A 56,504-nucleotide genomic window follows, 5' to 3' on the forward strand; every position below is an offset into this window, starting at 1 on the left:
CTCGGCCTGCTTGACGGCGGCGCCGGAAAGCTCATGCGCTTCCCGGAACGGCACGCCCTGACGCACGAGCCATTCGGCAATGTCGGTCGCGAGCGCAAATCCCTGAGGAGCCAGTGATTCCATCCGCTCCTTGTTGAATTTCAGGGTGGCGATCATTCCCGAGACCGCCGGAAGCAGCAGCTCGAGGGTGTCGGCGGCGTCAAAGACCGGCTCCTTGTCCTCCTGCAGATCGCGGTTGTACGCGAGAGGCAAGCCCTTGAGCGTGGCCAGCAGCCCGGTCAGGTTGCCGATCAGGCGTCCCGCCTTGCCACGAGCCAGCTCGGCAACGTCGGGGTTCTTTTTCTGCGGCATGATCGACGATCCGGTGGAATAGGAATCATGCAGGGTGACGAAGGAGAACTCCTTGGTAGCCCACAAAATCACTTCCTCCGAAACCCGAGAAAGGTCCACTCCGATCATGGCCGTCACCCAGGCAAACTCGGCGAAGACATCGCGGGAAGCGGTGCCGTCGATTGAGTTATGGGTTGCGGAGAAGAAGCCAAGGTCCGCAGCAACGGCTTCCGGATCCAGTCCCAATGAAGAACCCGCCAAGGCACCGGAACCATACGGCGAAACACCTGCCCGCTTGTCCCAGTCCTGGAGACGCTGCACATCACGAATCAGGGCCCAGGCATGGGCCAGGAGATGATGGCTGAGCAGGACCGGCTGGGCGTGCTGAAGGTGGGTCCTGCCGGGCATGGCCACGCCCTGGTGCGCCTTGGCCTGGTCGACGAGGGCGTCGATGGTGGCCAGCACTCCCCGCGCGATGATGCGGGCGTGGTCCCGCAGGAACATCCGTCCCAACGTTGCCACTTGGTCGTTGCGTGAACGTCCGGCCCTGAGCTTTCCGCCCAGCTGCGTTCCGGCACGCTCAATCAGCCCGCGTTCCAGGGAGCCGTGAACGTCCTCGTCTGATTCAGCTGGCAGGTAGGCCCCTGAAGCCACGTCCTCGTCCAGCTGTGCCAGCGCAGCCAGCATGCCCTTGAGCTCGGCCTCGTCCAACAGCCCGGCCTTGTGGAGCACGCGGGCGTGCGCCACCGAGCCGGCAATGTCATAGCGTGCCAGCCGCCAGTCAAAGTGAGTGGATTTGCTCAGGGCTGCCAGGGCATCCGCGGGGCCGCCGGCAAAACGGCCGCCCCACAGTGCGCCTTCATTGGTCCCCGAACGCTCCCCAACCTCGCTGCGCTCGGACGGGGACCCCTGCGTTCGTGGGCCCTGCTGCTGACTCACTGTCCTGCGACGCGGATGTCGCGGCCGGAGGCAACCTTTGCAGACATGCCCCAGAGCTCGATGAAGCCCCGTGCCATGGACTGGTCGAAGGTGTCGCCGGTGTCGTACGTGGCGAGGTCGAAGTCATACAGCGAGGTCTCGGAGCGGCGGCCGTTGACGATGGCCTGGCCGCCGTGGAGGACCATACGGATATCGCCGGAGACGTACTTCTGGGTGTCCTCGATGAAAGCGTCCAGGGAGCGCTTGAGCGGGGAGAACCACTGGCCGTCGTAGACCAGTTCGGCCCAGCGCTGGCCAACAGTGGCCTTGAAGCGGGCCTGCTCGCGTTCGATGGTGATGTCTTCGAGGTGCTTGTGGGCCGTGATCAGGGCCATCGCGCCCGGTGCCTCGTAGATTTCGCGGGACTTGATGCCCACCAGGCGGTCCTCCACGACGTCGATGCGGCCCACCCCCTGCGCGCCTGCGCGGCGGTTCAGTTCCTTGATGGCCTGCAGCGGGGTGACCTTGACGCCGTCGATCGCCACCGGCACTCCGGCCTCGAACGAAATGGTGACCTCATCCGGGGCCGGCGGGAACTCCGGGGTGGCGGTGTAGTCGTAAATGTCCTTGGTGGGGGCATTCCAGATGTCTTCGAGGTAGCCGGTTTCGACGGCGCGTCCCCAGACGTTCTGGTCGATCGAGTACGGGTTCTTCTTGGTGGTCTCGATCGGCAGACCCTTTTCCTCGGCGAAGGCAATGGCCTTGTCGCGGGTCAGGGCGAGGTCGCGGACAGGGGCGATGCACTTCAGGTCCGGGCCGAGAGTCTGGATGCCAACTTCAAAGCGGACCTGGTCGTTGCCCTTGCCGGTGCAGCCGTGGGCAACGGTGGTGGCGCCGAATTCGCGGGCGGCCTTGACGAGGTGCTTGACGATGACCGGACGCGAGATGGCAGAAACCAACGGATAGTGGCCCTGGTAGAGGGCGTTCGCCTTCAGCGTGGGGACGCAGTACTCGTTGGCGAACTCGTCGCTCGCGTCGGCAACGTAGGCTTCGACAGCCCCACAGCCCAGTGCGCGCTGGCGGATGGTCTCCAGGGACTCGCCGCCCTGTCCGACGTCGACTGCCACGGCGATGACCTCGGCACCGGTGGCTTCACCGATCCAGCCGATGGCTACGGAAGTATCAAGGCCACCGGAGTAGGCCAGCACAATACGCTCAGTCACGGAAATGCTCCTCAGTTGTGTTTGTTGTTGTTGTTTGTTGGTTAGCCGTCAAGTGGTCGCACGGCTGGTCTGCTTACAGCTTAGGGGTCCGCCCGCTAAACCTCATTGGCCTGCTTCATCAGCCAATCTAAGGAACCGGGCAGCAAGTTCGGCTCCGCCTTCAGGATCACGCGTCACCAGCATGACGGTGTCGTCGCCGGCGATGGTTCCGAGGATGGAAGGCATCACCGAATGGTCGATGGCCAATGCCAGGAAGTTGGCTGCCCCCGGTGGCGTCCTGAGCACCACGATATTGGCCGACGCTTCGGCCGTGACCAGGAGTTCCCCGCACAACCGTGCGAGACGGCTGTCCAAAATTTCCTGGGTGACGCCGCTCTTGGCTGCCCGCTCCCCGCCCTCGCCGGGCACCGCGTACACCAGAACGCCTTCCTTGCCGCGGACCCTGACGGCTCCAAGTTCAACGAGGTCACGGGACAACGTCGCCTGGGTGACCTGGACGCCGTCGTCCGCCAGCAGTGCTGCCAGCTCTGCCTGGGAACGGACCGACTCCCCCGTCAGGATGGCGATGATGCGGGCCTGCCGGGCCGTCTTAGTGGCGGGGCTGGCGCCAGGTGAAACAGAGGGAAGGGACACTAATTGCCGTCCCTGGTCACCGGCGGAAGGCCTTCCACCACGGCCAGTCCGGACTGGTGCATCAGCCACGCCATCAGCGCCTTCTGGGCGTGCAGCCGGTTTTCCGCCTCGTCCCAGACGATCGACTGGGGACCGTCGATGACTCCTGCAGAGATTTCGTAACCTCTGTAGGCCGGCAGGCAGTGAAGGACGACGGCGTCAGGTGCCGCGTGCTGCATTGCTGCCTCATCAACGGAGTACTCCCGGAACAGCTGCAGCCGGGCTTCCTTTTCGGCTTCCTGTCCCATGGACACCCAGGTGTCCGTGGCGACGACATCGGACCCGGCCAACGCTTCGGCTGCATCGGTGGTGATCAGGACCGACCCGCCGGTCTCTCCAGCGCGCTTCTCGGCGGCTGCCACGATGTCCGCTGATGGCAGGTACCCTTCCGGGCCGGCGATGCGGACGTGCATTCCGGCTGTCACTCCGGCCAGGAGGTAGGAGTTGGCCATGTTGTTGGCGGCGTCACCGAGGTAGCTCATGGTGAGACCCTTGAGCTCGCCTTTGTGTTCCTTCACCGCCAGGAGGTCGGCCAGGAGCTGGCAGGGGTGGTAGTCATCGCACAGAGCATTGATGACCGGAACGCTGGAATTTTCCGCCATCGCAACCAGGCCGGAGTGCGCTCCTGTTCGCCACACAATGGTGGAGACCATGCGTTCGAGGACCTTGGCGGTGTCTTCCACCGATTCCTTGTGGCCGATCTGTGCTTCCCCTGGGTTGATGATCAGCGCGTTGCCGCCCATATCCGCCACACCCGCCGCGAAGGAGACGCGTGTCCGGGTGGACGTCTTGTCGAAGATCACGGCAACGGTCTTGCGGCCGCTTCCTTCACCGGCGAACGGCTGGGCACTGTAGGGCGCGGCCTTCAGCCGGATGGCCAGATCAAGCACTTCAGCCTGCTCGGCCGCGGTGAGGTCGGTGTCCTTAAGGAAATGGCGCGTGGTGGTCACTGGGCGTCCTTTGCGATGGTTAGGAGCACGGGCAGGGCCTTGATAAAGCGGTCGGCCTGTTCGACGGTGAGAATGAGCGGCGGAGCCAGGCGGATGGTACGCGGGCCCGGGCTGTTGACAATGAACCCGTTCTCGAGGCCGGCTGTGACCAGCGCAGGAGCAATGTCGGCGTCGAGGTCGAAGCCGATCAGGAGCCCTTCGCCCCGCACTTCAGTAACGCCTTCCACGCCGGCGAGGGCCAGCCGCAGATGCTCACCTACCACCCGAGCGTTTTCGAGGACGTGCTGGTGCTCGAGTGTGTGCAACGTCGCCAGGGCAGCCGCCGTCGCCACGGGGTTTCCCCCGAAGGTGGTTCCGTGCTGGCCGGCCGTAAGGAGCGACGACGCCAGCTCGCCGAAGGTGATCAGTGCACCAACCGGGAACCCGCCACCCAACCCCTTTGCCAGGGTTATGGCGTCAGGAACAATGCCTGCGTCCTCGCTGGCCAGCCATTTTCCGGTCCTGCCGATACCGGTCTGGACTTCGTCGAGGATGAGCAGGGCGCCGGCCTTGCTGGTGGCTTCCCGGGCAGCCTGCAAGTAGCCGGCCGGGAGTGGCCTGACACCGGCTTCGCCTTGGATTGGCTCCAGGAAGACAGCGGCGACCGACTCGTCAATGGCGTCCAGAAGCGCATCCACGTCACCGAACGGGACGTGGACGACTCCGGCCGGCAACGGCTCAAATGGCGTACGGTACGCTTCCTTCGCCGTGAGAGCCAGGGCGCCCATGGTCCGCCCGTGGAATGCACCCTCAAGCGCGATGATCTTGGTCCGTGGCTTTCCTTCGGTGCCGGTGTTGCGGCGGGCCAGCTTGAAGGCTGCCTCGTTCGCTTCAGTGCCGGAGTTGGCGAAGAACACCTTCGAACCCGCGGGGGCGTTGGTGACTGCCAGCAGTTTCTCAGCCAGCGCGATCTGCGTGGGACTGGTGAAGAAGTTGGAGACGTGGCCAAGGGTGGCGAGCTGGCTTGAGATCACCGAGGTGACGAAGGGGTGTGCATGACCCAGGGCATTGACTGCGATGCCGCCCAGCAGGTCAAGGTACTCCTTCCCGTCCGCATCCCACACAAGGCAACCGGCTCCACGGACCAGGACGCGCTGGGGAGTTCCGAAGACGCCGATGAGGGACGACGAATAGCGTGCCAGCCATTCCGCGCCGCTGCTATGGGCTGCTACGAGCTCCCGGATCGGAGAGGATTCCACCCCTGTTTGTCCCTGTGCCGCCTGTCCTGCCGCAGTGTGTTCCGTGGCGTTCTCAACTATGTTCATGCGTTTATGTCCTCGTCCGAAACAACCTGGGTACCAATGCCGGCGGTGGTGAAGGTTTCCAGAAGCATGGAATGGGGAAGCCGGCCGTCCACGATATGCGCCTGTCCCACGCCGCCGTCGACCGCCTTCAGGCACGCCCCCATCTTGGGAATCATGCCCGACTCCAGTGACGGCAGGAGCTTGCGGAGTTCGGACGCGGTCAGTGAAGAAATCAGTGAGCTCCGGTCGGGCCAGTTGGCGTAGAGGCCTTCAACGTCGGTGAGGATCACCAGCTTCGATGCGTCCAGCGCCTCAGCCAAGGCGGCGGCGGCTGTGTCAGCGTTGACGTTGAGGACCTGGCCGGTGGTCTGGAACCCGGTACCGTCGTCGGCGATTTCAGGAGCAACAGTGGAGATCACGGGAATGCGGCCTGCTGCCAGGATGTCCAGGATGCCTTCCGGATTCACGCCCACGACTTCGCCCACGAGGCCCAGGTCCACTTCTTCCCCGTCCACCACCGTTCCGGTGCGCACCGCACGCAACAGTCCGCCGTCTTCCCCGGACATGCCAACGGCATAAGGCCCATGGGAGTTGATGAGGCCCACAAGTTCGCGGCCGACCTGGCCCGTCAGCACCATACGGACCACGTCCATGGCTTCGGGGGTGGTGACGCGCAGGCCGCCCTTGAATTCCGACTCGATGCCGAGCCGGCTAAGCATCGCGTTGATCTGCGGGCCGCCTCCGTGCACCACTACAGGGTGGATGCCCACATGGTGTAGGAACACAATGTCCTCGGCAAAAGCCCGGCGAAGGTCCTCGTTGACCATGGCGTTTCCGCCGTATTTGATCACCATGGTGGTGCCGGCAAAACGCTGGATCCAGGGCAGCGCCTCGATGAGTGTCTCAGCCTTGCTCTGGGCCGCGCTGGTCGCCGTGGGTTCACGGGTCTGGGTGTTCATTGCTGCTGTTTCTCCCTAGCTGGAGTAGGCGCTGTTCTCGTGAACGTAGTCGTGGGTGAGGTCATTGGTCCAAATGGTGGCTTCGGCGCCGCCTGCCTGGAGGTCGATCTCCACCAGGACTTCGCGGGGCTCAAGGTCCACAAGCCCGCGGTCCTCCCCGATGCTGCCCTTCTGGCAGATCTGGACACCGTTCATGGAAACGTTCAGCTCGTCCGGATCGAACGCAGCATCGGTGGTCCCGACGGCTGCGAGCACGCGGCCCCAGTTGGGGTCCTTGCCGAAGATCGCTGCTTTGAAGAGATTGGAACGGGCGACGGCGCGGCTCACGATTTCAGCGTCCCGCTCGCTCTCAGCGTTGAAGGTCCTGATGGCGATATCGTGGCTGGCGCCTTCAGCATCGCCGATGAGTTTCCGTGCCAGTTCGGCGCAGACCTTCGTCAATCCTTCACCAAAGTCTTCGGCGCTGGGTACCGCGCCGGACGCACCGGAAGCCAGCAGCACCACCGTGTCGTTGGTGGACATGCAGCCGTCGGAGTCTGCCCGGTCAAACGTGACCCTGGTGGCGTCCCGCAGGACGACGTCGAGCATTTCCGCCGGGACGTCGGCATCAGTGGTGAGGACCACCAGCATGGTGGCGAGCCCGGGTGCCAGCATGCCGGCCCCCTTGGCGATGCCTCCGATGGCGAATTCATTGCCCTCGGCATCCTGGCCGATGAACACCGCCTGCTTGGAGACGGAGTCCGTAGTCATGATGGCGGTTGCTGCGTCCGAGCCGCCCTCGTCGCTTAAGGCCGACGCAGCGGCATCGATACCGGGCACGACTTTGTCCATCGGCAAGTGCTCGCCAATCAGGCCGGTAGAGCAGACAATAACGTCGGTGGCCGACAGGGACAGCGCCTCAGCTGTCTTCTCCGCCGTCGTGTGCGTGTTCTGGAATCCCTGGGGACCCGTGCAGGCGTTTGCGCCACCGGAGTTGAGGATCACGGCGTCCACCCGCCCGTCCTTTATCACTTCCCGGGACCAGTGAACGGGCGCAGCGGCCACACGGTTGCTCGTAAACACTGCCGCTGCCGCCTTCGACGGCCCGTCGTTGACCACCAGGGCGAGATCCGGCTTACCGGACGCCTTCAGGCCTGCTGTGACTCCAGCAGCGCGGAACCCCTTGGGTACGGTAATGGTCACGGTGCGACTCCCTGCAGGTTGAGGCCGGCGGTCTCTGGGAGGCCAAGGGCAATGTTCATGGACTGTACTGCTCCGCCCGCTGTCCCCTTGGTGAGGTTGTCCAGGGCGCAGGTGATGATGACGCGGCCGGTGTGCTCGTCGAACGCAAGCTGCATGGCCGCGTGGTTGGATCCCACAACGGACTTGGTGGAGGGCCACTGGCCCTGAGGGAGCAGATGGACAAAAGGCTCGTCGTCGTACGCATCCGCCCAGGCCCTGCGGAGGTCCTCAGCTGTCACACCGGCACGGACTTTCGCCGTGGCGGTAGTCAGGATGCCGCGGCTCATTGGAGCCAGGGTGGGAGTAAAGGAGACGGTCACAGCTTCGCCCGCCGCTTTGGACAGGCCCTGCTCAATCTCAGGCGTATGCCGGTGCCCGCCACCCACCCCGTACGGGCTCATGGAGCCCATGACCTCGGAACCGATGAGGTTTACTTTCGCCGCCTTTCCGGCGCCCGATGTCCCGGACGCCGAGACAATGACGACGTCGTCAGGCTGCAGCAGGTTATTCGAAAAGCCAGGAGCGAGTGCCAGGAGAGCGGACGTCGGGTAGCAACCCGGGACGGCAATGCGCTTTGCGCCTTTAAGGGCCTCGCGCTGACCCGGAAGTTCCGGCAAGCCGTATGGCCAGCTGCCTGCATGGGTGGACGCATAGAACTTCTCCCACGCGGCCGAGTCTTCCAGACGGTGGTCCGCGCCGGCGTCGATCACCACCGTGCCTCCCGGCAGTTTTGCTGCAATCTCGGCAGAAGCGCCGTGCGGAAGCGCCAGGAAAACGACGTCGTGGCCCGCAAGGTTCTCGACAGTGGTGTCTTCCAGTATCCGGCTGGCAAGGCCATGGAGATGGGGCTGCAATTCGCCTAGTCTGGAACCGGCGTTGCTGTGCGCTGTGATTGCCCCGATGGTCACGTCCGGGTGAGCGGCAAGCAAACGCAGGACTTCGCCACCGGCGTAGCCACTGGCACCTGAGACGGCAACAGAAATAGTCATACTACGACCCTACAGCAAAACTATGCATATGTCTCGATATTTATGCACGGCCTTTCCCGCTCTCTTCGGTGACCGAAGCAGCAAAACGACGATTGATGCTGGCCGGACAGCGTATGCTGGGTGGAGGGTGATCCAGACCGTGCAGGCCGAGTGTCGGATGCAGCGTTGCCCGTAACAATGGCAAGGCAGACATCTATGACCCCAACCATCACCTCTGAGCGCCCGAAATCACGTGTCGTGAAGGCAAACCCGGTTGTTCAAAGCTATTCCGAACTCTTGAAGAGCGTCAAAGCCGCAGGCCTGCTTGAGCGCCGTGTCGGTTTTTACGTCACAGTCTTCTCCAGCCTCGTCCTCCTGATGACCGCAACGTGGTTCGGTTTCGCCCTGATCGGTGACAGTTGGTTCCAGCTCCTGATTGCCGCAGCCTTGGGCGTCATTTGCACCCAGCTAAGCTTCCTGGCGCATGAGGCCGGCCACCGGCAGATCTTCGCTTCACGCCGTGCCAATGACTGGTCGGCACGGCTTCTCGCCACCTCTGTCGCCGGAATGAGTTACTCCTGGTGGGAGCAGAAGCACGGTGCCCACCACAATCACCCCAATGTGATTTCCAAGGATCCTGACATCATGGACAGCCCCATCGCTTTCCATGTCGAGGAGTCGATCTCCCGACAGGGACGGCTGTCCTCCATGCTGACCCGCAGGCAGGGCTGGTTCTTCTTTCCGCTTCTCTTGCTCGTAGGCCTGGGCCTTCAGATCGATTCGGTCAAGTTCGTCTTCCGCCGCGCCAAGGTGACGCACCGCTGGGTTGAGCTGCCCATCCTCGTCGTCCGGCTGAGCATTCTGCCCATCCTCGCCTTTTCATTCCTCCCGATTGGAATGGCGTTTGCCTTCCTCGCCGTTCAACTGGTCGTTTTCGGTTTCTACATGGGCGCATCATTTGCTCCGAACCACAAAGGCATGCCCGTCCTGCCCACGAACAGCCGCGTTGACTTCCTCAGCCGCCAGGTCCTGACGTCCCGCAACATTTCCGGTGGCCGCTTCATGGACATCCTCATGGGCGGCCTCAACCGCCAGGTGGAGCACCACCTCTTCCCGGACATGGCCCGACCCCAATTGCACCGCGCAAGCGCGATCGTTCGTCAGTACTGCGACAAGCACGATATCCCATTCACCGAAACCACTCTGCTTCAGTCGTATGGAATTATCGTGCGCTACCTCAATGACGTGGGACTGGCAGCGGGGCGTCACTTTGAGTGCCCCATGGCTACTGTTACCCGCCGGTACTGATTCCCGCTTCGCCGGCTCCTTCTTAACCCGCGCCTCACCTGCGCGCCTGCCTCACCTACGGTCGTGTTCGCTGTGACCGTCATGGATACCTAGGATGGGATTCACGACCCGGGCACAGGAAGTCCCTGCCCGGAGAAGGAGTTCCCATGACGCATGCCATCCTCGCCCAGCAGCCGGGCGGACCTGAGGTCCTGGAATACGCCGACGTTGACCGCCCGCAGCCGGGACCTGGCCAGGTGCTGGTCAAGGTTGCCGCAGCCGGCGTCAACTTCATCGACACCTACCACCGCAGCGGCACCTACAACGTCCCCTTTCCGTTCACTCCAGGCTCCGAAGCCTCGGGTACGGTGGAGGAACTTGGCGAAGGAGTGAGCGACCTTGCCGTGGGAGACCGCGTCGCCACGGCAGAAGGCTCCCGCTGCTACGCCGGCTATACAGTGCTCGACGCCGCTAAGGCTCTGCCTGTGCCGGACAACGTTGATCACCTCACCGCAGCCGCCCTGCCGCTGCAGGGCATGACGGCCCACTACCTGATCAATTCCTCTTTCAGGGTGGAGCCGGGCCACACCATTTTGACTCATGCCGGAGCAGGTGGCGTCGGCCTGCTGCTGATCCAACTGCTCAAGGAGAGAGGCGCCCGCGTCATCACCACAGTCTCGTCCGATGCTAAAGAAGAGCTGGCACGGGAAGCAGGCGCCGACGAAGTCCTGCGGTACGTCGGCTTTCCGCACCACGTCCGCGAACTGACCGGCGGCAGAGGGGTGGACGCCGTGTACGACGGCGTCGGCCGCAACACTTTTGATGGCTCACTCTCGTGCCTGCGCACCCGGGGTTCACTGGTGCTTTTCGGGGCAGCCTCCGGCCCTGTTCCGCCCTTCGACCCACAACGGCTGAATGCCGCCGGCTCGCTGACGCTCACCCGCCCCTCGCTGGCTCATTTCCTCGGCAATCCGCAAGAACGCCGTTGGCGCTCCGGGGAAATCTTTGCCGCCGCAGCCAACGGAAACCTCAAGGTCCGGATTGGCGCCACCTATCCGCTAAAGGATGCCCATCAGGCCCACAGCGACCTCGAAGGCCGGCGCACCACCGGGAAGGTACTGCTGGTTCCCTAGCATCCACCCTTATAGGCATGTAGCTGTGCTGAACGCAGAAGATCCCCCGCAATATTGCGGGGGATCTTCTGCATTCGGTGTCATGGCTGAGACGAATCAGCGCTGAACGGCACCAAACCGGCTGGCGGCCAGGGCAACAGCGCTCTCACGGGCAGCCGACGCTTCTTCCGCCGTCAGGGTGCGGTCAGCGGCGCGGAAGCGGAGACTGAACGCCAAAGACTTCTTGCCGTCCTCGATGCCTTTGCCGGCGTAGACATCGAATAGCGCTACATCCTCCAGCAGTTCCCCGGCACCCTCACGGAGTGCAGTCAGGACCTCATCTGCAGCCACCTCTTGCGGCACCACGAGGGCCACGTCCTGGGTAGCTACGGGGAACGTTGAAATATGCCGGGCCACGATCACATCAGCCGCTGCCTCGAACAGGACATCGGCGTTGATTTCCACGGCTACCGAGCGTTCAGGCATGTCCTGCGCCGCAAGCAGCTTCGGATGAAGCTCACCGGCGTAACCCACAATTTCTCCGGAGCGCAGTGACAGGCGGGCTGCACGGCCTGGATGGAAAGCCTGGTGCCTCCCCTGGCTGACAACCAGTTCCACCCCGAGGACGTCACCGGCGAGGCGGGCTATGTCCAACGCATCTGCCCAGTCCCAGGGACGGGGCGTGTGGTTGGCTGCCGCCGGTGAATCGTGCCCGGTCAACACCGCGGCGATGTGCAGCGGCTGGTCCGGAACGCCTTCGTACAGCGCATCCAGCACCTCATCGGCAGGTTTGACGCCAAGCGGCGGTATGGAAGCTGTCCCCACCTCGCCGGCCGGCAGGAACACCAGCCCGGCTTCAAAAACAGCGAGGTCGCGGAAACCCCGTGAATGGTTGCGTTTGGCTACCTCGATGAGTCCGGGAAGGATGGACGTCCGCAGGAACCCCTGTTCCTCGCTGATGGGGTTGGCGAGCTTGACCGCGGGACGGGGAGCCCCTTCCTCGGGCACGCCGAACGTGTCGTTCGCCGCCTTCGAAACAAACGGGTAGGCCAGCACCTCAGTGAGCCCGGCATCGGCGCAGGCCTGGATGAGCCTCCGGCGCTGCTGCTGCACACGGGTCAGGCCGCGGCCTGGAGGGGCTACCGGAAGTGTTGCAGGAATCTGGTCGTATCCGACCAGACGGGCAATCTCCTCTGACAAGTCTTCCTTGGTTTCCAGATCATTGCGCCAGCTCGGCGCCGTGACCCGCCAGCCGCCGTCGTACTTCTCAACCGCGGCACCGAGGTCCTCCAGCGAGGTGACGATCTGCTCTTGCGTGAAGTCGATGCCGATCCGCTCGGCGGCGAAAGCCGCCGGCAGGGCGATGGACACGGCGTCCGGCGCGGTTCCGACGTCGGTACCCGCCTCGTCAGCGGTGCCCCCCGCAAGCTCCACGAGCAGATCGACCGCACGCTGGGCGGCGATGTTCGCCACCTGCCAGTCAACCCCGCGCTCAAAACGCTTCGACGCTTCGGACGGCAGCTTGTGGCGACGGCGTGAGCGGGCGATCGAGACTTCCTCAAAGTGCGCGGCCTCTATCAGCACAGTGGACGTGGCCTCGGAGACTTCGGTGGATGCTCCTCCCATGACGCCCGCGACGCCGATGGGGCCTGAATCGTCCGTGATCAGCAGATCCTCAGGATCAAGCGCGCGTTCCTTGCCGTCGAGAGTGGTGAGCGTCTCCCCCGCCACGGCACGCCGGACCACGATCTCGCCTGACAGCTTGTCCTGGTCATAGAAGTGCAGGGGCTGGCCGAGTTCAAACATGACGTAGTTGGAGATGTCCACGGGCAGCGAAATGGAACGCACACCCGCCAGCCGCAGGCGCGCAGCCATCCACGGCGGCGTCGGCCGGGAAGCGTCAACACCACGCACAGTGCGGGCGACGAAACGGTCACAACCTGGCTTGCCGTAGATGGGGGCGTCGTCGTTGAGCTTGACGCCGTAACCACCGGCGAGCTCCGAGGGTGCATGCACCTTGGCAGCCGGGTCCGTGAAAGCAGTTCCCGTGGCGTGAGCGTATTCGCGGGCAACACCGCGGATGGAGAATGCGTAGCCGCGGTCCGGGGTGACGTTGATCTCGGCAGCTTCGTCATACAGCCCCAACAGCTCCATGGCGTCCGTACCGATTTCAGGGTCAAGGCCAATACGGGACAGAACGAGGATGCCGTCATGATCCTCGCCGATTCCGAGCTCGCGCACGGAGGCGATCATCCCGGCCGAGAGGTGGCCATAGGTCTTGCGCGCGGAGATGCGGAAGTCGCCGGGCAGCACAGCGCCGGGCAGCGTGACCACCACCTTGTCCCCTTCAACGAAGTTGTGGGCACCGCAGATGATGCCCTGCACTCCTGACGGATCAATGCCGTCACCGGTGAGGGTCTGTTCCCGTCCCTCGGGGACAACGCGGACCTGGCACCAGTTGATGGTCTTGCCGTTGGACTGCGGTTCCTTTACGAGGCTGAGCACCTGGCCCACCACGATGGGACCCTGAAGGGTGTCTGTAGGCCGGTGGACTGCTTCTTCTTCAAAACCGACCTTGACCAGCTCGGCCATAACGTCCTCGGCCGTGGCTCCGGCCGGTACCTGCGCGAATTCACGCAGCCAGGAAAGTGGGATACGCACTGTTAGATCTCCATCCCGAAGTGCTCGCTGAAACGTACATCGCCTTCGATCATGTCGCGCATGTCGCCAACCTCGTTGCGGAACATGAGGGTCCGCTCGATGCCCATGCCGAAGGCAAAACCTGAATAGACGTCCGGATCGATGCCTGCTGCCCTGAGGACGTTGGGGTTGACCATGCCGCAGCCGCCCCACTCGATCCAGCGCGGACCGCCTTTGGCACCCGGGTGCCAAATGTCCAGCTCAGCGGACGGCTCGGTGAACGGGAAGTAGTTGGGGCGGAGCCGGATCTGGGCTTCGTCACCGAACATCTGCCGGGCAAAGTGCTCCAGGGTACCGCGTAGGTCCGCCATGCTGAGGTGCTTGTCGATGGCGAGGCCTTCGAACTGGTGGAAAACAGGGGTGTGGGTGGCGTCCAGTTCATCAGTGCGGAACACCTTGCCGGGGCACAGCACGTAGATGGGAAGATCGCGTTCCAGCATGGAGCGGACCTGCACGGGTGAAGTGTGCGTACGCATCAGGAGGTGGGCTTCGGGTGGCTCCACGAAGAATGTGTCCTGCATTTCGCGGGCAGGGTGGTCCGGCTTGAAGTTAAGGGCGTCGAAGTTGAACCATTCGGATTCGACTTCCGGGCCTTCAGCGATCTCCCAGCCCATCCCCACGAAAATATCCGCGACGCGGTCCTGCAGGGTGGATAACGGATGACGGGCACCGGCACGGCGACGGCGCGGTGCAGCCGTGACGTCCACTGTTTCCTCAACAAGGATCCGGGCGTCGTTCTCTGCCTCAAGCTCCGCTGTACGGGCTGCGAGCGCCTGGTTGACCCGTCCACGGGAGGAACCCATAAGCTTCCCGGCCACAGCCTTCTGGTCCTTCGGCAGTGAACCGATTTCACGGTTGGCAAGGCTGAGAGGCGCCTTCTCCCCCGTGTGGGCCAGGCGAACAGCCTTAAGCTCCTCGAGGGTGGCCGCGGCGGCGATGGCGGCAATGGCATTTTCAACGGCGGCAGTGATGGCAGCTTCATCCAGAGGGTTCGGGATGGCAGCGTCCGGCAAAGTTTCAGTCATCTACTGTTCTTAGCTACGAGTCGGATGGCGTCAGTGCCTGATTGCACCGGGGCCTGTCCGGTCCGGCAATAGTCTCTGCACTGACAAGTTGTTCGACGGCTCCGATGAAGGTCCCGGCAAAACAACAAAGGGCGGGGCGTACCGGATTTAGTCCGGGACGCGCTCCTTCCCAGTCTAGTAGAGAGCAGCGGTTGGCCTGAACCTGATTGTTCCATTTCCTGCGTTCGCTACCATGGCCACATGACGCCAGCACAGCGGCTCCGGCAGGTTGCCAACCTGCTCAATGGATCTACCGTCCTGGGTCTGGTGCTGGCACGCTTCGCGGGATGCGGTATCCGTAAGGGACCACGTGGACTGGTCATCGCCACCGGCTACCGGCCCCGGTTGCCCGTTGCCGGGGCGTTCGCCGTCGGCAATGTGGTGCTCTTCCGGGGTGGTGCCGGGCAGGTGCGGGGAAACCCGGTGCTGCTTGGACACGAGGAGCGGCACTGCACGCAGTACGCGTGGTGCCTCGGATTGCCGTTTCTTCCCTTGTACTTCCTTGCTGCGGGCTGGTCATTCGTGCGCACCGGCAGCGTCGGGAGCGGCAACATCTTTGAGCGGATGGCCGGCCTTGAGGCCGGCGGGTACGTGGAGTCACATCGGTACCGCCGGACCGGCAACCGAAGCCTGACCAAGAACCGGCGCCGGATCAACCTCATTGGCAAGCCCCGTCGAAGTGTGCCTGCCAGCAAGCGGCCCGGCCAAGAAGAAAAGTGAGGCAAAACCATGAAGAGCCTTCCCAGGACCATTTCGGTCACCGGCACCGGCACGGCTGAAGCTGCACCGGACCTGCTGACCTTGTCGATCGGCGTTGACTGCCATCGCCAGGATGTTGCTGCTGCTTATGGCGACGCAGGAAGATTATCAGGGCAGATTTCAGCTTCGCTCCGCAAATTCGGCGTCAGTGCAGCGGACATCAGCACCACCGGCCTGAACGTCAGGGCTGACCTGGTCTGGCAAGAGGGCCATGGGCAGACCGTGACGGGATACATCGCTAGCAGCATTCTCCAAGTACGCCTTCGCGACTTTGCGCGTTCGGCTGAAGCTATCGCTGCAGCCGTTGAGGCGGGGGGAAACGATGTGCGGCTCAACGGCCTGGAACGCGGCTTCACCGATCCTGCAGGCGTCCAGGCACGGGCACGGGAAGCCGCCTGGAAGGACGCCCTCGCAGCAGCGCAACAATACGCAGCGCTCTCGGGCACTGTGCTGGGCAGGGTGGTTTCACTCACTCAGCAGCCGTCGTCGTCCATCCCGATTCCCGTCGCGAAAATGGAAAGGGCAATGGCCGCAGACTCCCTGACGGTGGAAGCCGGGGAAACAAGCGTCAATGCACAGGTCCACGTCATGTGGGAGCTGCGCTCCCCTGACTGAGATCCCTTCCGCACCTTGACTTTCATTAGAACATAGATTCGAATAGACGTATGAGATGGGACGCACAGGCAATCACTCCGGTTGCTGAAGACGGCAACAAGGACTTAGCTCCCACAGCCGTGCCGTCCGACGCTTTGTTGCCTCTCGCCGGGCTTGTCCGGTCTGTCACCACGCCTGAATTCGCGGGAATTACCTTTCACGAGGTGGCCGCCAAATCGGTCCTCAATAAGGTACCTGCCGGATCCCGGATGCCCTTCGAATGGACCATCAACCCCTACCGTGGCTGCAGTCACGCCTGCGTCTACTGCTTTGCCCGCAAGTCCCACACCTATCTGGACTTCGACGCCGGCCGTGACTTTGACAGTCAGGTGGTAGTGAAGATCAACGCAGTCGAGGTCCTCAGAAGGGAATTGGCCAAGCCCTCGTGGGGGCATCACCAAGTGGCGCTGGGCACGAATACGGACCCTTACCAGCGGGCCGAAGGGCGTTATCAGCTCATGCCGGGCATTATCGGCGCGTTGGCGGACTCGGGCACTCCCCTATCCATTCTTACCAAGGGCACGCTCCTCGCCAGGGACATACCGCTGCTCAAACGTGCCGCAACCCAGATACCAGTGGGCATAGGCATCTCCCTGGCCATGACGGACGAAAAGTTGTCAGAGGCTATCGAGCCGGGAACCCCTGGGCCCCGGGCACGCTTGAAACTGGTTATGCGTCTGCGGGAAGCGGGGCTGCCCTGCGGAGTGATGGCAATGCCCATTCTGCCGTGGCTTTCCGATAGCGACGAGGCATTGGACCACCTCTTCAGTTCGCTCGCGCAGGCCGGCGCAACCGGGGTTACCGCCGGGGCGCTATACCTGAAACCGGGCACAAGAGAATGGTTTATGAAGTGGATCGCAGCTCACCACCCGGAACTTGCCGGTAAATACGGCCGCCTGTATGCCTCAGGTTCGTATGCGTCCAAGGAATACCGGATGTGGCTCGCGGGCCGGGTCAAATACTTCAAAAAGCTGCACGGTTTCACTGACGCTTCAGGGTTCAGCCATAGGGACATGGAGGCCAGGGCCACTCAGGACATCGGGGCTCAGTCGGCCGGCACACTTGATGCCAGGGACGAAGAAGCGCAGTATCCGGCAGGCCTTATTCCCGGCGCGGAAGCGGAAACAGCCGTTCGCACTCAGCGTCAAAGCCACGCCCCCGCGCAGCCTACGTTGTTCTGACTCCACTTCTGGCCTGTTGGGCCACTGTTTCCAGCAGCCTGCGCACGATTGGAAGATCGGCCGGAATCCACGGAAGATCAAGCGCCTGGGCCTCGGAACCAAGTTCCACCCAGCGCAATTCATCGTGGTCCTCCAGAGGGGCCGGGACGCCCTCAGTGATTTCGGCGAACCACACCCGCATTGAGGCGTTGGGGTTCAGCGGCCACCCGTCCTCCAGCTCTGAGTGAAGCTCTGCGCCCAGGCGAACCCCTATGCCGAGTTCTTCCCTCAACTCACGATGCAGTGCGTTCTCTGCTGACTCGCCAGGTTCCACTTTGCCGCCGGGGAACTCCCACATACCGGCGTATTTCGGCGGCGACGTACGGCGGGCGCTGAGCAGCCGCGTCGGTTCTTCAAGCGAATCCAGGACGGCTCCGCCCACCACTTTGATCAGTCCAGTCACCGCATCAGTCTATGGGGGACAATGGAGAAGCAGCTGCCCACCCTTTCCGGGAATATGCCTCGCAGGGTCGAAGTTATACCCAAGCAGCTAAAATCTGATTTATTGGTGCCATTGCCGCGCCGTCCATCGTTGTCTCGTGAAAAGCAGGCTTATGTCCGTCGCCACCACCCTCCCCGCCCTCAAGCCCAGGCTCAACAGCAGGCAGCTCGCTTGGGCAATCTTCTCGCTCGCCATGGGTGGTGTTGGCATCGGAGTGACGGAATTCACCATGATGGGCCTGCTGAAGGAAGTGGAGCTTGGACTCAACATCAGCACTCCTGAGGCAGGTCACCTGATCTCCGCTTATGCTCTGGGCGTGGTCATTGGAGCTCCCCTGCTGGCCGCGGTGGGCGCAAAGCTTCCGCGGAAGTACCTGGCGATGGGACTGATGCTGTTCTTCACCCTGGCAAATCTCACCTCATATGTTGCCCCGGACTACGGCACCATGCTTGTCTCGCGATTCGCTGCCGGGCTCCCGCATGGCGCATTCTTTGGAGTCGCAGCCGTCATCGCTGCTTCCCTGGTGGCGCCTACAAAGCGCGGATGGGCAATCTCCATGGTGATGTCCGGCCTGGCCATATCCAACGTGGTGGGCGTTCCGTTCGCAACGTGGCTGGGTCAGACCTTCGGCTGGCGTCTGCTGTTCGTCCTCGTCGGCATGATCGGCTTCGCCACCCTCGCCTGCCTCTGGAAGTACGTCCCGTTTGAAAAAGCTCATGCCGATGCGAGCATCCGCAGGGAGCTCGGCGCGTTGAAGCGTCTCCAAGTGTGGCTTGCCATCCTGATCGGCATCGTCGGCTTCGGCGGCTTCTTTGCCACCTACACCTACATTGCCCACACCATGACGGGGGTGGCAGGGATTCCGGCCTCGCTGCTGCCAGTGGTGGTTGCCCTTTACGGGGTAGGGATGGTGGCAGGAAACATCATCGGCGGCCGGATTGCAGACAAATCAGTGATGGGCACCATCTATTGGGTGCTACCGGGGATTGCAGTGGCGTTGGTCGTCTATGCCATTGCCGCTCACTGGCCGTGGTCCGCGTTGATTATGGTGTTCGTTGTCGGCGCCGCGGGCTCCCTGCTCATCCCCGCGCTTCAAACCCGGCTGCTCGATGCATCACCGGACGCACCCTCGCTTGCATCATCCCTGAACCACGCTGCCCTTAACGTTGCCAACGCCCTCGGGGCATTCCTTGGCGGCCTCGTCATCGCCTGGGGCTGGGGTTACGTGGCTCCGGCTTTGGTGGGCGCGGTCCTGGCCGTCCTCGGTTTGGGCGTAGCCCTGCTGAGTGGCCTCCTCGAACGGAAAAAGCCGCTGGCCCCTTAGCTGCCCCTCAAGGCGGGTAGAACGCTGCAGTCCCTGATGCCACCCGGAGGCAGGCTCAGACAGCCCCAGAAGGCAAAAATAAGCATACTGACAAGGTACAGGCGGTGTGTTAGCTTGAAGCCATAATCGGGAGCTGTAAAGGAATCCCGACGAATATGTAGGAGGAGAAATGGGCTTTCTAGGCTGGATCATTCTCGGACTCATTGTTGGAGCAATCGTCAAGGCAGTAATGCCTGGGCGAGTCGGCGGGGGCTGGGTAACCAGTCTTGTGCTCGGCGTCGTCGGCGCGATTGTTGGCGGCTGGATCGGCGACCTTCTGTTCGGCGGTGGCCGGATGGAATTCTGGAACCTTGGTTCCTGGATCCTCGCTATTGTCGGCGGCCTCGTCGTAGCCGGCATCTACGGCGCAATCACCGGCCGCAACAAAACCACTACATAACCAACGAATTAAGAGCTTCTGACGGCTCAACGTCAGGGCGGATCAGCGGCGGGGCTCACCACCAGGTGGGCCCCGCCGCTCTTTAGGCGGCTATCCCCGCTGTTAGGCGGCCCCGCCACTGTTTAAGCGACTATCCCCGCTGTTGCGACCGGGCGCTCGCGTAGAGGCAGACAGTAGCGGCAGTGCCAAGATTCAGGCTTTCCGCTGCCCCGTACACCGGCACGGCCACCCGATGATCAGCCAGGGCAAGTTCTTCTTCTGACAGGCCTTGGGCTTCGTTCCCGAAGAGCCAGGCTGTGGGCCGTTCCAAGTGGTAATCAGAGGGGACCTCCCCCAGGCCAAGACGCCGGGCTGCATTTTCGTCCTGCAGCTTGTCAAGGTTCAGCTGTCCGTAGCCGTCCGCCGCCAGGATTCCGACTCCACGCTCCCGGCAATGATCCGCGAAGTCCTGGACGTCGACGCCGAGCACAACCGGCAGGTGGAAGAGGGAACCGGCAGTCGAACGAACGGCCTTGGGGTTGTAGACGTCCACGCTGGACTGGGTGAGCACCACGGCGTCGGCGCCGGCTGCATCAGCCGCCCGAAGGACTGTTCCCGCATTTCCGGGATCTCTGACCTGACATAGAACAGCGATCAACCGTGGTGAGGCTTCGAGAACCGATTCGAGGCTCACATCAATAAAACTGCAGACGGCGATGATGCCCTGCGGATTGACTGTATCTGCCATGGCTGCAAGGACTTCGTCACTGGCGAGCCTGGCGCTGGTACCCTCGGCCAGCTCATCAAACTCGGGATAACGGTCGAGGCATGCCTCGCTGGCGAAAACCTCCTGCACCACCCCCGGCTCACCGGCTGCAATTCGTTTTGCATGGAGGACAAGGGCTTCCCTGACGGACTGCGGCCCTTCAACGAGGAACTGTTCCCGCTTTAAACGGGCCGGGCGCCCTGCAAGCTTTGCCACATCCCTCACCCGATCAGCTCGGGGATTGGAGAGTGGAAAGACTTGCGGGCGCCCGGTTTCGTTCATACAAGAACTTTAGTTGCTGTTGCCAGCAGTTCCTGAATTACTCAGCGGCTGCAGCAACCGGCTTCTTGGCGGCCTTGGCCTTTGCGGCCTTAGGTGCCGTCTCTGCCTTGACGGCAGGAGCTGAAGTGTCAGCAGGCAGGGAGTCCTTGGCGATCTTCACCAGAGCGGCGAACGCGTTGGCGTCGGACACTGCGAGTTCGGCCAGCATACGGCGGTCAACCTCGACCTCAGCGGCCTTGAGGCCCTGGATCAGACGGTTGTAGGTAAGGCCGTTGGCGCGCGATGCAGCGTTGATGCGCTGGATCCAGAGGCGACGGAAATCGCCCTTCTTCTTCTTGCGGTCGCCGTAGCTGTACACAAACGAGTGCAGCAGCTGCTCTTTTGCCTTGCGGTACAGGCGTGAGCGCTGTCCACGGTAACCTTTGGCGCGTTCGAGGATAACCCGGCGCTTCTTGTGGGCGTTTACCGCCCGCTTCACACGTGCCACGTGCGTACTCCTTTAGAATTCTGATCCCAAGCGTCTACTGCCGGAAACCCGGCCGGCCTGAGAAGGCTTTTTGGTAGTTGGCTGCTGCCAGGGGGCATCAGCCAGAGAACTTGGAAATTAGATGCCGAGCATCTTGCGGATGACCTTGGCGTCGCCCTTGAAGACGATCTTGTCGCCGGCAAGGCGACGGGTCAGGCGCGAGGACTTGTGCTCGAGGTAGTGACGGCGGTTGGCCTGCTGGCGGCGCAGCTTGCCGCTGCCGGTCAGCTTGAAGCGCTTTTTAGCACCGCTGTGGGTCTTCATCTTCGGCATGGGAACCGATCTCCTTACGTATCCGCAGACAATGTCTGCAGTTCTTTCGAGCAGCCACCTGTGGAGCGGCATGCTGGTTGCTTACTGCGGAAGCAATGCCTCTGCAGCTTTGAACTAGTTGGTCTTCTTCCCCGCAGGCTTGGGAGCCTTGGGGGCTGCAGGCCGTGCAGCAGGCTTCGGTGCCGCTGGCCGGGCCACTGGCTTCGGCGGCGACGGTACTGCTGCCGGCTTGGGAGCCGCAGCAGCCTCAGAGGCAGGCGCCTGGGCTTCCGCAGCCTTGGCAACGGGAGCCTTGGCCGGTGATGCCTTAGGTGCAACCGGTGCTTCGCGCTTCGGGGCAGGTGCCTTGGGAGCAGCCTGACGGGGAGCCTCGGCGGCTTCTTCCTTCACCGTTTCAGTCACCGGAGCTTTTTCAGCTACCGGAGCCTTGACAGCCGGAGCTTCAGCGACGGGAGCGTCCTGGGCAGGCGCCTCTTCCACCGGGGCCTCCTTTACGGGAGCCTCGTTCCCTGCGTCGGGAGCGGATGCCTGCTGTTCCTGGACTGCATCTTCACCATCGATTTCGACTGCCTCCGGCTGAACGCCTTCAGTGGTTTCATCGGTTGAAGACAGGAAACCTTCAGGCAGAAGATCGCCCAAGGTCTGCGTCAGGGAATCCTGGTTTTCGCCGCTGGTGTCTACGCGGCCGGAAGCCTTGGCTTCGTTCTGCGCCTTGGCCTCTGCACGCTGAGTTGCACGGCGTGCTTCTGCCTTTGCTTCGGCCTTGTTCTTCAGCGGACCAACAACCATGACCATGTTGCGGCCGTCGATGCGCGGGCTGGACTCAACCACACCCACCTCGGCAACATCATCCGCAAAGCGCTGAAGCAAGCGGATACCCATCTCCGGGCGCTGCTGCTCCCGGCCGCGGAACTGGATCATGGCCTTGACCTTGTCCCCGGCACCGAGGAAACGAAGCGCATGGCCCCGCTTGGTCTCGTAGTCGTGGGTGTCGATCTTCAGACGGAAACGGATTTCCTTCAGAACAGTGTTGGTCTGGTTCTTCCGGGCTTCGCGTGCCTTGACGGCAGCCTCGTACTTGTACTTGCCGAAGTCCATCAGCTTGCACACCGGAGGCTTTGCCTGCGGCGCAACTTCAACGAGATCCAGATCGGATTCGGCAGCCAAACGCAGCGCGTCCTCAATACGGACGATCCCTACTTGTTCGCCTGCAGGGCCGACCAGCCGCACCTCGGGGACGCGGATACGCTCATTGATTCTTGGCTCGCTAATGTTAAAGCTCCTGTGGTTGTGATGAGTACTCCACCGGCAAATAGAGAAGGCCCCCAATTGCCGGAGCAATCGAAGGCCTCGAGGATCGGATGTGCCCGCCTCAAGGGTGAGGTGGCACGCGCTTCGAACAGGCAATCGCCTGATTGAAACGCCCGACCGCTACCCGGCAACCTTGCTGCCACAAGGAAAGTTCCTCGTGGAAAACGGCTGACGCGGGTGGGAGAGATCTCCGCTTGCAAACTAGATGCCAATTCTACAGAAAGATACCCGTTCTCCGCACGTTGGCGGGAATGGGCATCCATAGCAAAATAACGACATCCAGTCGGTCTGTGACAAGCTTACCAGTATGAGCACTCCAGACAGTAATTCACACGTGTATGAGCCCGCGAATGAGCAGGGCAATGTGGCCCAGCAGATCCGGGACATCTCCGAGGTGCCGGCAATCGAGGTGATCACCACTGCCGCAGTTCATCTGATGAGCGCTTCAGCCGTGAAGCTGGGCCTTGCCGCCGAGGACAATGCAGCAGAACTGAAGGACCTCGACGAAGCCCGCAAGCTTATTACCGCCCTGGCAGGCCTTGTCACGGCAGCGGCGCCGGAAATCGGATCCCAGCATGCGGGTCCGTTGCGCGATGGGCTGCGCTCACTTCAGCTGGCATTCCGGGAGGAATCCACCATCCCGGACGCTCCTGGCAAAGGCCCTGGAGAAAAGTACACCGGGCCGGTCAACTAGCCACTACTGTTTGCCCCTGACACACAGCATTTACTGCTGACTGACCACGACGGCGGCCCTCCACCTTTTAAGGTTCGGGTCGCCGTCGTCGTCGTTTGGTCACTTAACCGGGGTTTGGTTACGACGCCGCCTGGCTCCGGCGGCGCTGCTGGAGCAGAAGCCCCAACAGGCAGATGGCTACGCCTGCCACACCGACGGCGACAAAACCTGCGGAGGGTCCGATCCCGTCGATGAAAAGCCCGGCCAGCGGGGCGCCGAGAGCGACGCCGGCGGTGAGGGCGGAGCCGTACCAGCCCATTGCCTCGCCCCGGCGTGCCTCGTCCACGAGGTCAGCTACTTTTTCCGAGGCAGCTGACAAGACGGGAGCGCAAAGGAGACCCGGCAGCAGTGACAGGAGCCCGAGCGTCAGCGTATCCTGCGCGAAGCCCATGGGAATGGTCAGGGCAGCCATTCCCAGCAGCAGGACCAAGGGGGAAACCGGGCGGTGCATGGCTCCATAGATCAGACCACCGGCCACCGAAGCGGCGCACCAGAAGAAGAAGACAAGTCCGATCTCGGCCTGGTGACCGCCTGTCTCAAGCAACGCGACGATCCCGACGTCGGTTCCGCTCAGGACCATTCCGGCCCCGGCCGCGACCGAGAAGACCGCGGCCACTGAGGCGGTAAACCAGGTGAAGTTGCGCGCGACGGCACCCCTGAGGCGTGACGGGGCCCGCTCACCGGAATTCGCCGGCTTCAACCCGGCCGCCGCCTCCTGAACGTGGGCGGGGGCCGCAGCCACGACAGCCAGTTCAGCTGCCTGCTGCTGCTCGGCAGCGCAGTCCTCGTCGGCAGCTTCGCTTCGGGTGGGCGGGTTGAACCACATCAGGAAAAGTCCCGCTGCCGACGTCGTTATTCCCACCACCGTGAGCCCCAGAACGGAGAATCCGCTGGTGGCGACAATTGCTCCCGCGGCGGGGCCGATCATAAAAACCATCTCAGTGGAGATCGCATCGAGGGCGAATGCGGTGCGGCGCTGCTCGCCGGTGGCCATGACTCCGAGCGACTGGCGTACCACGCTGAAGATCGGAAGCGTGAACAGTCCGCCCACAAAGACCAGCGGCAGCAGCCACTCGTAACTGACGTGAGGCACTACCGACCAGATCAGGGCCTCCGAAATCACGGAAGGTATCAGAGCTTTCCGCAAGCCGACAGTGTCAACGCGTCGGCCACGCCATGGCGCGCCGACGGCGATGCCAATGGTCATGACGGCGGCGGCAGCCCCGGCGGCGGCGTAGCCCTGGCCCAGAGACAGGACTATATGCAGGGTAAGAAGTACCCCGGCGGCTGAGTGTGGAATGCGGGCGATCATTCCGACGATCAACAGTCGCCGGACGGGCCGGACAGCAAGCAGCTCCCTGTACAGAGCGAAATTCACGGGTTACATCCTTAATCTTGCCAGCGGCAGGAGGATCCATCCCCTGACCGAAAGCTACTCTACTGCGCGCCGCAGCTTGACCTCGATGGAGTCAACCCGTTCGGCCAGCAATTCATTCCGGGCCCAGGCGCCATTCAAGCCTGCCACCAGTTCCTGGACTCCGGCGGCGTCCAGCCCGTCCACCAAGTACAGGACGATGCGCAGCTCCGGACCTGCACCGCCGCCTTTGAGCTGCAGCCCTCCGGATGTCAGGGTGCCTACTCCCCCGCCACGGTGGAGCTCGATGCGCCGAATCTGGGGAACATCAGAGGCAGTTGCTGCCACAGCATCCGCTACATCTGTGTCGGCATAGGACGGTGACCAGGGGAGTTGTTGAGCCAACGCCCAGACCGCAGGCCGCCTAACAACTATGGTGACCTCCGAGCCCGGATCCATCACCATCAGTTCCGCGCCTTCGGCGGCTGCGGATAAGGCAGCCCTGGCAGCGTAGACCGCAACGGGCCTGGCCTCCTGATGCCAAGCGTGGAGCGCCTCGGCAGAGGAGAAAACCGGCAATGCGGTGCGCCCGTCAGGAGCCTTCAGCGTCACGAGTGCCATGTCTGCCTGTTTGTCCGCCTGGAGCCCTGCAGCGCCCTGCCCCTCTTCGCCCAGCTGAGCGACTATGGGAACAAAAACCCTGGCATGGGCCAAGGCCTGCACGATGGCATCTTCGTCACCGGCACCCGCCACCATGGCGGAAACGGCGGCGAGGTACCCGGCGTCGGCTTTGCCGTCGTCGTCCTCAAAGTTGTGGATCCGGGCATCCTCACCGGCGAGGCTGCGCCCTGTCCACGGCTGGCCCGCCGAATCGGCGGCGCCCCCGGCACCGGCCAGGGCTGCAGCGATATGGCCTGGCAATGGCCGGGAGCCGGGTGTGCCTTCCACTGTCAGCGGCGGCCGGCGACGTCGAGCGCCTGGGGCAGGGTGAAGGCACCGGCATAGAGGGCCTTGCCCACGATGGCTCCTTCGACGCCCAGGGGAACAAGTGAACGCAACACCCTAAGGTCTTCGAGGCTCGAGATTCCTCCCGAAGCGACAACTGGCTTGCGGGTCTTCTCCACCATCTTGCGCAGCAGTTCCACGTTTGGACCTTGCAGCGTGCCGTCCTTGGTGACGTCAGTGACAACGTAGCGGGCGCAACCGGCCGCCTCAAGCCGCTCCAGTACCTCCCACAGGTCGCCGCCTTCCTTCGTCCAGCCGCGGCCTGCAAGGGTGGTGCCCCGGACGTCAAGCCCGACGGCGATGCGGTCGCCGAAGCGGTCAATGGCACGCTGCGTCCACTCCGGGTTTTCGAGGGCGGCGGTCCCGAGATTGACCCGGGCGACACCCAGATCCAGGGCCCTCTCCAGTGATTCGTCGTCCCGCAACCCACCCGAAAGTTCCACTTTGATGTCGAGCTTGCCAACGACTTCCCGCAGCAGCTCCGAGTTCGAGCCGCGCCCGAAGGCAGCATCGAGGTCAACAAGGTGAACCCACTCGGCACCCTGCTGTTGCCAGTTCAGTGCAGCCTCGAGCGGAGTCCCGTAGCTGGTCTCGCTTCCTGCTTCGCCCTGGACCAGTCGTACGGCCTGGCCGTTCACTACGTCAACGGCCGGGAGCAGTTCAAGTACCGGCAGCGGGGTTTCGTCGTTCATCATGGTCCTCAAGGGTGGTGGAGCGGAGTAGGAAATGTAGCCGGCTGTGATGTCAGGCGGCAGGCAGCGTCAGCATGTAGGCGGCCAGGAGCGCCATTCCAGCAAGGGTATAGAACACCACCTGGATCCAGCGTGGTGCTTTCTGTTGCCGGAAGGACAACGCCCCGCCGACCAGCAACCCGGCGAGGCCCATCAGCACTATGGACCACACTATGCGTCTGCTGCAGGTTGAGCTGAAGAGGGGTTGGCGGGAGCGGCTTCTGCGGAAGCAGGAGCCTCGGCACGCCGCCCATGACGCAGGCCGTTGACCCAGTTACGCAATAGACGGGCACCGGCATCACCGGACTTCTCGGGGTGGAACTGCGTGGCAGCCAAAGGGCCGTTTTCAACCGCGGCAATGAAAGGTGCCCCGTGCTCGGACCAGGTGACCAGTGGCGGAGCCATCCGCGGCTGGATCACATCGAAGTCCCAGGTCTGGACGCCGTAGGAGTGAACGAAGTAGAAGCGCTCATTCTCGACACCTTCAAAGAGGTGCGAACCCTCGGGAACCTTGACCGTGTTCCAGCCCATGTGCGGCACGACGTCGGCCGGGAGCAACTCGACTTTCCCAGGCCATTCACCCATTCCTTCGGCCTCTGTGCCGTGCTCAACGCCGGCTTCGAACAACACCTGAAGTCCGACGCAGATGGCCAGGACGGGCCTGCCGCCGGCTACGCGTCGGCCGATCATCCGAATACCGTCTACGGCTTTCAGTTCGTTCATAACGGTCTCGAAAGCGCCGACGCCGGGGACCACCAGGCCATCGGCGTTCAGTACGTCCTGGGGCTTGGCGCTCAGGATTACTTCGGCTCCGGCACGCTCCAACGCCCGGACAGCAGAGCGGACATTGCCCGAGCCGTAGTCCAGGACCGTGACGGTGGGCTTACCCTCCGGCGAGGAGGGCTTGACGGCGGCGTCCGGATCAAGGATCGCGCCGTCCTGGATGAGCTTTCCGGTCACAATGCCCCCTTAGTTGATGGGATTCCGTCCACGCGCGGATCGGTTTCCACGGCCGCGCGCAGTGCCCGGGCGAACGCCTTGAACTGTGCCTCCACAATGTGGTGGGGGTCCCTGCCGGCCAAGACGTTCATGTGAAGGCATATTCCTGCGTGCAGGGTGATGGCTTCGAAAACGTGGCGGGTGAGTGAGCCTGTGAAGTGGCCGCCAATGAGGTGGTATTCCTGGCCGGCAGGTTCGCCGCCGTGGACCAGATAAGGCCTGCCGGAGACGTCCACGACTGCGTGCGCCAGCGCTTCATCAAGGGGAACGGTCGCTTCTCCGAAACGCCGGATACCTGCCTTGTTACCCAAGGCCACTTTCAGGACTTCTCCGAAGGTGATGGCGACGTCTTCCACTGTGTGGTGGACATCGATGTGCGTGTCACCGGTGGCCTTGACCGTGATATCGATCAGGGAATGCTTGCAGAGTGCCGTGAGCATGTGGTCGTAAAAGGGAACCGAAGTATCGATGTCCGATGTTCCGGATCCATCCAGATTGATCTCTACCAGTACAGAGGATTCACTGGTCGCGCGCTCCATTCGCGCAGTCCGTGCCGCGGCAGCAATGGATCCAGGGTTACTCATGGTGATATGTCCTTAGGAAGAAGGGCCTGAAAGCGTGGGGCTTCTGGGTCTTGGTTCAAGTTTAGGCCGGTACTGCGGTTTGCCTTGTCAGGATGCGCTCCAGTGCCTCAAGGAATGCTGTGGTCTCGGCCTCTGTTCCTGCCGTCACCCGCAAATGTCCGGGAATGCCGACGTCGCGAATCAGGACTCCGCAATCAAGAAGTGCCTGCCAGACTGCGTGCGGATTCTCCAGTCCCCCGAAGAAAACAAAGTTGGAATCGGAAGCGGCAGGTGTCAGGCCCATTCGTGTCAGCTCCGAGACAATCCTGTCGCGTTGAGCTTTGATGTCCTCGACGTCGGCCATCAACGCTTCCCGGTGCTGCAGGGCGGCAAGGGCTGTTGCCTGGGTGACCGCTGACAGGTGGTATGGCAAGCGGACCAGGCGCAAGGCATCAGTGACTTCAGGCGCTGCCGCCATGTAACCGAGCCGGGCTCCGGCCAGTGCAAACGCTTTGCTCATGGTGCGCGTTACGATCAGGCGTTCCCGCCCGGGGAGGAGCGTGAGTGCACTGGGAGTACCATCGTGTGCGAACTCGTGGTAGGCCTCGTCCACGATAACAATGGTGCGGCTCTCCTCACCGGCTTCGTAGACAGCCTTCACTACGTCCAGGCCAAGGCCGGTTCCGGTGGGGTTGTTAGGTGAGCTCAGGAAAACTACGTTCGGTCGAAGCTCCCGGACCTGTTCGGCCGCGTACTCTGCGCTTAGCCCGTAATCGGCAGCGCGCAGGCCGGAAACGTATTCGGTGTCAGTACCGCTGGCAAGCAAGGGGTACATGGAGTACGTGGGGGGAAAGCCCAAAGCTGTCCTGCCAGGTCCGCCAAAAGCCTGCAGTGTCTGCTGCAGGACTTCGTTGGATCCATTGGCTGCCCAGATATTTTCGGCCTCGAGCCCATGCCCCAGATACTCGGCCAGGGCTGACCGGAGCTCACTGAACTCCCGATCGGGATACCGGTTCAGTCCGGCGGCTGCAGCGGTTACGGCCTCGGAGATGGCCTTCAGAACATCCTCTGGCACGCCGTGAGTGTTCTCATTCACGTTCAGCAGGATGGGCACATCCAATTGCGGCGCACCGTAAGGCGTCAGGCCCCGGAGATTGTCGCGGAGTGGCAGTCGGTTCAAGCGCGCTAGCTGGTCAGTCACCAGAACAGTTTAAGTGCCTGATGCCGGGGCCGGAAAACTGTGACGCCTCCGGGCGAAGCCGGGCTCGAGGACAGGGCTCACGCGGAGGGGACAAAGAGCTGCTGCCCCGGACTGACCGCACCTCCATCGAGGTTATTCAACTGCACGATGTCAGCCACGACATCCCGCGGATCGCGCTCAGGTGCAACAGTGCCGGCGATGGCCCACAAGGATTGGCCCTGCTGCACGGTGACGGTCACAGTGGGAGTCAGGGAGAGCTCGGCGACGGTGTCAGCTGCCTTGGCCGGAGACGTAAGGAATCCCGAGAGCGACATCAGCAAGGCAGCCAGCAGCATAAGGGGCAAGACCACCAGGACAATCCATCCGCGCCGGGTAAGCCGCAGCGGTGCCTGCACCCGGCCATGGGCTTGACCAGGGGTGCCAGCACCGTAGCCACTGTCTTCTTCGTGGGCGCGGGCCCCGTGACCGGCAGGTGCCATTTCGGGCTCATAGAGAGCGGGCCTCTGCGGGGCGAGGGAACTGTGCAGCGTCGTCGCCGACTGAGACTCCCCGGAGACCGATTGCGGAAAGAACTCGTGGAACGCGGATGTAGCTGACATGACCGTCCTCCTGGACCATACTGTGCTGCCCGTCGTGTTCATTGATGGCAAGGTATTCATTGCCACCGGCCTCCGGTTTCGAACGCTTGAACGAATTCGGCGACCGGAGCAAGCAAACTAGAAAACCGACTAGAACACATATTCGAACCTTACTGACTAAGTTTTAGCATCTATGATCGAACATTGTCGAGACTCACTAGAACAAATGTTTGAAAAACTCCCTTGGCTGGCCTAGGTTTGATCAAAGAAACATTGATCAGGACAACCACATCTGCAGTTGATCAGCAGGGTCTGACATTCAGGCAGAACGTTCCCGGCGGCTGGCGCTCAGAAGCCGGGAGAAATGGAAAGGCGTTGGCGAAAATGGCAGCACAAGCCGCGGGCAGCAAGGCCACCGCAGGGGCCTCGCAGAATGCCCGGACGCCCAAGGGCCTCACTCTTCGCCAAAAGAGAATCCTGGAGACCATTCAACGGTCGGTCAATGACAACGGCTATCCCCCATCCATGCGTGAAATCGGGGACACAGTCGGCCTTGCGAGCCTGTCCAGCGTGACCCACCAGCTGTCCCAGCTGGAGAAACTCGGTTACCTGCGCCGGGATCCGAAGCGTCCGCGCGCCATGGAAGTGTTGATGCCGCTGACCCTGGAAGAAGGCGGAACGGAGCCTTCACGGCCGGAAAAGCCAAACCGGTTCAGGAGTGTAGGCCGTCAACCGGTAACGGAACTCGCTGGCGCAACAGACACCGCCATGGTCCCCCTGGTCGGGCGCATCGCCGCAGGCGGTCCTATTCTCGCCGAGCAGCTCGTCGAAGAGTTTATGCCGCTCCCCCGCCAGCTCGTTGGCCACGGAGAGCTGTTCATGCTGAAGGTAGCGGGAGACTCCATGATAGATGCCGCGATTTGTGATGGTGACTGGGTGGTTGTGCGCCGTCAGAGCGACGCAGTCAACGGCGATATCGTGGCCGCGCTATTGGACGATGAAGCGACAGTCAAGACGTTCCGCCAACGGGACGGCCACACATGGCTACTGCCACAGAACACGCAGTACGAGCCCATCCTGGGCGATCATGCCACCATTATGGGCAAAGTGGTCTCAGTCCTGCGCTCCATCTAGGACCCGCGCTCCAGCTAGGTACTGGCCACGCGCGTTTCCTCGGCCAGCCGTTTGAGCGCCGCCACCGCAATCGCAGGGTCGGTGGTGGGCCAGAAGGGCGGCAGGGCAGCACGCAGAAAATTGCCGTATCGCTCAGTTGATAACCGTGAGTCCAGCACGGCGACCACGCCCTTGTCCCCTGTCGAACGAATAAGGCGGCCGGCACCCTGGGCAAGCCGAATGGCGGCGTGGGTGGCGGAAACAGACATAAAGCCGTTGCCGCCTGCCTTTGCTGCCGCCCGGGAGCGCGCCGTCATGAGGGGATCATCAGGACGCGGAAAGGGAATCCTGTCGATCACTACGAGGCGACACGAGCCCCCAGGAACGTCCACTCCTTGCCAAAGGGACATGGTGCCGAACAGGCAGGTGTCAGGCTCATCCGCAAACTGCCGGACCAGCGCCGTCATAGTTGAATCACCTTGGCAGAGAATGCTCATGTCGAGCCGGGGACGCAGGGCTTCCGCAGCGTCTTCCGCTGCCCGGCGTGAGGAGAACAGGCACAGCGCCCCGCCCCCGGAGGCAAGAATCAGCTTTTCGAGCTCATCGAGAGCTTCGGGTGAGGTGCCCCGACCCGGCTTCGGAAGATGACCCGCCACGTAGAGAATTCCTTGTTTCGGATAGTCGAAAGGAGAGCCGACGTCGATGCCGGTCCAGCTCGGCGCACCCGGGCCCACGAGACCAAGGCCGCCCGCCGCAGGTTCGAAGGCGGAGCCGATCGCGAGCGTAGCGGATGTGAGCACGACGGTGTGTCCCTCGAACAGTCCCTCGCGGAGCCGGCCTCCGACGCTTAGGGGCGCCACATTGATCAAAGCCGGCGAGGCGTCATCGGGTGCGGAGTAACCGTGTTGCGGATCAAAGGTGCTGTTTCGGGAAATCCACACCACTTCGCCGTTTTCCCGCGCTGCGATAAGTCGTTCACACAATTCCAAGATCACCAGGAGGCGGGAGCGCGCCAGCTGCCGCCCGCCGTCGGCCGTGGTGGAACTGTCCCCCTTGGAATCGGAGAGCGCTGCGCGGCATGCGTCGCGGAGCTGGTCCACACAGTCGAGTTGTTCGTCGTTGAGCCCGCTGGGCAGGAGACCGCTGGGGATCCCGGCAATCGCAACTTCGAGGTTGGCCGCCGCGGAGTTGAGGGCGTCAACGGTGATGCCCGTATTCTTGCGCGCTCCGGATGCCGCCGCATGGACCATGGCAACGGAGAGTTGCCCGGAGACTGCACCCGTGACCCGGTCCTGCAGTTCATGGGCCTCGTCCACCACCACAACATCGTACTCAGGAAGCACCGCCAGGCCCTCGAAAGCGCTGACGGCGAGCATGGCGTGGTTAGTGACAACGACGTCGGCCTCGGCGGCGTTTTGACGGGCCAGTTCACTGAAGCACTCGGCCGCCATGGGGCATTTCTGCGCCCCCAGGCACTCCATTGACGTGACGGACACCTGCCTCCAGGCTCTGTCGGTCACGCCTGGCATCAGCTCGTCGCGGTCGCCGGTGATGGTCTTTTCCGCCCAGTCACGCAGCCGGACCACTTCTTTGCCCAGTTGGGACGAAGGACCACCCATGGCTGCCGCAAAGTGAGGCACGCTGGTGTCCTCTCCCAGAGAGAACAACTGCCCCTCAGACGGCTCCTCGGATGGGAAACCGCCCTCGAGCTTGTGTCTGCAGACGTAGTTGGCTCGGCCCTTGACGAGCGCCACCTTCACAGGCCGGTCCAGCGCCGGAGTTATTGTTTCCAGCAGCCTGGGCAAGTCCCTTCCCACAATCTGAGTCTGCAGGGCCAATGTGGCCGTCGAGACGAGAGTGGGTTTGTCACTGACAAGCGAGTGGGCGATGAGAGGAATCAGGTAGGCGAGGGACTTACCGGTCCCTGTTCCTGCCTGGACCAGCAGGTGGTCGCCGCTGTCTATTGCGCGCGCCACCTGCCGGGCCATTTCGTGCTGACCGGTGCGGCTCTCGCCGCCCATTCCGGAGACAGCCCGGTCGAGCAGTTCAACCACAAACCGCTCACTGGCCGATGCATTCGCCTCCGGATCCGCTTCAGTCATTGCTGATGAAGGATTCCAGCTCAGCGGCAAGACCTTCCCGGACCATCACAACGGCACGTGTGCCATGCTCATCGTGATCCAGGGTAAGGATTTCAGCATCTGTTTCGTGGAGTTTACTGATCAGGTCACCCCGGTTATATGGGATATGCAGTTCCAGCTTGACGCTTGGCCTGGGGATGGAGTCACTGATGGCTTTGAGCAGATCGCTAATGCCTTGGCCAGTCCTGGCGGAAACCACAACGTGCCGGGGTTCGCGCTGCTTCAGCCGCTCCACCACGAATGGATCAGCAGCGTCTACCTTGTTCAGCACGACGATCTCGGGGACCTTGCGCGCATCAACTTCGCTGAAAACCGCGCGCACGGCCGCAATCTGGCCTTCGGGATCCGGATGGGAGGCATCCACTACGTGGAGGATGAGGTCGGAATCGGCCACTTCCTCCAGCGTAGAGCGGAACGCTTCCACCAACTGCGTGGGCAATGACCGCACAAAACCCACGGTGTCGGCCAGGGTGTAACCCAATCCGTCGGCGGTTTCGGCCTTACGGACCGTTGGATCCAAGGTGGCGAAAAGCGCGTTCTCCACGAGGACTCCGGCGTCGGTCAGCCTGTTGAGCAGCGAGGACTTGCCGGCGTTGGTGTATCCGGCAATCGCAACAGACGGAACCGCATTACGACGGCGGTTGGCCCGTTTGGTCTCCCTCGCAGGCTTCATGGCGGCGATTTCCCGCCGCAGTTTCGCCATCCGTGTCCGGATCCGGCGCCTATCCAGTTCGATCTTGGTTTCACCAGGACCACGGGAACCCATTCCAGCCGCTGCCCCACCCACCTGGCCACCGGCCTGGCGGGACATGGACTCACCCCAACCACGCAGGCGCGGCAACAGGTATTCGAGCTGGGCCAGTTCCACCTGGGCCTTGCCTTCGCGGCTCTTGGCATGCTGGGCAAAAATATCGAGGATGAGCGCGGTACGGTCAATGACTTTGACCTTGACGATATCTTCAAGGCCGCGCCGCTGTGATGGAGCCAATTCGGCGTCGACCACAACGGTGTCCGCCCCCGTGGACATAACAATGTCCTTCAGTTCAAGGGCTTTGCCTGAGCCAAGGAAAGTTCCGGGATCGGGCTTGGCTCTGCGCTGAACGAGGCCGTCCAGCACTTCTGAGCCGGCGGTTTCTGCCAGTGCTGCCAGTTCCCGAAGGGAGTTCTCGGCGTCGGCCAGGGTTCCTTCTGACCACAACCCCGCCAGGACCACCCGTTCGAGCCGAAGTTGCCGGTACTCGACTTCGGTAACGTCCTCCAGCTCTGTGGAAAGGCCTGCGGTACGGCGCAGTGCGCGTCGTTCCTCAAGATCCTGCTGATCACCGTCGTAGCTGGTGTGCTCGTCGTTGAGCCCTGAAATGGCCTGCGCCCTTCCAAAAACAGCCTTGCTGTCCTCGTCCGCCTTCCGGACGTTCCTGGGAGGTACATCCTTGGCGAGAATCCGGTCAATTACAGCCTGGATCTCCTCGGGGGACATATCCTGGGCGGCTGAATCTGGTCCGGTGTTGTGCTGACTGGTCATGGTCTCCTTAAGAGGTTGTACATCTTCAGAATAGTGCCCTTTGCCGGGCTGTGGTGCTGTATTCGCGGTGGGCTGACGGCTGCTGGTCAATTGTTCCTCCGGATGGCCACGGCAGCGGTGCCGTGGCAGGTATGGTTTGGGACGTTTGTGTGTCGGCGGTTCCCAGGAAAGGGAACGGCTGAATGATTTCCAGTGGGGGTTGTCAGATATTTAGGTAGATCATGATGGACTCCATGGGGGTCGGGCGCCCAGTTGATCTGCCAGTCGGATCATTCGCCTCTGCTTCATAGACGTAGGCTCCGGACCCAGAACGGTAGCTGGGTGTGTGAGTCCGGGAGAGTTCGTCTGAAGGGGTTCATTGACTTTGAAAGCACTGGTGCTGAGCGCGCTAAGCGGAAGGATTTACCTGCATCGCTGCGGGACATTAAGCTGGGCGTCAGGCGGGCTAGGATGCCAACGCGCCTGCGCCGGGCCGAATCGCCGCTACTCAAAGATCAAGAACATGGATTAAAGAATAGCAGACGGGCCAAGCCCCGGTTTCCCATCCAGCTGCGGGGCAACTAATCTGGCCAGTTATGGAGTCTGCACACTATTTCAGCGCCCAGCCGGCGGGGCCGTTCACCCGCAAGCCGCTGACGGTCGAACTTGCCGGTGAAACGCGGAAGCTCCACACGTCGTCGGGGATCTTTAGCCCGGAAGGTATTGACAAGGGAACGGCCGTTCTACTTGCCGAGGTACCGGCGCCCTCTCCACAAGGGAACCTGCTGGATATCGGCTGTGGCTGGGGTCCAATCGCCCTGACCATGGCTTTGCGAGCACCCCATGCAACCGTCTACGCCGTAGATGTCAACGAGCGGTGTGTGACCCTGACGAACGAGAACGCCGCGGCACTCGGGCTGGAGAATCTCCGGGCCAGCTTGCCGGACGAGGTAGATCCCGGCCTCCGCTTCGATACCATCTGGTCAAATCCCCCGATCCGGATCGGTAAGGACGAGCTTCATTCGCTGTTACTGCGCTGGCTGCCCCGGCTGGCCCCTGGTGGTTCCGCCTGGTTGGTGGTCCAGAAAAACCTCGGTTCCGATTCACTGCAGCGCTGGCTTGCAGCAGAGCTTGATTCATCCTTTACGGTTACCCGTGAGAGTACCTCGAAGTCCTTCCGGATGCTGAAGGTCAGGAAAGCGTCCCACTAGCAACAATGACGGCGGGACCACTAAGCTCCACGTGCTCGCGCCCGTCGGGCCCGGGGAAAAACTTCACGCCGACGACGCCGCCGGGAACTGTGACGTTCCACGCATTCGGAGCGCCCTCGCCGGCCCAGTGCCGGATCGCGACAGCTGCTGCGCAGGCCCCCGTCCCGCACGACTGTGTTTCTCCGACACCCCGCTCGTGAACCCTCATCGTGATGGTCCCCACACCGTCGTGAACTAGTGGTTCGGACGGCACTACGAACTCGACGTTGGTGCCGTTGGGAGGGGTGGGATCCACGTGAGGGGCGGTAAACAGCTGGGTCGCCTCGAGCTCGGAAAGCTCTGCAAGGGCAACCACTGTATGCGGATTTCCCATGCTGACGGAGAGAGCAGGCCGGGCCACCTCCAGTCCGCTTGCGCTTACGAGGGAGTCCATTGCCCGGGCTGCAGCATCCTCGGGAAAGATGAATTCCCAAGGCCCCATGTCCACCGCGTATCCGGAACCGCTGCGGACGATCACTTTCACGCCTCCGCGGGTCCCAATCGTCAATGAGGCTCCCTCGTCCAAACGGACAAGTCCCTGGGCGATGAGGAAATGCACGAAAACACGTACTCCGTTGCCGCACATCTCGGACAAGGAGCCGTCACCGTTTCGGTAGTCCATGAACCATTCGGCGTCCGGATGATGGACCAGCAGGTCCCGGCCTTCAGGAAGGAAACGTGACAGAACAGCGCGGATCAGGCCGTCCCCGCCAATTCCACGGTGGCGATCGCACAGTTCGGCTGCCTGTTCAGGGCCAACAGGCCACGCGCCGGCCGGATCAGCTATCAGGACGAAGTCGTTTCCCGTGCCGTGCCCCTTCGAGAACGCCATGCCGCTCAGGCCCTGGTGAGCGTGAGCGGGGGTCTCTTCAAGGGTTTCATTCATGGTCCAAGGTTACCGTCTTGGTCGTGTTCGCTGTAAAACCGTCCGCCGGATCCCTTTCTCCCGGAAGTCCGGCATGAATCCGCTGAAGGGCCTCACGTAGAGAGAGCGGCCGCCTTCTCGAGCAGCGCAGGATCCTGCCAGTCCAGCCAAGCGATCCGGGGATCGGCCCGGAACCATGTCAGCTGACGGCGGGCGAATTGCCTGGTGGCAACAATGGTCTCTTCCGAGGCTTCCGAAACGTCGCTGACACCGTCGAGTACCTTCAGGAACTGGGCGTACCCGAGGGCGCGGGAGGCGGTTTTCCCCTGCCTCAGTCCGCGTGATTCGAGCCGACGTACCTCCTCCAGCAGGCCGTTCTCCACCATGCTGTGGACACGCTGGGCGAGGCGGGCGCGGAGAACCTCCCGATCCACTTCAAGCCCGATCTGCACCGCGGGCCTGATGTACTCGCGCTTTGGCATGTAGGAGCTGAAAGGGCGGCCGGTCAACTCATAGACTTCCAAGGCGCGGATGACCCGGCGGGTGTCTCCCAGGCGTGCAGCCGATACCGGGTCCAGCCGTTCAAGGCGGGAGCGCAGGCCCGCTTCTCCCTCTGACGCGGCCTCGTTCTCAAGGCGTCGGCGGATGGCGGGATCAGTACCGGGAAACTCCAGGACATCCAATGCAGCCCGCAGGTAAAGTCCGGAGCCACCGGCGAGGATGGCTCTCTTTCCGCGCCTATGAATCGCGTCGATCACCGCTCTGGCTTGCTGCTGGAAGTCCGAAACACTGGCTTCCTCGGTGACATCGAGGGTATCCAGCAAATGGTGGGGCACTCCCCTGCGTTCTTCCACGCTGATCTTGGCTGTACCGATGTCCATGCCCCGGTAGAACTGCATGGAATCGGCATTGATGACCTCACCGTCAAGTTCCAGGGCCAGCTCCACGGCCAGGTCAGACTTGCCGGAGCCGGTTGGCCCCACGACAGCGATCACAGGTGGGCCGCCGGCGGGGACGTTTGCTGTACCAGTACGCGGGGCTGACATTCCCTAGCGTCCGCGGATGGGAAGAGAGGGCATTCCCAGGGAGACTCCGGCCTTACCTGATTTCCCTGAAGGGGCGGGAACTCCGCAGGAGTCTGCCTGGGACCTGTCCCAGGCGTCGCCAGCGCGGGAGCGGCGCAGACGGTAATCCTCCGGAGTAGACGGGTCAGCGACCAGATGGAAAGAAGCGGCCTCAGTAATGGTGACTGTGACAAGATCACCGGGACGGGGAGCTTCTGCGCCTTCGGGAACGGTGAAGTGTACTAGCCGCTGGTCCTGGGAACGCCCGGAAAGCCGGTGGGTCTCCCCTGCCTTGCGTCCGGACTGGGCTGTCACCATCACCTCGACGCGCTTGCCAAGCTGCCGCGCGTTCTCTTCCGCCGCAATCCTGTCCTGCAAAGCGGTGAGCCGTTCGAAGCGCTCCTGGACAACAGCCTTGGGCAGCTGGTCGGGCAGGTCAGCGGCGGGCGTTCCGGGCCGCTTGGAGTATTGGAAGGTGAATGCTGTAGCGAAGCGTGACTTCTCAACGACATCCAGGGTTGCCTGGAAGTCCTCCTCCGTCTCACCGGGGAATCCGACGATGATGTCGGTAGAGATCGCTGCATGCGGAATCTTTTCGCGGACCTTGTCCAGGATTCCCAGGAATTTCGTGGACCGGTAGGACCGCTTCATGTCCTTGAGTACTTTGTCCGACCCTGATTGCAATGGCATGTGAAGCTGCGGCATCACATTGGGTGTCTCGGCCATGGCATCAATGACGTCTTCAGTGAACGCAGCGGGGTGAGGGCTAGTGAATCGAACCCGCTCCAGGCCTTCGATGCTGCCGCAAGCCCGCAGCAGCTTCGAGAATGCCTGCCGGTCCCCGAATTCGACGCCATAAGAGTTGACGTTCTGTCCAAGGAGGGTCACTTCGATGGCGCCGTCATCAACAAGGGCCTGGATTTCTGCCAGCACATCGCCTGGGCGGCGGTCCTTCTCCTTGCCGCGGAGAGCGGGCACGATGCAGAACGTGCAGGTGTTGTTGCAGCCAACCGAGATGGACACCCACCCCGAATACACGGAGTCACGCTTGGTAGGCAAAGTGGACGGGAACACGTCAAGGGATTCCAGGATCTCAAGCTGGGCCTCGTTATTATGCCGTGCCCGTTCCAGCAGAGCCGGCAGGGCACCGACGTTGTGTGTGCCAAAGACGGCGTCCACCCAGGGCGCTTTTCGGAGAATCGTCTCGCGGTCCTTTTGAGCCAGACAACCACCAACAGCGATCTGCATTCCTGGATTGGCTTCTTTGACAGAAGCCAGCATGCCCAGGTTTCCGTAGAGCTTGTTGTCAGCGTTCTCCCGCACTGCACAGGTATTGAACACGACAACATCAGCCTGTTCCGCCCCAGCCGGAACGTACCCTGCAGACTCAAGCATCCCTGCCATTCGTTCTGAATCGTGAACGTTCATCTGGCAACCGAAGGTGCGGACCTCGTAGGTACGAGGAAGTGCCCCTTCCGGGAGAGGAGAAGCGGCTGAAGTGGAATGGGTGCCGGCTGCCGGCGAAGGAATGGTCAAACTCACCCATTAAGGGTAACGGTTGAAACGATTGCCTGCTCGTGGCGGTCTGTCATGGCCATTCTCCCTGCCCTGGAAGCCGGGAGTCAGGGAATCAGTCCTCAACTCAGCCCAGGCCGGGATCGCCGGCCGAATCGAGGACCTCCCCGACAATCCTGAAGGCTGCGGACGGGTTGTAGCCCTTGCGTGCAAGCATGGACGCGAGCCGCCGCGTGGCCTTGTCGCGTTCGCTTCGGTCCTGGAGCTGGCCGGAGCCGCGCAGCTTCCGCATGACAAGTTCCCGCGCAGTGGATTCCTCGGCCTCATCAGTGATCTGCTCAAGCGCCTGGGACGCCGTCTCGGAATCGATGCCCTTCTCCGCAAGCTCTCTTTTCAGGGCGCCACGTGCCAGTTTTCGCGACTGGGAGCGGCTTCGTACCCACGCATCAGCAAATTCAGCGTCGTCAACCAGGCGCACCTCTTCGAAGCGGTCAAGGACCGACTCCGCAACGTCCTCGGGTACGTTCCGCTCGGCGAGCTTCCTGGCCAGCTGAAGGCGGCTCTTGGGCGAATTGGTCAGCTGCCGCAAAACTATGGCGCGGGCGACTGACGCTGGATCCGGCTCCGCATCAAGCGCAGCCGGATCCATGGGGCGATTAGAAGCCGTCAACGGCCTTGAGCTTCGGTGCGGCTTCAGTCTCTGCTGCAGGCTTCACTCCGACGCCGAGCTTCTCCTTGATGAGCCTTTCCAGCTCGGCGGCAAGCTCGGGGTTGTCGCGCAGGAAGCGTCGCGAGTTTTCCATACCCTGGCCGAGCTGATCGCCGTCGTAGGTGAACCAGGAGCCGGACTTCTTGATGATTCCGTGCTCGACACCCATGTCGATGATGCCGCCCTCACGGGAGATCCCCTGACCGTAGATGATGTCGAACTCTGCGATTTTGAAGGGGGGCGCCATCTTGTTCTTGACGATCTTGGCCTTGGTCCGGTTTCCGACTGAATCCGCGCCTTCCTTCAGCGTCTGGATCCTGCGGACATCGATTCGGATGGAGGCATAGAACTTCAGCGCCTTACCACCTGTGGTGGTTTCCGGTGACCCGAAGAAGACACCGATCTTTTCACGCAGCTGGTTAATGAAGATCGCCGTGGTCTTGGTTTGGCTCAGGCGCCCGGTGATCTTCCGGAGGGCCTGGCTCATGAGCCGTGCCTGAAGGCCGACGTGGCTGTCGCCCATATCGCCCTCGATTTCGGCCCGCGGGACCAAGGCTGCCACGGAGTCAATAACAATGACATCCAGGGAACCGGAGCCAATCAGCATGTCCATGATTTCGAGCGCCTGCTCTCCGGTATCCGGCTGGGAAACCAGGAGGGCATCGGTGTCGACTCCCAGTTTCGCGGCGTACTCGGGGTCCAGGGCGTGCTCGGCGTCGATAAAAGCAGCTATGCCGCCCTGGCGCTGGGCATTGGCCACAGCGTGCAGTGCGACGGTGGTTTTACCGGATGATTCCGGTCCATAGATTTCCACCACGCGGCCGCGGGGCAGCCCGCCAATTCCCAAGGCAACATCCAGCGCGATGGAACCCGTGGGGATAACCTCAATCGGCGCCCGGACCTCGTCCCCGAGGCGCATGACAGAGCCTTTGCCGAACTGCTTGTCAATCTGCGCGAGCGCTGCTTCAAGCGCCTTTTCACGATCCGGGGCTGCCGCCATGGTTCACACCTCTAATGCTTTCTCGCTTTGGAGTGGCCTCAGCGGCCGTTTCTTTGTCATCAACGACGCTAATTGCATCCACCGACATTATGGCCGGGACACATCGCTTATGTGGATAACCTCTGAAAAAAGCATAGTCCTACCCGAACAGATATTCGAACAAGGGCCCGGCGTGTCAGCCGGTGCTAATCGCGACGCGGGCTGATGTCCCTGCCGAGGCGCCGCTCCTGGGGAACATCCTGCAACTCGCAGATCGCAAGCCACACGGCTCGGGGGCTGACGCCGGCAGCCAGGGCCTGGTCCGCCGTTCGTCCACCAACAGCAGCCAGCACCAACGAACTGCTCAGGACGCGTGAGTAACCGGCGCCAAATTCATCGTCCATAAGCCGCCAAAATTCACTGATCCGCACCAATAGAGTCTCTCACGGACCCTGACTCTAGAATTGTTGCCATGAGCAACCCAGTTGACAGCCCAGTTCCGCCCGAGGACCTTACGGGCGCCGACGACGTCGACGCCGCCCTGCAGTCCGTGGAACAGCAGCTGAGCCTTTTCTGGCGGAGGGCACGCTCGGTCTCGGCGCAGCTCTCCCGGCAGGTCCACCCCGACATGGAGCCTGCGGCGTACGGCCTCCTGACCATCATCAGGAGGGAAGGACCAATGCGCCTGACCGATCTGGCGTCCTGCGTTGGCGTTGGAAAACCCTCTGTGAGCCGGCAGATTGCCTTTCTCGAGAGCATCGGCCTTATCTTCAAGGAAGCCGATCCTGTGGACGGGCGCGCACAGTCCATTCGGCTCACTCCCCGTGGCGAGGAGAAGATGCATCAGGTCCAGGACGCGCGCAATCAGGTGTTCCGGGAACGGTTGGGGGAATGGCCGATCTCGGAGCTGCAGACTCTGGCACGCTACATTGCGAAGTTGAACAGCACCTACGAGCGGGATGGCTTCCCCAAGGACGAATCGAAGAGAGACCAGGCGCAGTAGCGGGTCCGGCGCAAAAATTAACGCGAAAAAGAAGGGCCTGACGCAAGCGCGGCAGGCCCTTTTTAATCAAACAGTCGATATGAAGTCATGGGATCCCGAAGTCAGTCCGGGAACCTCAAGATCCGGGGTCACAGCCCAGGCCGGAACGGATCAGCGGGCGCCTGACAGGAGACCCGTGGTGAGTTCGTCGTTAAGGTCCGTGTTCAGCTCGCGGTCAAGGTCACGGCCATAGCGCTGGGAGAACTCCTGCGGGACGGTGTCCGGTACTGCCACTCCCTCAGCAATGGCCACGCGGTCACTGACCTCGCGGAGCATGCCGGACAAGGGAACATCCAGGGCCGAGCAGATCGATGAAAGCAACTCCGAAGAGGCTTCCTTCTGGCCGCGCTCCACTTCACTCAAGTAGCCGAGCGAAACGCGGGCACTGTGTGAGACTTCGCGGAGGGTACGGCCTTGGCGCTGGCGGACATCGCGAAGGACATCACCAATTTCGTGACGAAGAACAACCATCTTGCGCTCCTTCTGTTCGCTCTTAGCCTGATCGGCGAGGCCCACATCCTTCCAGCGGACAACGCCGTTTACGGATACGGGCTGCTTTACCATCTGTATCGCCTTGCTCCCTCATACTTCAGGTTCTCCACTCGGGGGAACCAGTGTGGTCTTTTTATCCTAGGCGCCTCCGCGATCCGGAGGCGACACAATGTAACAACTATTGGGTTTCAATTTTTGTTCCCGGCAACTTTACGCCCGGTAGCTTTAGGAAGGAAGCGCCTTCAACAACTGTTCCAGCGCCGCCGCACATGCCTGTCCGCGGATTTCGGCCCTGTTCCCTTCGAAGTCATACGATGATGCAAAGGAACCTGCCGCTGTAGCGATGCCAATGAACACCCGGCCAACCGCTTTGCCGTCATGCGGATCGGGGCCGGCGACGCCTGTACTTGATACTCCGATATCGGCACCGCAGAGAGTGCGGGCACCTGCTGCCATGGCTTCCGCAACCCTGCCATCCACCGAACCAACTTCGGCCAAGAGTTCTGCCGATACGCCAAGGACAGCGCTCTTGACCGCGTTCTGGTAGGCGACAATGCCCCCTTGCAGCATGGCTGATGCGCCGGGAGTATCGGCTAATACTGCTGCTATCATGCCGGCGGTGAGCGATTCACCCGTCGCGACGGTGAGGCCATGTTCCCTCGCCTTTGTGACGGCGGCTTCGGCACTTCTGTGAAGGTTGCTCATGACGTGCTCCCGTCCGGCTGCCGTTTGGAAGGCAGACCCTGTGCCCGCAGTTTAAGCGCTTCCGCCACATACTGCACGCCAGTCCAGACCGTGATAACGACGGCAACGAGCATGACTCCCAGAGCGAGGAGTCCCAGCCATGGCGCCAGGGACGCCAGCGGAATGACGTACAGGAAGATGGCCAGGGTCTGCACTACGGTTTTCAGCTTCCCGCCTCGAGAGGCTGGAATCACTCCGTAGCGGATGACGAAGAAACGCAGGGCCGTAATACCCCACTCGCGGACAAGAATCAGGATGGTAATCCACCACGGCAGTTCGTTCAGGATTGACAGCATCACCAGCGCCGAACCGATGAGCAACTTATCGGCGATGGGATCGGCAATCTTTCCGAAGTCGGTCACGAGGCCGCGGCTGCGGGCGATGTCGCCGTCGAGCTTGTCGGTGTAAATCGCGACGGCGAACGCCACTACGGCTGCCCAGCGCCAGAGACCGTGGCTGCTGTTATCGGCCGCGAGGAACCACACGAAGAATGGCACCAACACAATCCGGAGCATGGTCAGGATGTTGGGCAGATTCCAGATTCCCGAGGAGGAACCGGCGCTGTGGGCCTCGGTGCTAGTCACCCTCCTAGGCTACCGTCCGGTGAGCGACCAGGCGTCCTCGGAGCCGTCTTCGTCGTCCGGGGTGCCATCGGCGCCGTCGTAATACTCAACGTTCTGGGTGCGGTTCTCCAGGTCTGAAGCGACAAGGTCCTCGGCATACCCGCCCTGGGCGATGTTGGCATTGGCGTTGTCGCTCAGGGCCGCCGTGTGTGAATCAGGCGTGGCCGGGGCTTCCTGCCCCTTCATTGCTGCCAGCACAGGAGCGAGGTCATCGGGCTTAACCAGGACATCGCGTGCCTTCGATCCCTCCGACGGACCCACTACACCCCGGGACTCGAGCAGGTCCATGAGGCGGCCCGCCTTCGCGAACCCGACGCGGAGCTTGCGCTGGAGCATTGACGTCGAACCGAATTGGGTAGTCACCACCAGCTCGGTAGCCTGCAGCAGCACCTCAAGGTCATCGCCGATGTCGTCGTCGATCTGCTTCTTGGGGGCCTCCGCGGCGACGTCGTCCCGGTAGGTCGCCTGGAGTTGGCCCTTGACGTGCTCAACAACTTTGTGGATTTCGGATTCCGTCACCCACGCGCCCTGTACACGCATGGCCTTGGAGGCTCCCATCGGCAGGAAGAGCGCGTCGCCCTGCCCAATGAGTTTCTCCGCACCCGGCTGGTCAAGGACAACGCGCGAGTCGGTGACAGAGGAGGTGGCAAAGGCCATGCGGGACGGCACGTTGGCTTTGATCAGGCCGGTGACAACGTCCACGGACGGCCGCTGGGTGGCCAGCACCAAGTGGATTCCGGCGGCGCGGGCAAGCTGTGTGATGCGGACGATGGAATCTTCCACGTCGCGGGGAGCCACCATCATGAGGTCGGCGAGCTCATCCACGATCACCAGCAGATACGGATAGGGACGGATCACACGCTTGGAGTCCACCGGCGGGTGGACCTTCCCGGCACGGACTGCTTTGTTGAAGTCGTCAATGTGCTTGAAGCCGTAGTTGGCGAGGTCGTCGTACCGGGCGTCCATTTCGCGGACCACCCACTGCAGTGCTTCCGCCGCCTTCTTGGGGTTGGTGATGATGGGCGTGATCAGGTGCGGTACGCCCTCATAAGCGGTAAGCTCCACGCGCTTGGGGTCCACCATGACCATACGTACCTCGTCCGGCGTGGCCCGCATCAGGATCGACGTGATCATGGAGTTCACGAATGATGACTTACCCGCGCCGGTAGCGCCGGCGACGAGGAGGTGCGGCATCTTCGCGAGGTTCGCGACGACGTAGCCGCCTTCGACGTCCTTGCCAACACCCATCACCATGGGGTGGTCGGTACGGCGCGCATTCTGGCTGCGGAGCACATCACCCAGCGATACCGTCTCGCGGTCGGTGTTGGGAATCTCGATACCGATAGCGGATTTGCCGGGAATCGGGCTCAGGATGCGCACATCGGAGCTCGCCACTGCATAAGAGATGTTCTTCGACAAGGCGGTGACGCGCTCCACCTTTGTCCCGGGTGACAACTCGATTTCGTAGCGCGTCACGGTGGGTCCCCGGCTGAAGCCGGTGACCTGCGCCTCCACGTTGAACTGGTTGAGCGTTTCGGTCAGCGAGGCCACAATGGCGTCATTGGCTTCGGTCCTCTCCTTGGGGATGGAGCCTGGCGTCAGGACGTCCGACGACGGCAGGGTATAGGTGACATCCCCCGCGAGCGAGAGCTGCTCCGTGCGCTGCGGGATGGGGGTGGGCGGAGGGGCGGGTGCAACCGGATTCGCCGGCACGGGGTTCGCCGGAACACCTGATGGGTTCGACGAGGCCGTATTCAGGGATCCTGCGGCCACCATGCCGGGCGTCACCAGGGGAATGGCCTCGGTAGCGTTCTCCGCGCCCATGTCAGTCCGGGAGCCAAGACCCTGGGCCGCCTTGATCTTTTCGATGGCGATTTCAGCCTGGGTGGGTCGGCGGACTCCTGGCGCGGCGGCGGACCGTTTGTCACCCTTGGAGCCGGGTTCGTCGTCGTCGATGACCGGGGTCTCAAAGGCTTCGTCCCCGACATAGCCTTCCAGGCCGGCGTCGGCGTCCTGGTCTTTGCCGAAGAGCCGCATGCGCTTTTTCTTCTTCGGTGATTCCGCCGCTGAATCCCCGTACAGGTAGCTGCGGTCATGACCGTCCGCATGGTCCCCTGGCTCCTGGAGATCGATGCCCATGAGGTGTTCGTAGGCGCCCTTGAGCCTGCGCGGAATCGCTCCAAAGGGAGTTGCTGTAACGATCAGCAGAGAAGTGAATGTCAGGAGCCCGTAGACCACCAGCGGCACTGCGACATGAATGGCGGCCAAGGGGGAGGCAGCCAGGAATCCCAGCATTCCGCCAGCTTGCCTCAGGCCTTCGAAGCCATCCGCCACGGTCGGTTGGCCGCCGATGACATGCGCGAGGGCCGATCCGGCGAAGGTCATGATCAGGAAGCCGATGCCGATCCGGTTGTTGCCGCGGCTGTCAGCCGGCTGGCGGAACAGACGGACGGCGCAAACCAGCAGCATCAGCGGCAGCAGCAGTGACATCCAGCCAAAGGTCCCGTTGACCACGGCGTAGACGGCATCGGGGAACCAGCCCTGCATCCCCCACCATGCGAACGTTGCGATGAAAACAGCCAGAGCGAGGTTGAAGAGGGCTGCTCCGTCCCTGCGGTCCTCTGGTGCCAGATCGCTGACGTCATGTCCTATCCGGCGCACGCCGCCCCCAACGAGGTGGCCGATCCCCAACCACGCACCGGACAGCATCCGCACGGGCCACGGCTGCTGGGGAACGACAGCAGGCATCTGCCGGGTCCGGGCAGCTGCCCCGCTGGTGGACCGGCTGGTTTTGGGCGCGGAGGAGCCTGCGCCCCGGCCGGAGGCAGTGCCTGATTTGCTGCGGGGGTTTCCTCTAGGCGTGGAGGAAGTACGTGTCGCCATAGCAGCCACGCTACCTGAGCCAGGCCGGAATTCCGCGGATTTCCGGGCCAGACTGATCCATGTTGCCCGGCGGCCCGGCTTGCAAGGATAAGACGCATCCACCTACAATCGGCCCATGCGCTTCTCGACCTGCTCCTCTTGGTGGCCCGCCCCTTAGGCGGACAGACGCGCGCACCATTACGCTCACGACCGCCTCGCCAGGCGGTCGTTTTTTTGCGGCACCGGTCGGTGAGGTGGAATCAATTTCAGGGACTGCCAATGACCTCGCTCCTCTCCCGCATCGTCGAATCCTCGGGCGATGCTTCAATTCCTTTCGCCGTTATCCGGCGCCACGAGTCAGACCTCGTCGACGTCCTCACCGGCGGGATCGTCGATGTGGACAAGCTGGCCGACATCCCGCTCGACGCCAGTCGGGGCGGGCGTGACGTACTGGCGCTTGTGCCTTTTCGTCAGATCCGGGAGCGCGGATTCGCTGCGACCGACGACGGCGCCCCGCTCCGCTGCCTCCTGGTGACGGAGCGCGAAACCCTCTCCTTGAACAATGCCTTGGCGATTCTGCCCGCGATTGAAGTGCCCATCGAGTCTTTGGGGTTCGATACCACTGACGAGGACTATGCGGAGATGGTGCGCCGTGTTATCCGGGACGAAATCGGCCGGGGAGAAGGCGCCAACTTCGTCATCCGCCGATCGTTCAGCGGCACAACCCCTGTCTCGCCGGCAACAGCCGTGCTCGCGTGGATGCGTACCCTGCTCCTCTCAGAGCAGAGCGCCTACTGGACCTTCGCCGTCCACTCCCCCGGCCATTCCCTGGTGGGAGCAACCCCCGAGCGCCACGTCTCCGTGAGGGACGGGCTCGTGACGATGAATCCGATCTCGGGAACCTTCCGGCACCCGGCAGGAGGCCCGACTGCCGGAGGCGTCCTGAAGTTCCTGTCCGACGTCAAAGAGAGCGACGAACTCTTTATGGTGGTCGATGAGGAAATGAAGATGATGAGCAGCATTTGCCCGTCGGGTGGACGGATCCTCGGCCCGTATCTCAAGCAAATGTCCAGACTCAGCCACACGGAGTATTTGCTTGAGGGGCGTACCGATCTTGATCTCCGTGACGTTCTCCGTGCCACAATGTTTGCCCCGACAGTCACCGGGTCCCCCATGGAAAACGCCTGCGCCGTTATCGAACGTCACGAACATGGCGGTCGGGGATACTACTCCGGGGTCCTGGCGTTCTTCGAGTCGCGGACTGATGAGAGTGGAGCCGTTTCCTATGAACTCGATGCTCCGATCCTTATCCGCACTGCTCACCTCGACGGCGACGGACTTGTCACTGTGTCAGCAGGGGCCACCCTCGTTCGGTTGTCCACTCCGGAAGGCGAGGTGGCCGAAACGCACGCAAAGGCGTCCGGTATGCTCGCCGCCCTGGGACTTATCCCGCCGGCTCCGCTGCCTCCGGCGATTAACCTGAATGCCCAGCCCGGAGTTGCAGAAGCGCTCGCCGAACGGAATCACCAGCTGGCCTCCTTCTGGATCCGCGCCCAGGAATGGGAACAACATCCTCCCTTCGCCGGCAGCACGGCCCTGGTTATCGACTGTGAAGACCAGTTCACCGAAATGCTTGCCCACCAGCTGCGTCATTTGGGGTTGCAGACTTCTGTGGCGCGCTGGGATTCAGTGGCAGACATTTCCACGCCGGATCTGGTGGTGTTCGGCCCTGGTCCGGGAGACCCCCGCGACGTCAACGATGTCCGGTTCGAGACGGTGCGGGCTCACCTGCGTTCCAGGCTGGATCTGGGCAGGCCTTTGCTTGCCGTCTGCCTCAGCCACCAGATTTTGTCGATGCTTGCCGGGCTTCCTGTAGAGGTGTTACCGGCACCACGTCAGGGTGTGCGGCTGCAGACCGATGTGTTCGGGACGCGGGCTGCCCTCGGCTTCTACAACACCTTCAGCGCTGTTGCTGAAAGAGACCAGCTTGTCACGCCCAGGCTCAATCTTGACATCTCCGCCGAGGACGGTGTTGTTGTGGCATTGAGAGGCGCCGGAGTCGCATCCATCCAGGGACATCTGGAGTCGGTTCTGTCCTCCGACGGCCTCGCGACACTTGAGCGCCTCGTGAGGTCCGCATTGGCGAGGGATAAAGCCCCGGTATAGGCCAGGGGTCAAAAATACGAAAAGGCCCGGTTCGCTGAACCGGGCCTTTTCGTAACTGCTGGAGCTGCGATGGTGCTTCGAGGACTATGCCTCCAGAACCACCGGGATGATCATGGGACGACGGCGGAGCTTGCGGTTGACCCACGTTCCAACGACGCGGCGAACAACCTGCTGGAGCTGATGCGTTGTGTGATCCGTGTGGTTGAGCACTGCTTCTTCCAGCGCTGCATTGATCCTAGGAATGATGTCATCGAACACAGAATCGTCCTCGGCAACGCCGCGGGCATGGATTTCGGGCCCGGAGACCACCTTGCCTGTTGCACGGTTGATGACAGTGATGATGGAGATGAATCCTTCGTCGCCCAGGACACGGCGGTCTTTCAAGTCGGCGTCCGTAATCTCACCGACGCTGGATCCGTCGACGTAGACGAACCCCACCTCGACCTGGCCTACGACGTCGGCCCGGTGGTCTTTGAGGTCGATTACAGTGCCGTTGTCCGCGAGCAGGATGCTCTCGGCCGGCACTCCGGATTCCTCGGCGATCTTGCCGTTGGCGATCAGGTGCCGCGTTTCGCCGTGCACCGGCATTGCGTTCAGCGGCTCAAGGATGTTGTAGCAGTAGAGGAGCTCGCCTGCGGCTGCGTGGCCGGATACGTGGACCTTGGCGTTGCCCTTGTGGATGACGTCGGCACCGAGCTTGAGCAGCCCGTTGATGATGCGGTAAACGGCGTTCTCGTTGCCGGGGATGAGGCTCGACGCCAGGATAACGGTGTCACCCTCGCCCACGATCACCCGGTGGTCTCCGTTGGCCATCCGGGACAGAGCAGCCATCGGTTCGCCCTGTGAGCCGGTGGACATAAGGACCACGCGGTTGTCCGGAAGGTTGTCTATGTTCTTGATATCGACGACCACGCCGTCCGGTACGTCCAGGTAGCCAAGTTTCGCGGCAATCGCCATATTGCGGACCATCGAGCGGCCCACAAAGGCGACGTTGCGGTTGTGTTTGACCGCGGCGTCGAGGACCTGCTGCACCCGGTGGATGTGGGATGAGAACGAAGCGACAATGATGCGTTTTGTGGCCTGGCCGAAGAGGCGGTCCAGGGTGGGTCCGATTTCCTTTTCGGCGGTGGTGAACCCGGGAACGTCGGCGTTGGTCGAGTCCGACATGAACAGATCCACGCCCTCTTCGCCCAGCTTGGCAAAGTGACGGAGGTCGGTGATCCGTCCGTCCAGGGGCAACTGATCCATCTTGAAATCGCCCGTGTGCAGGACCGTACCGCCTGCCGTGCGGATAAAGACAGCCAAAGCGTCGGGGATGGAGTGGTTCACGGCCACAAATTCGCATTCGAAGGGGCCGAACTTCTCGACTTGTCCTTCAGTGACAGTGAGGGAGTAGGGCTTGATGCGGTGTTCCTGCAGCTTCGCTTCGATGAGGGCGAGCGTCAGTTGCGATCCGATCAGGGGGATGTCGCTGCGGAGGCGCAGCAGGTAGGGAACAGCTCCGATGTGGTCTTCGTGGCCGTGCGTGAGGACGACAGCCACGACGTCATCCATCCGGTCCTCAATGTAGGAGAAATCGGGCAGGATCAGGTCCACACCCGGCTGGGTTTCCTCAGGGAACAGGACACCGCAGTCGACAATAAGGAGCTTGCCGTCGATTTCGAAGACCGCCATGTTGCGGCCGATCTCGCCCAGGCCGCCCAGCGGGACAATGCGAAGGGTGCCTTGCGGAAGTCTCGGGGGCGTGACAAGGCCGGGTAGGGCTACTTGGGTCATAATGCACTTCTTTCCAGGCGGAAGAGTGCTGGTCTTACTCCGTCAGGAAAAGACCAGCCCTCCTTGCGCCAAATCCTCGCGGATGGTTTCGATCTCGGCTTCGTCCGGCTCCACGAGGGGCAAACGGACAATCGAGTTGGGCAGGACTCCCTGCCATTTAAGAATTTGTTTGGCCGCGACGGCCCCTTGGACGCGGGTCATCGTTGCGCGCACCACGGGCTCAAGCTCCAGGTGGATCTTGCGTGCCGTTCCCAGGTCGTTCGCATTGACGGCGTCAATCAGTTCGCGGAAGCGGCGGGTGGCCACGTGGGTTGTGACGCCCACCAGACCCACTGCGCCAATCGCCATCCAGGGAAGGGTCAGTCCGTCGTCGCCGGAGTAAAAGAGGAGGTCCGTTTCAGCCATAACCCGTGAGGCAGCAGCGAAATCGGCTTTGGCGTCCTTGACGGCGACAATATTCGGGTGCTGGGCAAGACGGATCATTGTTTCGGGGTGGATGGGGATGGAAGAGCGGCCCGGGATGTCGTAGACCATGACGGGGACATCCGTTGATGAGGCGATCTTCTCGAAGTGTGCGCGGACGCCGCCCTGGCTGGGCTTGTTGTAGTACGGCGTGACGATCAGGAGGCCGTCAACCCCGAGGGCTGCAGCCTGCTGGGAAAGATGCACTGAATGGGCTGTGTCGTTGGTACCGGTGCCGGCAATGATGGCGGCGCGGCCTCCGACTGCGTCCTTGACGGCGCGGAACATTCCGAGGTTCTCCGCGTCAGTGAGGGTGGAGGTTTCCCCGGTGGTTCCGGTAACCACCAGGCCGTCGCAGCCGTCGTCGACCAGCTTGTTGGCGAGCTCTGCGGCCTGCTTATAGTCGACCTCACCGTCGGAAGTAAAAGGGGTGACCATAGCGGTCAGGAGGGTCCCGAAGCGGTGCGAGCGATTGTCAGAGTCAGCCATAGGAAAAACGTTACCTTGTCTGCGGCGTGTTAGAACAACGGCATCTGCGTGATGAACGTCAAACGGACTGCGAAGCGAGCGCTCTTGTGTCACTTTCCAAGGGGATTCGGAGGAGGTTCTGTTGCCGCCAGGAGGCTCCTAGACTGAGGCCATGATGCCGCAAGTCCGCTCTATACGCCTTGGTAGGGAGGTGTCGTTGGCGTGCCTGATGGAGGACCGCCAAGGGGACGTCGGTGGCCGCCCTGGTGACTTGCCTGACACCCCTCTGCTTCTTGTTCATGCCTGGACGGAATCCAGCGGCAGCTTTGATCGCTTGCGTCCGCTGCTGACGGGGCGGCGCGTGGTTGCCCCTGACCTTCGCGGGCACGGAGATTCAGACAAGACGGATTACGGCTATTCCCTGACCGAGGTCGCGGACGATCTGGCGGGACTTCTGGATGCTTTAGCGGTGTCCAAGGCCGCGGTCATCGGCTCCTCCAGCGGAGGGTATGTCGGCCAGCAGCTGGCCGTTTCGCATCCGGAGAAGGTCGCGGCCCTTGTCTTGATTGGCTCCCCGCTGAGCCTCCATGGAAGAACTGGTTTTGCCGATGAAGTTGACCACCTGACCGATCCTGTAGCTGAAGGCTGGGTGCGCGACTCCCTCTCCTGGTTCCCGCTTTTTCAGCCCGTTCCCGAGGATTACTTGGAGGACCGGGTCCGTGATGGCTGCAAGGTGCCGGCCCAGGTCTGGAAGAGCAGCCTCACTGGACTCGTTAGCGCCGTTCCCCCCACGGAGGCTGGAGAAATTCCTGTCCCCACCCTGATTCTCTGGGGCGGCAAGGACAACCTGCTTTCCCGTCAGGACGAGGAAACTTTGGCGCAGCGGATTCCGCAATCCCGGCTTCTGGTCTACGAACAGAGTGGGCACATGCTCCTCTGGGAGTTTCCGGAGCGGATTGCCTCTGACGTGAATCGTTTCCTGGCGGATCTCCCTGTCTGACACGCCTTCTGGCTGGTGGCTCTCCGACACCGCAGCCTCCGGCCAGCTGCCGATGAGGCCTGCTAATTGACGCGGTAACGTTCGATCGCACCGTGACGCAAGGTGGTGGTGAGCACCTCGGAGCCGATCCCGGCGGCCTGTTTTATAACGAGGCCGTCAGGCCCCCAGAATCCGCTGAGCCCACATGAGGTTCCGAGGTCCGTGATGCCTCCGAGATTGGCAACCAGCGTGAACATTCTGTTGTCCATGGCGCGGGCGCCCAGATGCAGACCCAGCCGGTGACTTTCGACATCGGTGTAGAGGGCAGAGACGGCATAAACATCGGCTCCCGCTTGGGCAGCAGAATCCGCGTGGGCAGGGTGCGCAGCGTCGTAGCAGATGGCGAGGGCCACCTTCCAGCCATCAACCTCGATTAACTTGACCCCATTGCCCGGCGTGAAGAGCTCCACTTCCGGCCCATGGAGCCGGGATTTGAAGGCGCGATCAATTGTTCCTTCAGGATGGATGCCGAGTGCGGCAAGCCTACGCGTACCGTTTTCCTCCGCCAACGGGGCACCAATGACTGCTGTGATTCCCGTCCGACGACAGATCTCCCTGATCGGATCCAGGCGTCTGTCATCACCGGTGATCCACTGCTGCGGCTCTTGGAGCAGCGCCAGGGAGTAGCCGATAAGTGAGAGCTCGGGAAAAATGACAAACCTGGTGCCGTGAGAAGCGGCGTCTTCAATGAGCGCCACATGTTCAGGAACGTTGGCCGCCACACCCCCGTGGAGGGCTCGATACTGGACGACTGAGACGGTCAGAGGGGAAGTCACAGCGCCAGTCTAGGTGGAACGCCCCCGGCGCCGTCCACTGTTGCCGGCACCGGCGTCCCTGCCCTCGTCAAGCGGCACGTCATCGCGCGAATCAGGCCCGCCGCAGTATCGCTGAACAGCCTCCTCCTTTAGGGACTCAGCCCACGCCGCGAGGCGTTGCGCGGCCCGGACATAATGGAAAAGCTCCGTGGGGGTCAGCGCCTCCACATCGGTCTCAGCCAGCCTCCGGGCAAGCTCAGCTCCCACTGGCTGCGCCGCCAACGCCATGCCTTCCCGGTTCCACTGGACATCCTCTGAAGACTCACCGGCGACAAGCCGCCGGAACAAGAAGTCAACGACACCGGGACTCATGGCTTTGAGGACTCCTGACGGATCGGGCTCACGCCCAGTGAAGCGAAGTTCAGGAAAATCGCGATCAGAGAGACTGCGCTCAGGAAAAACCGGCTCCATAGGACTGCTCATGCCGTTCATGCTATTCGAACATATATTCGAAAACAAGTGCCACTTCCTGGCCGCGTCCCGAGCATCGACCGGACCTGCAGGGACGGGATGTGAGACGATCGGCTCATGACCTCCCGTGGCACCGCTGCAACCAGCCGGACCATCAAGCGCGGTCAGTCAACTGGCCGGCTGGCAGGTATTGACGCAGCCCGGGGCCTGGCGCTGCTCGGCATGATGGCCACCCATTTACTGCCGACCTTCGAGCGGACCGCGGCCCTGACCCCGACGTGGGTGGGCCTGGCGTTTTCGGGCCGGGCGGCTGCGCTGTTTGCGGTGCTGGCAGGAATCGGGCTTGCCCTGTCCACAGGGAAAGAGCGCCCGCTGGCCGGGGACCAATTGTGGGCCGCGAGGCGCGGTGTGGCGCTAAGGGCGTTGGTGATCGCCGTCGTCGGCCTGTTCCTTGGGGGGCTGGAAGTCAACGTCGCCGTGATCCTGGTCCACTACGCATTATTGTTCCTGTGCGTGCTGCCATTCCTGGGAATGAGCCTGAAGCACCTTTGCATTATGGCTGGGACTTGGATCCTGGTCTCTCCCCTTGTCGCATTTATGCTGAGGCCCTGGCTCCTGTCGGCCTCCCCGCCCCTGCAGCTGGGACACAACCCAAAATGGGAGGATCTGGGGACGCCGGCCCAATTGCTGGGTGACCTGTTGTTCACGGGGTATTACCCGGTGCCCCAGTGGCTCAGCTACCTGCTGGTCGGCCTGGTCATCGGACGGCTCACCCTCACCAAAGCGGCGGTTCCCGTTCTGCTGCTGGCGGTTGGAACCGGGGTTGCCGTCGTGGCCAAGTGGTTCGGCGTGGTGATGATGAATGACTGGGGCGGCAAGGAAGCATTGCAGGACGTGATCAGGGACCCGTCGTATCCCCTGGACAGTGTGCTTCAGGTCAACCTGTCCGGCGTACAGCAGACCGGGTCGTGGTGGTGGCTCGCCTCGAGCGCTCCGCACTCGGCTACCACCTTGGACCTGCTTCACACCTCTGCAGTGGCGGCAGCAGTTGTTGGCGCGTGCCTCCTGCTGGGAAGGCTCGGCGAGTGGCTTGCCCTGGACCTTCTGCTCCCTTTGAGGGGCGCCGGAGCCATGACTCTGAGCCTTTACACAGCACACGTGTGGGTCGTCGCCGCCATGTACCGGCAAACTCTGCCACAGGGGTGGACCGAGGATGGCATGTACTTCGCCCATGCGGCCACTGCTGTGTTACTTGGCACCCTTTTCGCCATCCTCAAATGGCGGGGCCCACTTGAATGGGTTGCGCACGCGGCAAACCAAGTAGGCCGTTACGAGCCACCACGGGTCCAATAACCGGAGTCCGCGCAATAACCGCGGAACACCACCACCGAGCGGCCCCAACAGGCTCCACACGCCCGGAAACGCCCTGATAACCGAGCGCAGCGGCAGGCTAGCCGGGTATCCCTCGGAACAGCTTCACGGCATCCCTCATGGACGCCCTGGCGCGTTTACGGTCCCCGGCCGCGTCATAGGCGCAACTCAGCCGGAACCACGAACGCCAGTCCCCAGGGGCGGCCTCAGCCTCTTCGCGGTACTTCTCGAACTCGACGTCGGCCGCTTCCCTGATGATCCGACCGGCAGGCGTGCGGGGAAGGTTGTCCTCCGGCAGCCCGCCTTCGGCTTCGAGGACCTTGGCCATCTGCTCCGTACGGGCGCCGAACATCAGTTCACGGATCAAAGCCCAGGCACCTATAACGGGAAGCACCAGGTAGCCGGCACCGATGGCCTTGGCAACAAGATTGGGATCACCCAGCAGCAGGACAGAGCGCTGGAACGCGACCACGAGGTAAAAGACGAGCAGGAGCGTGACAGCACCCACCCAGATCTTTGTGCGGTTTTTTCTTAGACTCACGAGGACGTTGGCCATTGCCGCTTAGAGCCCCAGATCCAGATAGCCGTCCAGCCCCACCGTCAGGCCAGGCTTGCCGCCGACGCCTCGGACGCCGAGCAGCACCCCGGGCATAAAGGATGCCCGGTCGAACGAATCATGGCGTAAGGTCAGCTGCTCCCCCGGGCCGCCCAGCAGCACCTCCTGGTGAGCCACCAGGCCCCGCAGCCTTACGCTGTGGACCCGTACGCCGTCCACGTCGCAGCCGCGGGCCCCCTGGAGCTCCGAGGTCGTCGCATCGGGACTTGCAGAGACACCGGCTGCGTTCCGCTCGGCAGCGATCAACTGGGCGGTGCGGACTGCGGTACCCGACGGCGCATCCACCTTGTCCGGGTGGTGCAGTTCAATAATCTCCACTGACTCGAAGTACTTGGCGGCCTTGGCTGCGAAAGCGGAAGCAAGGACCGAACCGAGCGCGAAGTTTGGTGCGATAAGAACCCCGACACCAGGCTGGGCAGCCAGGAGGGTGCGAAGGGCGTCCAAGCGTTCGCCGTTCCAACCGGTGGTACCGACCACGGCATGCATCCCGTGTTCGACGGCGAACCGGACGTTTGCCTCGGTGCTCTCAGGAACAGTCAGGTCCACTACAACTGCGGCACCCGAGTCAATGAGCGAGTCCAGGGAATCCTTGCGTCCCAACGCTGCGACGAGCTTCAGGTCCGGGGCGGCTTCGATTGCCTTAACGGCTTCGGC

Annotated in this window: 55 protein-coding genes (2 of these 55 cut by a window edge); 14 read left to right on the forward strand and 41 right to left on the reverse strand. The window is 62.4% G+C overall.

Going from position 1 to position 56,504, the window contains the following annotated elements:
* The 8 genes from argH to argC all read right to left on the reverse strand — a co-directional run.
* Window positions 1-1,269 carry the 5' portion of an argininosuccinate lyase gene (gene argH / locus M1E05_RS14110; protein ID WP_461163312.1) on the reverse strand. It extends 207 nt beyond the left edge of the window, so only the first 1,269 of its 1,476 coding nucleotides appear in the window; its start codon is at window positions 1,267-1,269; its stop codon lies beyond the left edge, outside the window.
* Complete coding sequence (locus M1E05_RS14115) at window positions 1,266-2,471, reverse strand: argininosuccinate synthase (protein WP_306904756.1); 1,206 nt, start codon at window positions 2,469-2,471, stop codon at window positions 1,266-1,268. Before M1E05_RS14115 ends, argH begins: the two co-directional genes overlap by 4 nt.
* Before the next feature lie 102 nt (window positions 2,472-2,573).
* Entirely contained in the window at window positions 2,574-3,104 is a 531-nt protein-coding gene (locus M1E05_RS14120; RefSeq protein ID WP_458110931.1) for an arginine repressor, read from the reverse strand.
* Entirely contained in the window at window positions 3,104-4,093 is a 990-nt protein-coding gene (gene argF / locus M1E05_RS14125) for an ornithine carbamoyltransferase (protein WP_458110932.1), read from the reverse strand. The genes M1E05_RS14120 and argF overlap by 1 nt, the downstream gene beginning before the upstream one ends.
* Window positions 4,090-5,397, reverse strand: a complete 1,308-nt coding sequence (locus M1E05_RS14130) for an acetylornithine transaminase (RefSeq protein WP_461163313.1) — start codon at window positions 5,395-5,397, stop codon at window positions 4,090-4,092. Before M1E05_RS14130 ends, argF begins: the two co-directional genes overlap by 4 nt.
* On the reverse strand, window positions 5,394-6,335 hold the full coding sequence (gene argB, locus M1E05_RS14135; RefSeq protein ID WP_309107216.1) for an acetylglutamate kinase: 942 nt from the start codon (window positions 6,333-6,335) through the stop codon (window positions 5,394-5,396). The genes M1E05_RS14130 and argB overlap by 4 nt, the downstream gene beginning before the upstream one ends.
* A gap of 15 nt (window positions 6,336-6,350) precedes the next feature.
* Window positions 6,351-7,517, reverse strand: a complete 1,167-nt coding sequence (argJ, locus tag M1E05_RS14140; RefSeq protein WP_458110934.1) for a bifunctional glutamate N-acetyltransferase/amino-acid acetyltransferase ArgJ — start codon at window positions 7,515-7,517, stop codon at window positions 6,351-6,353.
* Window positions 7,514-8,545, reverse strand: coding sequence for an N-acetyl-gamma-glutamyl-phosphate reductase (gene argC / locus M1E05_RS14145; protein ID WP_458110935.1), 1,032 nt, complete (start codon window positions 8,543-8,545; stop codon window positions 7,514-7,516). Before argC ends, argJ begins: the two co-directional genes overlap by 4 nt.
* A gap of 195 nt (window positions 8,546-8,740) precedes the next feature.
* Here argC and M1E05_RS14150 point away from each other — a divergent pair, with 195 nt between their 5' ends.
* The gene (locus tag M1E05_RS14150; RefSeq protein WP_461163314.1) at window positions 8,741-9,832 is read left to right on the forward strand and encodes a fatty acid desaturase family protein; all 1,092 of its coding nucleotides are present in this window, start codon (window positions 8,741-8,743) and stop codon (window positions 9,830-9,832) included.
* A 146-nt stretch (window positions 9,833-9,978) separates the two neighbouring features.
* Entirely contained in the window at window positions 9,979-10,944 is a 966-nt protein-coding gene (locus tag M1E05_RS14155) for a quinone oxidoreductase family protein (protein ID WP_458110937.1), read from the forward strand.
* A 96-nt stretch (window positions 10,945-11,040) separates the two neighbouring features.
* Here the strand turns inward: M1E05_RS14155 and pheT are convergent, their stop codons facing one another.
* On the reverse strand, window positions 11,041-13,584 hold the full coding sequence (gene pheT / locus M1E05_RS14160; RefSeq protein WP_461163315.1) for a phenylalanine--tRNA ligase subunit beta: 2,544 nt from the start codon (window positions 13,582-13,584) through the stop codon (window positions 11,041-11,043).
* A 2-nt stretch (window positions 13,585-13,586) separates the two neighbouring features.
* Entirely contained in the window at window positions 13,587-14,648 is a 1,062-nt protein-coding gene (pheS, locus tag M1E05_RS14165) for a phenylalanine--tRNA ligase subunit alpha (protein ID WP_458110939.1), read from the reverse strand.
* A 240-nt stretch (window positions 14,649-14,888) separates the two neighbouring features.
* Here pheS and M1E05_RS14170 point away from each other — a divergent pair, with 240 nt between their 5' ends.
* Genes M1E05_RS14170 through M1E05_RS14180 form a run of 3 tightly spaced genes read left to right on the forward strand, consistent with a single transcriptional unit; the run spans window position 14,889 to window position 17,281 of the window.
* Entirely contained in the window at window positions 14,889-15,407 is a 519-nt protein-coding gene (locus tag M1E05_RS14170) for a hypothetical protein (protein WP_461163316.1), read from the forward strand.
* Between the two features lie 9 nt (window positions 15,408-15,416).
* Window positions 15,417-16,061 (forward strand): SIMPL domain-containing protein, encoded by a 645-nt coding sequence (locus tag M1E05_RS14175; RefSeq protein ID WP_461163317.1) that lies wholly within the window; start codon window positions 15,417-15,419, stop codon window positions 16,059-16,061.
* A 50-nt stretch (window positions 16,062-16,111) separates the two neighbouring features.
* Entirely contained in the window at window positions 16,112-17,281 is a 1,170-nt protein-coding gene (locus M1E05_RS14180; RefSeq protein ID WP_461163318.1) for an Rv2578c family radical SAM protein, read from the forward strand.
* On the opposite strand, the gene M1E05_RS14185 is transcribed toward M1E05_RS14180, so the two are convergent.
* The gene (locus tag M1E05_RS14185; RefSeq protein ID WP_458110943.1) at window positions 17,268-17,723 is read right to left on the reverse strand and encodes a (deoxy)nucleoside triphosphate pyrophosphohydrolase; all 456 of its coding nucleotides are present in this window, start codon (window positions 17,721-17,723) and stop codon (window positions 17,268-17,270) included. The two genes, M1E05_RS14180 and M1E05_RS14185, sit on opposite strands and share 14 nt — an antisense overlap.
* A gap of 151 nt (window positions 17,724-17,874) precedes the next feature.
* Between M1E05_RS14185 and M1E05_RS14190 the strand changes: the two genes are divergently transcribed.
* A complete protein-coding gene (locus M1E05_RS14190; RefSeq protein ID WP_461165251.1) occupies window positions 17,875-19,086 on the forward strand; it encodes an MFS transporter in 1,212 nt (403 codons plus the stop codon).
* 169 nt (window positions 19,087-19,255) lie between these two features.
* The gene (locus M1E05_RS14195; RefSeq protein WP_247048690.1) at window positions 19,256-19,525 is read left to right on the forward strand and encodes a GlsB/YeaQ/YmgE family stress response membrane protein; all 270 of its coding nucleotides are present in this window, start codon (window positions 19,256-19,258) and stop codon (window positions 19,523-19,525) included.
* A 130-nt stretch (window positions 19,526-19,655) separates the two neighbouring features.
* On the opposite strand, the gene M1E05_RS14200 is transcribed toward M1E05_RS14195, so the two are convergent.
* From M1E05_RS14200 to infC, 4 genes are all read right to left on the reverse strand, one after another.
* Complete coding sequence (locus M1E05_RS14200) at window positions 19,656-20,552, reverse strand: TrmH family RNA methyltransferase (protein WP_461163319.1); 897 nt, start codon at window positions 20,550-20,552, stop codon at window positions 19,656-19,658.
* Between the two features lie 37 nt (window positions 20,553-20,589).
* Window positions 20,590-21,039, reverse strand: coding sequence for a 50S ribosomal protein L20 (gene rplT, locus M1E05_RS14205; RefSeq protein WP_247048688.1), 450 nt, complete (start codon window positions 21,037-21,039; stop codon window positions 20,590-20,592).
* 117 nt (window positions 21,040-21,156) lie between these two features.
* The gene (rpmI, locus tag M1E05_RS14210; RefSeq protein WP_009358635.1) at window positions 21,157-21,351 is read right to left on the reverse strand and encodes a 50S ribosomal protein L35; all 195 of its coding nucleotides are present in this window, start codon (window positions 21,349-21,351) and stop codon (window positions 21,157-21,159) included.
* 114 nt (window positions 21,352-21,465) lie between these two features.
* A complete protein-coding gene (gene infC, locus M1E05_RS14215) occupies window positions 21,466-22,581 on the reverse strand; it encodes a translation initiation factor IF-3 (RefSeq protein WP_461163320.1) in 1,116 nt (371 codons plus the stop codon).
* A gap of 388 nt (window positions 22,582-22,969) precedes the next feature.
* Here infC and M1E05_RS14220 point away from each other — a divergent pair, with 388 nt between their 5' ends.
* Window positions 22,970-23,356: a DUF1844 domain-containing protein gene (locus M1E05_RS14220; RefSeq protein ID WP_309107204.1), complete on the forward strand. Its 387-nt coding sequence runs from the start codon at window positions 22,970-22,972 to the stop codon at window positions 23,354-23,356.
* A gap of 118 nt (window positions 23,357-23,474) precedes the next feature.
* Here the strand turns inward: M1E05_RS14220 and M1E05_RS14225 are convergent, their stop codons facing one another.
* The 8 genes from M1E05_RS14225 to M1E05_RS14260 form a co-directional block, all read right to left on the reverse strand.
* Window positions 23,475-24,773, reverse strand: a complete 1,299-nt coding sequence (locus tag M1E05_RS14225) for an MFS transporter (protein WP_461163321.1) — start codon at window positions 24,771-24,773, stop codon at window positions 23,475-23,477.
* 54 nt (window positions 24,774-24,827) lie between these two features.
* Window positions 24,828-25,697, reverse strand: a complete 870-nt coding sequence (locus M1E05_RS14230) for an SseB family protein (protein ID WP_461163322.1) — start codon at window positions 25,695-25,697, stop codon at window positions 24,828-24,830.
* 2 nt (window positions 25,698-25,699) lie between these two features.
* Window positions 25,700-26,446 (reverse strand): bifunctional 1-(5-phosphoribosyl)-5-((5-phosphoribosylamino)methylideneamino)imidazole-4-carboxamide isomerase/phosphoribosylanthranilate isomerase PriA, encoded by a 747-nt coding sequence (gene priA / locus M1E05_RS14235; RefSeq protein WP_461165252.1) that lies wholly within the window; start codon window positions 26,444-26,446, stop codon window positions 25,700-25,702.
* Between the two features lie 52 nt (window positions 26,447-26,498).
* Window positions 26,499-26,657, reverse strand: a complete 159-nt coding sequence (locus M1E05_RS14240; RefSeq protein WP_309107201.1) for a hypothetical protein — start codon at window positions 26,655-26,657, stop codon at window positions 26,499-26,501.
* A complete protein-coding gene (hisH, locus tag M1E05_RS14245) occupies window positions 26,657-27,445 on the reverse strand; it encodes an imidazole glycerol phosphate synthase subunit HisH (RefSeq protein ID WP_461163323.1) in 789 nt (262 codons plus the stop codon). Before hisH ends, M1E05_RS14240 begins: the two co-directional genes overlap by 1 nt.
* Entirely contained in the window at window positions 27,442-28,068 is a 627-nt protein-coding gene (gene hisB, locus M1E05_RS14250; RefSeq protein WP_461163324.1) for an imidazoleglycerol-phosphate dehydratase HisB, read from the reverse strand. The genes hisH and hisB overlap by 4 nt, the downstream gene beginning before the upstream one ends.
* 61 nt (window positions 28,069-28,129) lie before the next feature.
* Complete coding sequence (locus M1E05_RS14255; protein WP_458110949.1) at window positions 28,130-29,248, reverse strand: histidinol-phosphate transaminase; 1,119 nt, start codon at window positions 29,246-29,248, stop codon at window positions 28,130-28,132.
* 77 nt (window positions 29,249-29,325) lie between these two features.
* Complete coding sequence (locus M1E05_RS14260) at window positions 29,326-29,727, reverse strand: LysM peptidoglycan-binding domain-containing protein (protein WP_461165253.1); 402 nt, start codon at window positions 29,725-29,727, stop codon at window positions 29,326-29,328.
* Between the two features lie 483 nt (window positions 29,728-30,210).
* Between M1E05_RS14260 and lexA the strand changes: the two genes are divergently transcribed.
* Entirely contained in the window at window positions 30,211-30,960 is a 750-nt protein-coding gene (lexA, locus tag M1E05_RS14265; RefSeq protein WP_461163325.1) for a transcriptional repressor LexA, read from the forward strand.
* A 14-nt stretch (window positions 30,961-30,974) separates the two neighbouring features.
* On the opposite strand, the gene M1E05_RS14270 is transcribed toward lexA, so the two are convergent.
* On the reverse strand, window positions 30,975-33,041 hold the full coding sequence (locus M1E05_RS14270; RefSeq protein WP_461163326.1) for an ATP-dependent DNA helicase: 2,067 nt from the start codon (window positions 33,039-33,041) through the stop codon (window positions 30,975-30,977).
* Complete coding sequence (gene hflX, locus M1E05_RS14275; RefSeq protein WP_461163327.1) at window positions 33,034-34,602, reverse strand: GTPase HflX; 1,569 nt, start codon at window positions 34,600-34,602, stop codon at window positions 33,034-33,036. Before hflX ends, M1E05_RS14270 begins: the two co-directional genes overlap by 8 nt.
* 575 nt (window positions 34,603-35,177) lie before the next feature.
* Between hflX and M1E05_RS14280 the strand changes: the two genes are divergently transcribed.
* Complete coding sequence (locus M1E05_RS14280; RefSeq protein ID WP_461163328.1) at window positions 35,178-35,792, forward strand: class I SAM-dependent methyltransferase; 615 nt, start codon at window positions 35,178-35,180, stop codon at window positions 35,790-35,792.
* On the opposite strand, the gene dapF is transcribed toward M1E05_RS14280, so the two are convergent.
* The 6 genes from dapF to M1E05_RS14310 form a co-directional block, all read right to left on the reverse strand.
* On the reverse strand, window positions 35,773-36,717 hold the full coding sequence (gene dapF, locus M1E05_RS14285; RefSeq protein ID WP_461163329.1) for a diaminopimelate epimerase: 945 nt from the start codon (window positions 36,715-36,717) through the stop codon (window positions 35,773-35,775). The genes M1E05_RS14280 and dapF overlap by 20 nt on opposite strands.
* A gap of 92 nt (window positions 36,718-36,809) precedes the next feature.
* Entirely contained in the window at window positions 36,810-37,742 is a 933-nt protein-coding gene (gene miaA / locus M1E05_RS14290; protein ID WP_461163330.1) for a tRNA (adenosine(37)-N6)-dimethylallyltransferase MiaA, read from the reverse strand.
* Window positions 37,743-37,745: 3 nt separating this feature from the next.
* On the reverse strand, window positions 37,746-39,302 hold the full coding sequence (miaB, locus tag M1E05_RS14295; RefSeq protein WP_458110956.1) for a tRNA (N6-isopentenyl adenosine(37)-C2)-methylthiotransferase MiaB: 1,557 nt from the start codon (window positions 39,300-39,302) through the stop codon (window positions 37,746-37,748).
* Between the two features lie 100 nt (window positions 39,303-39,402).
* On the reverse strand, window positions 39,403-39,924 hold the full coding sequence (locus M1E05_RS14300; protein WP_461163331.1) for a regulatory protein RecX: 522 nt from the start codon (window positions 39,922-39,924) through the stop codon (window positions 39,403-39,405).
* Between the two features lie 7 nt (window positions 39,925-39,931).
* A complete protein-coding gene (gene recA, locus M1E05_RS14305; RefSeq protein ID WP_309107189.1) occupies window positions 39,932-40,984 on the reverse strand; it encodes a recombinase RecA in 1,053 nt (350 codons plus the stop codon).
* Between the two features lie 185 nt (window positions 40,985-41,169).
* Window positions 41,170-41,394, reverse strand: coding sequence for a DUF3046 domain-containing protein (locus M1E05_RS14310; protein WP_247048670.1), 225 nt, complete (start codon window positions 41,392-41,394; stop codon window positions 41,170-41,172).
* A gap of 41 nt (window positions 41,395-41,435) precedes the next feature.
* Between M1E05_RS14310 and M1E05_RS14315 the strand changes: the two genes are divergently transcribed.
* Window positions 41,436-41,966 (forward strand): MarR family winged helix-turn-helix transcriptional regulator, encoded by a 531-nt coding sequence (locus M1E05_RS14315; RefSeq protein ID WP_458110958.1) that lies wholly within the window; start codon window positions 41,436-41,438, stop codon window positions 41,964-41,966.
* 150 nt (window positions 41,967-42,116) lie between these two features.
* Here the strand turns inward: M1E05_RS14315 and M1E05_RS14320 are convergent, their stop codons facing one another.
* The 4 genes from M1E05_RS14320 to M1E05_RS14335 form a co-directional block, all read right to left on the reverse strand.
* Complete coding sequence (locus M1E05_RS14320; protein WP_309107186.1) at window positions 42,117-42,569, reverse strand: helix-turn-helix domain-containing protein; 453 nt, start codon at window positions 42,567-42,569, stop codon at window positions 42,117-42,119.
* A gap of 153 nt (window positions 42,570-42,722) precedes the next feature.
* Complete coding sequence (locus tag M1E05_RS14325; protein WP_458110959.1) at window positions 42,723-43,202, reverse strand: CinA family protein; 480 nt, start codon at window positions 43,200-43,202, stop codon at window positions 42,723-42,725.
* Complete coding sequence (gene pgsA, locus M1E05_RS14330) at window positions 43,199-43,825, reverse strand: CDP-diacylglycerol--glycerol-3-phosphate 3-phosphatidyltransferase (protein ID WP_458110960.1); 627 nt, start codon at window positions 43,823-43,825, stop codon at window positions 43,199-43,201. Before pgsA ends, M1E05_RS14325 begins: the two co-directional genes overlap by 4 nt.
* Window positions 43,826-43,834: 9 nt before the next feature.
* The gene (locus M1E05_RS14335) at window positions 43,835-46,747 is read right to left on the reverse strand and encodes a DNA translocase FtsK (protein ID WP_461163332.1); all 2,913 of its coding nucleotides are present in this window, start codon (window positions 46,745-46,747) and stop codon (window positions 43,835-43,837) included.
* 258 nt (window positions 46,748-47,005) lie between these two features.
* On the opposite strand from M1E05_RS14335, the gene M1E05_RS14340 reads away from it, so the two are divergent.
* Window positions 47,006-48,892 carry an anthranilate synthase family protein gene (locus M1E05_RS14340; RefSeq protein WP_461163333.1) on the forward strand — a complete coding sequence of 629 codons (1,887 nt, stop codon included), beginning with the start codon at window positions 47,006-47,008 and terminating at the stop codon, window positions 48,890-48,892.
* Window positions 48,893-48,976: 84 nt separating this feature from the next.
* Here the strand turns inward: M1E05_RS14340 and M1E05_RS14345 are convergent, their stop codons facing one another.
* Together M1E05_RS14345 and dapA are read right to left on the reverse strand one after the other, a co-directional pair.
* A complete protein-coding gene (locus M1E05_RS14345; RefSeq protein WP_458110963.1) occupies window positions 48,977-50,668 on the reverse strand; it encodes a ribonuclease J in 1,692 nt (563 codons plus the stop codon).
* A 42-nt stretch (window positions 50,669-50,710) separates the two neighbouring features.
* The gene (gene dapA, locus M1E05_RS14350; RefSeq protein ID WP_461163334.1) at window positions 50,711-51,619 is read right to left on the reverse strand and encodes a 4-hydroxy-tetrahydrodipicolinate synthase; all 909 of its coding nucleotides are present in this window, start codon (window positions 51,617-51,619) and stop codon (window positions 50,711-50,713) included.
* A gap of 151 nt (window positions 51,620-51,770) precedes the next feature.
* On the opposite strand from dapA, the gene M1E05_RS14355 reads away from it, so the two are divergent.
* Complete coding sequence (locus M1E05_RS14355; protein WP_458110965.1) at window positions 51,771-52,598, forward strand: alpha/beta fold hydrolase; 828 nt, start codon at window positions 51,771-51,773, stop codon at window positions 52,596-52,598.
* 62 nt (window positions 52,599-52,660) lie between these two features.
* On the opposite strand, the gene M1E05_RS14360 is transcribed toward M1E05_RS14355, so the two are convergent.
* Window positions 52,661-53,413, reverse strand: coding sequence for a carbon-nitrogen hydrolase family protein (locus tag M1E05_RS14360; protein ID WP_461163335.1), 753 nt, complete (start codon window positions 53,411-53,413; stop codon window positions 52,661-52,663).
* 9 nt (window positions 53,414-53,422) lie between these two features.
* Window positions 53,423-53,875 (reverse strand): hypothetical protein, encoded by a 453-nt coding sequence (locus M1E05_RS14365; protein ID WP_461163336.1) that lies wholly within the window; start codon window positions 53,873-53,875, stop codon window positions 53,423-53,425.
* Between the two features lie 105 nt (window positions 53,876-53,980).
* Between M1E05_RS14365 and M1E05_RS14370 the strand changes: the two genes are divergently transcribed.
* Window positions 53,981-55,216 carry a heparan-alpha-glucosaminide N-acetyltransferase domain-containing protein gene (locus M1E05_RS14370; protein ID WP_461163337.1) on the forward strand — a complete coding sequence of 412 codons (1,236 nt, stop codon included), beginning with the start codon at window positions 53,981-53,983 and terminating at the stop codon, window positions 55,214-55,216.
* Window positions 55,217-55,313: 97 nt separating this feature from the next.
* On the opposite strand, the gene M1E05_RS14375 is transcribed toward M1E05_RS14370, so the two are convergent.
* Both M1E05_RS14375 and dapB read right to left on the reverse strand, forming a co-directional pair.
* On the reverse strand, window positions 55,314-55,790 hold the full coding sequence (locus M1E05_RS14375; protein WP_458110970.1) for a hypothetical protein: 477 nt from the start codon (window positions 55,788-55,790) through the stop codon (window positions 55,314-55,316).
* Between the two features lie 6 nt (window positions 55,791-55,796).
* On the reverse strand, window positions 55,797-56,504 hold the 3' portion of the coding sequence (dapB, locus tag M1E05_RS14380) for a 4-hydroxy-tetrahydrodipicolinate reductase (RefSeq protein WP_458110971.1). Its footprint extends 51 nt past the window's final position; only the last 708 of its 759 coding nucleotides appear in the window; its start codon lies off the right edge, out of view; its stop codon occupies window positions 55,797-55,799.

This window comes from Arthrobacter sp. R4-81 (assembly GCF_054792365.1).

Bases quoted from the DNA above. Each gene is read 5' to 3' on its own strand.
- M1E05_RS14130 (WP_461163313.1), bottom strand. From the start codon at position 5,397: ATGAACATAGTTGAGAACGCCACGGAACACACTGCGGCAGGACAGGCG.
- argB (WP_309107216.1), bottom strand. From the start codon at position 6,335: ATGAACACCCAGACCCGTGAACCCACGGCGACCAGCGCGGCCCAGAGC.
- argC (WP_458110935.1), bottom strand. From the start codon at position 8,545: ATGACTATTTCTGTTGCCGTCTCAGGTGCCAGTGGCTACGCCGGTGGC.
- M1E05_RS14150 (WP_461163314.1), top strand. From the start codon at position 8,741: ATGACCCCAACCATCACCTCTGAGCGCCCGAAATCACGTGTCGTGAAG.
- M1E05_RS14155 (WP_458110937.1), top strand. From the start codon at position 9,979: ATGACGCATGCCATCCTCGCCCAGCAGCCGGGCGGACCTGAGGTCCTG.
- pheS (WP_458110939.1), bottom strand. From the start codon at position 14,648: ATGACTGAAACTTTGCCGGACGCTGCCATCCCGAACCCTCTGGATGAA.
- M1E05_RS14170 (WP_461163316.1), top strand. From the start codon at position 14,889: ATGACGCCAGCACAGCGGCTCCGGCAGGTTGCCAACCTGCTCAATGGA.
- M1E05_RS14175 (WP_461163317.1), top strand. From the start codon at position 15,417: ATGAAGAGCCTTCCCAGGACCATTTCGGTCACCGGCACCGGCACGGCT.
- M1E05_RS14180 (WP_461163318.1), top strand. From the start codon at position 16,112: ATGAGATGGGACGCACAGGCAATCACTCCGGTTGCTGAAGACGGCAAC.
- M1E05_RS14190 (WP_461165251.1), top strand. From the start codon at position 17,875: ATGTCCGTCGCCACCACCCTCCCCGCCCTCAAGCCCAGGCTCAACAGC.
- M1E05_RS14195 (WP_247048690.1), top strand. From the start codon at position 19,256: ATGGGCTTTCTAGGCTGGATCATTCTCGGACTCATTGTTGGAGCAATC.
- M1E05_RS14200 (WP_461163319.1), bottom strand. From the start codon at position 20,552: ATGAACGAAACCGGGCGCCCGCAAGTCTTTCCACTCTCCAATCCCCGA.
- rpmI (WP_009358635.1), bottom strand. From the start codon at position 21,351: ATGCCGAAGATGAAGACCCACAGCGGTGCTAAAAAGCGCTTCAAGCTG.
- M1E05_RS14220 (WP_309107204.1), top strand. From the start codon at position 22,970: ATGAGCACTCCAGACAGTAATTCACACGTGTATGAGCCCGCGAATGAG.
- priA (WP_461165252.1), bottom strand. From the start codon at position 26,446: ATGAACGACGAAACCCCGCTGCCGGTACTTGAACTGCTCCCGGCCGTT.
- hisB (WP_461163324.1), bottom strand. From the start codon at position 28,068: ATGAGTAACCCTGGATCCATTGCTGCCGCGGCACGGACTGCGCGAATG.
- M1E05_RS14260 (WP_461165253.1), bottom strand. From the start codon at position 29,727: ATGGCACCTGCCGGTCACGGGGCCCGCGCCCACGAAGAAGACAGTGGC.
- lexA (WP_461163325.1), top strand. From the start codon at position 30,211: ATGGCAGCACAAGCCGCGGGCAGCAAGGCCACCGCAGGGGCCTCGCAG.
- M1E05_RS14270 (WP_461163326.1), bottom strand. From the start codon at position 33,041: ATGACTGAAGCGGATCCGGAGGCGAATGCATCGGCCAGTGAGCGGTTT.
- hflX (WP_461163327.1), bottom strand. From the start codon at position 34,602: ATGACCAGTCAGCACAACACCGGACCAGATTCAGCCGCCCAGGATATG.
- M1E05_RS14280 (WP_461163328.1), top strand. From the start codon at position 35,178: ATGGAGTCTGCACACTATTTCAGCGCCCAGCCGGCGGGGCCGTTCACC.
- dapF (WP_461163329.1), bottom strand. From the start codon at position 36,717: ATGAATGAAACCCTTGAAGAGACCCCCGCTCACGCTCACCAGGGCCTG.
- miaA (WP_461163330.1), bottom strand. From the start codon at position 37,742: ATGTCAGCCCCGCGTACTGGTACAGCAAACGTCCCCGCCGGCGGCCCA.
- M1E05_RS14300 (WP_461163331.1), bottom strand. From the start codon at position 39,924: ATGGATCCGGCTGCGCTTGATGCGGAGCCGGATCCAGCGTCAGTCGCC.
- recA (WP_309107189.1), bottom strand. From the start codon at position 40,984: ATGGCGGCAGCCCCGGATCGTGAAAAGGCGCTTGAAGCAGCGCTCGCG.
- M1E05_RS14315 (WP_458110958.1), top strand. From the start codon at position 41,436: ATGAGCAACCCAGTTGACAGCCCAGTTCCGCCCGAGGACCTTACGGGC.
- M1E05_RS14320 (WP_309107186.1), bottom strand. From the start codon at position 42,569: ATGGTAAAGCAGCCCGTATCCGTAAACGGCGTTGTCCGCTGGAAGGAT.
- M1E05_RS14325 (WP_458110959.1), bottom strand. From the start codon at position 43,202: ATGAGCAACCTTCACAGAAGTGCCGAAGCCGCCGTCACAAAGGCGAGG.
- M1E05_RS14335 (WP_461163332.1), bottom strand. From the start codon at position 46,747: ATGGCGACACGTACTTCCTCCACGCCTAGAGGAAACCCCCGCAGCAAA.
- M1E05_RS14340 (WP_461163333.1), top strand. From the start codon at position 47,006: ATGACCTCGCTCCTCTCCCGCATCGTCGAATCCTCGGGCGATGCTTCA.
- M1E05_RS14345 (WP_458110963.1), bottom strand. From the start codon at position 50,668: ATGACCCAAGTAGCCCTACCCGGCCTTGTCACGCCCCCGAGACTTCCG.
- dapA (WP_461163334.1), bottom strand. From the start codon at position 51,619: ATGGCTGACTCTGACAATCGCTCGCACCGCTTCGGGACCCTCCTGACC.
- M1E05_RS14355 (WP_458110965.1), top strand. From the start codon at position 51,771: ATGATGCCGCAAGTCCGCTCTATACGCCTTGGTAGGGAGGTGTCGTTG.
- M1E05_RS14365 (WP_461163336.1), bottom strand. From the start codon at position 53,875: ATGAGCAGTCCTATGGAGCCGGTTTTTCCTGAGCGCAGTCTCTCTGAT.
- M1E05_RS14370 (WP_461163337.1), top strand. From the start codon at position 53,981: ATGACCTCCCGTGGCACCGCTGCAACCAGCCGGACCATCAAGCGCGGT.
- M1E05_RS14375 (WP_458110970.1), bottom strand. From the start codon at position 55,790: ATGGCCAACGTCCTCGTGAGTCTAAGAAAAAACCGCACAAAGATCTGG.